Genomic DNA, 46,994 nt, shown 5'->3' on the forward strand with positions numbered 1-46,994 from the left:
GCGCTGGGCTACCACTCGCCTAACAACTACGCCCGGCAGCTCCGGGCTGCCGCCTGAAACGGCTTCATGGCGTCCGTTTTCAGGGGGCCAGATCAGTCCGCCGCATGGATGCGGCGGCCAAGCCTCCAGGGATGGATTCACGGCGTCTCCCGCGAACCCAACCCGCCCGACCCAGCACGGCTTTTGCTCTGAGCCCCCCGCCACGAGGGGCTCAGCCGTTGGCCGGAATCCTCACAGTGCCGCGCGGATCCGCTCGCGCAGCGCTTCCAGATCCTTGGCAAACGCCTCGATACCGGTTGCCAGCTTCTCGGTGGCCATCGGATCGGCCGCCAGGTCCGCCGCGAACTTGGCCGCATCGATCGGCGTCACCGCCGCGCCATCGGCGGCACCGGCCACCAGCTTGCGCGGCAGCTCGCCGTGGTCGGCGTCCAGCTTCTCCAGCAGGTCCGGCGAAATCGTCAGGCGGTCGCAGCCGGCCAGTGCTTCGATCTGCGCGGTCGAACGGAACGAGGCGCCCATCACCACCGTCAGCGAACCGCGACGCTTGAATTCGGCATACACGCCGCGCACGAACTTCACGCCCGGGTCTTCATCGATGGTGGCCGGGGCCTGGCCGTTGGCCACGTACCAGTCCAGGATGCGGCCGACGAACGGCGAGATCAGGAACGCCCCGGCTTCGCTGCAGGCCAGCGCCTGGGTCGGGTTGAAGATCAGCGTCAGGTTGCAGTCGATACCCTCGGTCTGCAGGATGCGCGCGGCTTCCACGCCTTCCCAGGTCGCGGCGATCTTGATCAGGATCTTCTCGCGCGGCACGCCGGCATCGGCGTACATCTGGATGAACTGGCGGGCCTTGGCCACGGTGGCAGCGGTGTCGTGAGCCAGGTCGGCATCCACCTCGGTGGACACCCGGCCCGGCACCAGCGTGCTCAGCAGCGCGCCGACGCCGATGGTCAGGCGGTCGGCCACGGCGTGCACCACGGCTTCGCGGTCGCCCGTCTGCTGGCGGCCCCAGGCCAGTTCGCGTTCGATCAGCTCGGCGTAGACCGGCAGGTCCAGCGCCTTCTTCACCAGGGTCGGGTTGGTGGTGCAGTCTACCGGCTGCAGGCGCTTGATCGCCTCGTAGTCACCGGTATCGGCAACAACCACGGACAGTTCGCGCAGCTGGGACAGTTTGGACGGGGTACTCATTACGGCTCCTGGGACAGGGGGATCGAATCGCGCGCGGTGCGCAGCGGTAATCAGGGGCGGTCGTTGTGGACCGCGGTCACGCGCAGGCGCAGCTTGCGGCCGCCGGGCGCGGTCCAGTCGATGCTCTGGCCGATCGAAAGGCCGAGCAGGGCACTGCCGACCGGGGCCAGCACGGAAACCTTGCCTTCATCGACGTTGGCTTCGCGGGGGAAGACCAGGGTCAGGACGTGCTTTTCGCCCGACACTTCATCTTCGCACTCCACGCGCGAATGCATCATGACGATGCCTTCGGGAATCTGGTCCGGTGCCAGCACGGTGGCCCGGTTGAGTTCTTCAGCAAGCGCGAGCGCGGCAGGCGTCTGGCTCAGCGCGGGAGATTCGAGCATGGCGTCCAGGCGGTCCATGTCGAAGGTAGAAACGGTGATCGACGGCGGCAGGCCGCTGGCGGTGTTCATGGTGACGCTCCTTGGTTGAAAGCCATGCAAAAGGCGGCACCTGCTGGCGCCGCCTGTCTGTATTGTGGGGACAAATGCGGCCGGAATCGACTCCTGCCGATTCCAGGCCGGTACGGCGGGGGCTCAGCCGTTCAGCGCGGGGCCGGGCAGGGCCGGTGCATCGCTGCCGGCGTCGAGCGCCTCCAGCGTGAACAGCGCCTGCGGCAGACGCTTGAACTGGTCGGCCAGGTCCATCAGGAAGTCGTTCATGGCCGAGCTGCGGCGCCAGATCATGGCGATGCGGCGGCTGGGACGGCCCTCGCCGGTGAAGTCGAGCAGGCGGATGTTGTTCGAGCGCGGCACCGGCGGCTGCACCGACAGGCTCGGCAGCAGGGTGATGCCGACGTCGGCGGCGACCATCTGCCGCAGCGTTTCCAGGCTGGTGGCGCGGAATTCGGACTTCTCGTTGGCGCCGAACAGGCGGCAGACTTCCAGCGCCTGGTCGCGCAGGCAATGCCCGTCTTCCAGCAGCAGCAGCTTCTGCGTCGCCAGTTCCTGCACGTCCAGATGTTCGCGACGGGCCAACGGGTGGCGCCCGGAGACAGCCAGCAGGAACGGCTCCTCGAACAGGAATTCGGCATGCAGCTGGTCGTCGATCACCGGCAGCGCCAGCAGTGCGGCGTCGAGCTTGCCTTCGCGCAGGCGGTCCAGCAGCACGTCGCTCTTTTCCTCGACCAGCAGCAGTTCCAGCTCCGGGAAGCGCTCGCGGATGCGCGGGATCACATGCGGCAGCAGGTACGGGCCGAGGGTCGGGAAGATTCCCAGGCGCACCGTGCCGGCTTCCGGATCGCGGCTGCGTCGCGCCGCTTCCTTCAGCTGTTCCACTTCGGACACGATCACCCGCGCCCGTGCTGCTGCTTCCTGGCCCGCCGGGGTCAGCATCACCTTGCGCGGTGCGCGTTCCACCAGGGGCAGGCCGAGCTCTTCCTCCAGCTTGCGGATCTGCGTGGACAACGTCGGCTGGCTGACAAAGCAGGACGCGGCAGCCCGGCCGAAATGCTTGTGGTCGGCCAGGGCTACCAGGTACTTCAGATCACGTAGGTTCATCCTTACACCCCAGGGGTAACGGACCGGCTGACGGCGTGGTTACCCGACAGGCAGACAATGTTCCCGGTGATCTGGGAACGGTGGATCAGGCCGCTTCAGCAACGGCACCGCTGCTGTTGCTCACCGACGAGCGGATCAGGTGGTCGAACGCGCTCAGTGCGGCGGTGGAACCGGCGCCCATGGCGATGATGATCTGCTTGTAGGGCACCGTCGTGCAATCGCCAGCAGCAAACACACCCGGCAGGTTGGTCTGGCCGCGGTCATCGATGACGATCTCGCCACGCGGCGACAGCGCCACCACATCCTTCAGCCACTCGGTGTTGGGCAGCAGGCCGATCTGCACGAAGATGCCTTCCAGCTCGACGCGGTGGGCATCGCCGCCGATGCGGTCCTTGTAGACCAGGCCGGTGACCTTGCTGCCGTCGCCGAGCACTTCGGTGGTCTGTGCGCTGGTCAGCACGGTGACGTTGCCCAGGCTGCGCAGCTTCTTCTGCAGCACTTCGTCGGCACGCAGGCTGGAATCGAACTCCAGCAGGGTTACATGCGACACGATGCCGGCCAGGTCGATGGCCGCTTCCACACCGGAGTTGCCGCCGCCGATCACCGCCACGCGCTTGCCCTTGAACAGTGGACCATCGCAGTGCGGGCAGTAGGCCACGCCCTTGTTGCGGTACTGGTCCTCGCCCGGCACGTTCATCTGCCGCCAGCGCGCGCCGGTGGACAGGATCACCGAACGCGACTTCAGCACCGCGCCGTTCTCCAGCTGCACCTGCACCAGGCCGTCTTCGCCGGCCGGCACCAGCGCACTGGCGCGCTGCAGGTTCATGATGTCCACCTCGTACTCGCGCACGTGCTGTTCCAGCGCCGTGGCCAGCTTCGGGCCTTCGGTCTCCTTCACCGAAATGAAGTTCTCGATCGCCATGGTGTCCAGCACCTGGCCACCGAAACGCTCGGCGGCGATGCCGGTGCGGATGCCCTTGCGTGCGGCGTAGATCGCCGCTGCGGCGCCAGCCGGGCCACCACCGACCACCAGCACGTCGAAAGCATCCTTGGCGGCGATCTTCTCGGCATCGCGCTTGCTGGCATTGGTGTCCAGCTTGGCCACGATCTGCTCCAGGGTCATGCGGCCCTGGTCGAACACTTCACCGTTGAGGTACACGGTCGGCACCGACATGATCTCGCGCTTCTCGACTTCGTCCTGGAACAGGGCGCCATCGATGGCCACGTGCTGGATGCGCGGGTTGAGCACCGCGGCCAGGTTCAGCGCCTGCACCACGTCCGGGCAGTTCTGGCAGGACAGCGAGAAGTAGGTTTCGAACCTGTACTCGCCTTCCAGGTTCTGCACCTGCTCGATCAGCTCGGCGGTGGCCTTGGACGGGTGGCCGCCGACCTGCAGCAGGGCGAGCACCAGCGAGGTGAACTCGTGGCCCATCGGCAGGCCGGCGAAGGTCAGGTGGATGTCCTGGCCCGGCGTGCCCAGGTCGAAGGACGGCACGCGGCCCTGGCCATCGCGCAGGACCTGCAGCGAGATCTTGTCCGACAGGCTTTCCAGGGTCTGCAGCAGTTCCAGCATTTCCTGCGACTTGGCGCCGTCGTCGGCGTGCGCGGTGATCTGGATCGGGCGGGTCACGCGCTCCAGATAGGTCTTCAGCTGCGACTGCAGGTTGGCGTCCAACATCGGGTCATCTCCTGGCTTCAGGCAAACAGGGGGCGTGGCACCGCTGTAGAAGGTAGCGGACCAGCAGGGGGTAGGGGTGAACCCAAGACAGCGACCGTGGAAGGGGCTGGCTGGCCAAAGCTGGCGCGCGTTGGCTGTCTTGGGTTCACCCCCACGCCGGCGGGGGGACCGGCACGGGGATGAAGGCGCGTCGTGGCGTAGGGCCACGGCAGGCCGGTACTGCCTTAGATCTTGCCGACCAGGTCCAGCGACGGGGTCAGGGTCTTCTCGCCTTCCTTCCACTTGGCCGGGCAGACCTGGTTCGGGTTGGCGGCGGTGAACTGGGCAGCCTTCAGCTTGCGCAGGGTCTCGGACACGTCACGGGCGATCTCGTTGGAGTGGATCTCCAGGGTCTTGATCACGCCTTCCGGGTTGATGATGAAGGTGCCGCGCAGGGCCAGGCCTTCTTCCGGAATGTGCACGCCGAAGGCGTTGGTCAGCTGGTGGGTCGGGTCGCCGACCAGCGGGAACTGGGCCTTGCCGACGGCCGGCGAGGTTTCGTGCCACACCTTGTGCGAGAAGTGGGTGTCGGTGGTGACGATGTAGACCTCGGCGCCGGCCTTCTTGAACTCGGCGTAGTGGTCGGCCGCGTCTTCGATCTCGGTCGGGCAGTTGAAGGTGAAGGCGGCCGGCATGAAGATCAGGACGGACCACTGGCCCTTCAGGCTGTTGTCGGAAACCTTGATGAACTCGCCATTGTGGTAAGCGTTGGCTTCGAACGGCTGGATCTGGGTGTTGATGAGGGACATCATTTTTCCTCTGGTGAAGGGGAGTGGGTGAATCGACAGGAGCTAGGTTACCGACTCGCTGGCGATAAGAACAATCCATTGATTGGATCTATTTGATAGATGAAGTCTATCAAAAGGCCATGAGCCAGCACTGAACCATGCCGCTCCCATCCTGCAACTGCTTGTGTGGCAAGGAAAATCGCCCGGGATGTGTGAAGAGGGCTGATAGCCCCTCCTTATACCCTCTGGCGAAACCTGAACGGATTCCAGCTTTTTTGTAGCGTCGAGCCATGCTCGACGGTGGATCTGTAGAGCCGAGCCGATGCTCGGCTGTTCCAGCAGCAGCCGAGCATCGGCTCGGCTCTACAATTGAGACATGTCTTTCCAACCCGAACCCACTCTGCGTCAGGTCGTAGCCGACGCCAGTGCCCGCTTGGGCGGTGTCGACGCCCGCCACGAAGCCGAACTTCTGCTGCTGCATGTACTGGACCGCCCGCGCAGCTGGCTGTTCGCCCATGCCACCGATCCGCTGGCCGCCAATGACCAGGCCGCCTTCGAAGCCTTGCTGGCCCGCCGCGTGGCCGGTGAGCCGGTGGCCTACCTGACCGGCCGTCGCGGATTCTGGACGCTGGACCTGGAGGTCGACCCGGCCACGCTGATCCCGCGTCCGGAAACCGAGCTGCTGGTCGAGCTGGCGCTGGAGCGACTGCCGCCGGACCAGGCGTTGCAGCTGGCCGACCTCGGTACCGGCAGCGGTGCGATCGCCCTGGCACTGGCCAGCGAACGGCCCCGGGCACAGGTGCTGGCCACCGATGCCAGCCCGGGCGCGCTGGCCGTGGCCGCGCGCAATGCCGCCCGCCATGATCTGCGCAACGTCCGCTTCGCCGAAGGCGGGCACGACTGGTATGCGCCGCTGCAGGGCGCGCGTTTTGATCTGATTGCCAGCAATCCACCCTACATCGCCAGCGATGACCCGCACCTGGAACAGGGCGACCTGCGCTTCGAACCGTCTACCGCGCTGGCCTCGGGCATGGACGGCCTGGATGACATCCGCCGCATCGTCGAGGGTGCCCAGGCCCACCTGCGGCCCGGCGGTTGGTTGCTGATCGAGCACGGTTGGGACCAGGGCGCCGCGATCCGGGCACTGTTCGAGGCGACGGGATTTGCCGAGGTGCAGACCGTGCAGGACCTGGAGCAGCGCGATCGCATCACCCTGGGCCGGCGTCCGGCCTAGAATGGAGGTTCTCCTGCCCCGGCAGGGCATCACCCTGGAGCTGCAAGCATGCGTACGCTGTACCCCGCCATCACCCCCTACGACGTCGGCACCCTGAAGGTCGACGACCGCCACACGCTGTACTTCGAACAGTGCGGCAACCCGGAAGGCAAGCCGGTGGTGATGCTGCATGGTGGCCCGGGTGGCGGCTGCAGCGACAAGATGCGCCAGTTCCACGACCCATCCAAGTACCGCATCATCCTGTTCGACCAGCGCGGTGCTGGCCGTTCCACCCCGCACGCGGATCTGGTGGACAACACCACCTGGGACCTCGTCGCCGATATCGAGAAGCTGCGCGAGCACCTGAAGGTTGATCGCTGGCAGGTGTTCGGTGGCAGCTGGGGCTCGACCCTGGCCCTGGCCTATGCCGAAACCCATCCGCAGCGCGTGACCGAACTGGTCCTGCGCGGCATCTTCATGCTGCGTCGCTGGGAGCTGGAGTGGTTCTACCAGGAAGGCGCCAACCGCCTGTTCCCGGATGCGTGGGAGCACTACCTCAAGCCGATTCCGCTGGTGGAGCGTCATGACCTGATCTCGGCCTTCCACCGCCGCCTGACCAGCGACGACGAGACCACCCGCCTTGAAGCGGCCAAGGCGTGGGCGGTGTGGGAAGGGGCGACCAGCTTCCTGCACGTGGACGATGACTTCATCAACAGCCACGAAGACCCGCATTTCGCGCTGGCGTTTGCCCGCATCGAGAACCACTACTTCGTCAACGGCGGTTTCTTCGAGGTGGAAGACCAGCTGCTGCGCGACGCGCACCGCATCGCCGACATCCCGGGCGTGATCGTGCACGGCCGCTACGACGTGGTCTGCCCGCTGGCCAACGCCTGGGACCTGACCAAGGTGTGGCCGAAGGCGAAGCTGGAAATCACCCCGGCCTCGGGCCACTCGGCGTTCGAGGCCGAGAACGTGGATGCGCTGGTGCGCGCCACCGATAGCTTCGCCTGACCAGTAGTGCCGGCCGCTGGCCGGCAACGCCGCACCGGTAGCGCCGGGCATGGCCCGACGCTACCAACCCCCCTCCACGCATGGCGTGGATCTACCGCAGTCCACACGTGAAACGTCTGGATTTGCGCAGGCGCCGGCCAGCGGCCGGCGCTACCAGTCCCCAGCCAGCAACGCGTCGGCCAGTACCTGCAGCTTCGGCGAATGCTGGCGCGACGGTGGGTAGATCAGTGACAGCGCGCGGCTGCGGCCTTCAAACGGCTGCAGCACGCGCAGCAGGCGGCCGTCGGCCAAGGCGTCGGCCACCGCGAAATCCATCACCTGCACGATGCCGATGCCGGCGATCGCCGCTTCCACCAGCGGATCGCCGCTGTCGAACACCATCCGCGTCGGTGGCGTGAAGTCGTGAAGCTGGCCGTCCTGCAGGAACTGCCAGTCCACCAGCCGGCCACTGCGCAGGTTGCGCACCGCCAGGCAGGCATGATCCCGCAAGGCGGCCACATCGTCGGGCGCGCCACAGCGGTCGAGGTAGTCCGGGCTGGCCACCGTCACCCAGCGCAGCGGCCGCAGTGGCCGCGCGACGATGCGCTGGTCGGCGATGACGCCGGTGCGCAGCGCGGCATCGAAGCCTTCCTCGACCAGATCGACCAGGCGGTCGTTGAGCACGGTTTCCACCTGCAGCTGTGGGTGCTGCTGCAGCATCGGCCCCAGCAGCGGTACCAGCACCTTGCGCCCGAACATCGAGGGCGCACTGATCTTCAGGGTGCCCGAGGGCGTGCACGGACGGTCGGCCAACTGGCGTTCGGCGTCTTCGAGACCGCACAGCAGGGGCGCGACCTGATCGACGAACTGGCGACCATCCGGGGTCAGTGCCACGTTGCGGGTGTTTCGCTGCAGCAGCTTCACCCCCAGCGTGGCCTCCAGCCGACTGATCGCGCGCGACAGGCCTGACTGGCTCAGGCCCAGCTGCCCGGCGGCGACGGTGAAACTGCGTGCTTCGGCCACCTGCACCAGCATGCGCACGGCATTGAGGTCCATCGAGGTTCCATTCATGCTGAAAATCATGACAGATATGGCCGGAAAGGGGTTTATTGATAGCTCTGCATCAATGAGACTGCGCTCCCCCACAGCACCGGACCGTCGATGCCTCCCCTCAAGTACCCGCGCTGGGCGCTGGCCCTGCTGGCCACCGCCCAGCTGATCATCGCCCTGGACGCCACCATCATCTTCGTCGCCCTGCATGACATGGGGCGCGCGCTGGAGATCAACGCACAGCAGCTGCAATGGGTGGTCAGTGCCTACACCGTGGCCTTCGGCGGCAGCCTGCTGCTGGGGGGCCGTGCCGCCGACCTGATCGGCCGCCGCCGCTTCTACCGGCTGGGCATGCTGCTGTTCGCACTGGCATCGCTGCTCGGCGCGCTGGCGCCGAACGCCACCCTGCTGATCATCGCGCGTGCGGCGCAGGGCATCGGCGCGGCATTGCTGTTCCCTGCCACGCTGGCGCTGATCAACACGTTGTATGCGGAAGGTCCGGTGCGCAACCGTGCACTTGCGATCTGGAGCATGGCCAGCGCGGTGGGCCTGGCGCTGGGCACGCTGCTCGGTGGCGTGCTGACCCAGGCGTTCGGCTGGCCGGCGGTGCTGGCGGTGATCGTGCCGCTGGCCACCACCTGCGCGGTGGCTGCGGGTGCGTGGTTGCCGGCCGATGGCCCGCGTGCGCAGGGCCGCTCGTTCGATCTGGCCGGCTGCATCACCGTCACTGCCGGCGGCAGCCTGCTGGTCACTACCCTCGTGCAAGGGCCGGAGTGGGGCTGGACTGCGCCGGCCACGCTGGGCTGCCTGCTGCTGTCGGTGCTGCTGCTGGTGGCGTTCGTGCAGATCGAACAGCGCAGCCGCGATCCGCTGATGCAGTTCGCGTTGCTGCGGCTGCCCGGACTGCGCGCGGCACTGGGCCTGACCTTCGCCTTCATGAGCAGCTATGGGGTGCAGTACTACTTCATGGCGCTGTACTTCCAGGACGGCTACGGCTGGAGCCCGCTGCAGGCCGGCCTGGCATTCCTGCCCGCCACTGCGGTGTGCACGGTCGGCATCCAGCTGGCCGTGTGGACGCTGCAGCGCTGGAGCGCGCGCAAGGTGCTGGTGGTCGGGCAGCTGGCCGGCGCCATCGGTATCGCCTGGGTGGCCGCGACGCTGCCGCACGGCGCGAACTTCTGGCCGCTGCTGCCCGGCGTGGTAGTGCTGAGCATCGGCCAGGGCATGACCTGGACCTCGATGTGGATCGTGGCCGGGCAGGGCGTGCCGTCCGCACAGCAGGGTGTTGCATCTGGCATGGCGGCGACCGCGCAGCAGATCGGTGGTGCGCTGGGCCTGGCGGTGCTGGTGATGGTGGCCAATGCCGATGCCGATACAGCCGGTTCGCCGAGTGCACTGGCCGGGCTGGTGCGCGCCGAATACGGTGCCGCCTTGTTTTCATTGTTCGGCGTGGTGATCGCGCTGGGCCTGCGCCCGGCACCGGCCGAATCGGCCGCCACCGTCTGCCCGGCCAACGAGGCATGATTGAAGGGGTTGCCGTGGAAGGATGTGCCGGCCAGCGGCCGGCACTACCGGTTCGGCATGGATGCACGCGCGTTCAACCCCGCGCCAGCAACTCCGGTTGCAGCGCGCTGAAGATCCGCGCCAACCGCTCGGCCCACGCCTGCTGCCCAGCCATATCGGCAATGAGGTCCTGGCGGATCTCCAGTTCCACGTGCACCAGCCCGCGACCTTCGCCATGCACCGGCACCGCGTAGTCGCTGGTACTGCTGACCGAGTACGGTTCGTTGTCCCCCACCACCAGGTCGCCTTCGTCGCGCAATGCCTGCAGCAGTGCATGGGCAAAACGCATGTCCTGGTGGTACAGCACGCCGGCGTGCCAGGGCCGCTGCGTGCCGTTCATCACGGGGGTGAAGCTGTGCATCATCACCAGCAGGGTGGGCTGGCCGGCATCACGGCGCGCATCAAGCTCGGTCTCGATGCGTGCATGGTACGGCGCGTGGATCGCATCGATGCGCTGCTGGCGCTGCGCCGCCGACAGCCCGGCATTGCCCGGCACCACGGTGTGGTCGCTCACCTCCGGGATCAGCGTCGGTGAGGCCAGTGGGCGGTTGCAGTCGATCAGCAGCCGCGAGTACGTCTGTTCAATCGCCCAGGCATCGAGCCGTTCGGCCAGTGCACGGGTGGTGCCGGCGATGCCGATGTCCCAGCCGATATGGCGGTCCAGCTCGGCCTGGGGCAGGCCGAGCCCGGTCAGCGCACGCGGCACCTGCTGGCCGGCGTGGTCGGCCAGCAGGAGGTAGGGCGAGACGCCCTGCGCCCGGTGGATCGTGTAGATCGCCGGGTCGTCGGCGCCGAGCAACGCAGGCAGCCTGTGCAGGTCCGCGTCAGCCACGCGGGCGCCCGTCCAGGTGGTGCTCGATCATCCACAGCCCGGCCCAGAGCTTGGCGTCCAGCTCGTAGCCTTCGCCCATCTTCTGCACCAGCCACGCTGCAGCCTCATTGCGTGGAATCTCGTGCACGGTGATGTCCTCGCTGTCATCACCGCCCCCTTCGCCGATGCGGCGCAGGCCGGTGGCGCGCACAAAGGCGATCTTCTCGCTGCTGGCGCCGGAAGACGTCGGGCCGATCATCAGCACTTCGGCGTGATCGGCGGTCCAACCTGTTTCTTCTTCCAGTTCACGCACCGCCGAGACTTCGATCGATTCGCCGGCGTGGATGTCGCCGACCAGGCCGGCCGGCATTTCGATGGTGGGCGCCTGCAGCGGTATACGGAACTGTTCGACGAACAGCACCTTGTCCTCCGGGGTGACGGCGATGATGATCGCGGCCAGGCCACCGGCATGGGTGCGTTCGCTGTATTCCCAGGTACCGCGCACCAGCATGCGCTGGTACTTGCCTTCGTAGACGACGCGCGGGGCTTCGGTATTGCGCTGGCTCATGCGGGCTCGCTGTGGGAGGGAAGAGGATCGGCCACGCCGGCGGCGTCGAACAGCCGGCGGCGGGTCATCGGGCCGAAGCGCAGGGTCTGGCACAGGCCACCGAGCAGCTCTGGATCGGCCGATTGGCGCAGCAGTCCGGGCTGGCTGCCCTCCAACGGCGCGTCCAGCGCGATGGTGGTCAGCTGGCGCCAGAGCTGGGCGTGCTCGCGCTGCTCGCGCAGCCGCACTGCCATCTGTGCAGCGCCACGCAGGCGCAGGAACGGCACTTCGTCCAGTCGTTCGAACAGCGCATCCATGCTGCCGAAATGGGCCAGCAGCACGGCGGCCGATTTGCTGCCGACGCCACTGATACCGGGAATGTTGTCCACCGCATCGCCACACAGCGCCAGGTAGTCGGCGATCTGGTGCGCGTGCACGCCGTGCCGCGCCTTCACCCCGGCCACGTCCCAGCGCTGGTTGCGGGCGTAGTCCCACTGCTCGTCATGGTCGACCAGCAGCTGCGACAGGTCCTTGTCGGCGGAGATGATCACGCCGCGATGGCTGCTGCGGTGGACGTGCAGGGCACTGCCGATCAGGTCGTCGGCCTCGTAGTCGTGGTGGGCCAGGACCGCAAGGCCCAGCGCCGCGCACAGCGCCTTGCAGTGCACGAACTGGCGTTTGAGCGCCTCCGGTGCCGGCTCGCGGTTGGCCTTGTAGGCCGGATACAGCCGATGGCGGAAACCGCTGTCGAGCGCTTCGTCGAAGGCGATGGCGATGTGCCGCGGGCGCTCGCGCTCGAGCAGGTCCAGCAGGAAGCGGGCGAAGCCGTGCACCGCATTGGTGGGCCAGCCCTGTGCGTCCTGGAACTGGTCTGGCAGTGAATGCCAGGCACGGAACACGTAGATGCTGGCATCAACCAGGTACAGCGACGGCGGGGCGGCCGGCAGGGTCATGCTGGGGGCGTCCAGTCGCGCAGCAGGGCCGCCGGGTCGGGGCGCTCGCGCTCGGGTACGTCGGCCTTGGGCGTACCGATGTGGATGAAGCCGGCGATGCGTTCGCCGTCGACCAGGCCCAGGTGGGCCTGCACGGCCGGATCGAAGGCCATCCAGGCGGTCAGCCACTGCGCGCCGAAACCCAGCGCCTGCGCGGCCTGCAGCAGGGCGAAACAGACGCAGCCGGCGGTCATCAGCTGTTCCTGTTCGGGCACCTTCGGGTCCGGCCGCGGGCTGGCCACCACCACGATCACCAGCGGTGCGTGGCTGAAACGCTGGCGGTCCTTCTCGAACACGGCCTCGCCCGCATGTGGGTCGCGCTGGCGGCTGCGTTCAGCCAGGAAGTCGCCCAGAGTGTGACGTGCATCGCCTGCGATTTTCAGGAAGCGGAACGGCACGCGCTTGCCGTGGTCGGGCACGCGCACCGCCGAGGCCAGCATCCGCTGCAGGGTGGCCGGGTCCGGCCCGGGCTCGCCCAGTTGCCGCGAGGGCACCGAGCGGCGGGCATCCAGGGCGAGCAGGGCGGCAGGGTCGGGCATGGAGGCTGAACCGGTCATCACGGGCGTTTGATTATAGTCGGGGTGGTCAATGACGCCGTTTGTGTCGCGTCCGGCCCTTGAATACCAAACTGTGATGAACATCATGCCACTGGCGGGAAACGGACAGCCGCTTCCCCTCGCCTCGTGGGCCTTGCACGGCTTACGATATCTGTCTTGCCGGGCCGCCGGTCATGAGGTTTGAAGTGAGGACTGTTTCACTGTCCGTGACGGGCTGGCCGGCCTACCATCGACGTTCCGGTACATGGGGTGTGCCGGAAGCCGCGATGTCCATGCTGTCTGTCGTACCAGAGAAGGTGGGGAGCCTTCCCGAATGATGAGCGTGCCCACACCGATGGGATCGCCGGGCCGTGACCCGGCCCAGCTCCAGCGTGCCCGGGACATGGTCCTGCCCGCGCTGTGCCAGGCCTTCGGGGCGGCACTGGCGCGTTTCGACGATGCCCTGTTCGACCGCGCCGGCAATGCCGGCTCGTCGCAGTTGCTGTTCCTGGACGCGATGCGCGAACTGCGCCGGCGCCGTGAGGACATCGCGGCTGCTTTCGCAGGCCACCTGCAGCAGGCCTGGGCCGCATTGGAGGCTGGTGAGCCGCTGTCAGCCGAGGCGACCCTGTCCGGGCCGGCCGAGGATGGGCTCAGCCTGCTGGCCGAGCATGTGCTGGAATCACGGTTGGCGGTGCGCAATTTCGCCACTGTGTTGCTGCGTGACTTCAAGCCGGTGCTGGCGCGGCTGGATCGCCGCCTGGGCCGGTTGATCGGCGGCGCGGAACTGGACGCCGACCACAATCCGATCAGCCCCGAACACCTGGGCGTGGCCATCCACGAAGCCTTTGCCGGCTGTGAACTGGCCCCGGAAGTGCATCTGGTGCTGATCAAGCTGTGCGAGCGCGACCTGCGTGCACCGGTCGGTCGCATCTACGAGAAGCTGGACGAGCAGCTGGCCGCAGCCGGCGTGATGTCGCAGATGGGGGCTCCGCAGCGCCCACAACCGCCGGCACCGGATCCGCGCATGGCCGGCATGCTGGATGACCTGGTCGAGCATCGCCACGGCGCGGGCGTCGATCCGGGGTTCAGCGATGACGAGCAGGCTGCACCGGCCTGGGCGCAGCGCTTTGCCGCCCGCTGGTCCGAGCGCCGCGGGCATATGCAGCAGCACCTGGGCGGCGATGACGGTGCCACCGGCGAGGCCTACGCTGGCCAGCAGGGCATGCTGCTGGAAGCGCTGCACGAACTGCTGCAGCAGACCCGCCACGTGCGTGAGGACGCCACGTCTGCGGCACAGGTGGCGGTTGGCCAGCAGCGCCCGCTCAGCCAGCGCGAAATGATGTCGGTGCTGTCGCTGCTGCAGGCCACGCCCAGCGCTACCCTGCGCGCGGCCATCGGCGAGGACGGCGAATCGCTGGCGCAGCGCCTGAAGAGCGAAGTGCTGTCCAGCGCCACCCAGCTTGGCGTCGATCCGGGCCAGACCCGGCTGGACCCGCAGGATGAGGACGCCATCGACCTGGTCGGCATGCTGTTCGACGTGATGCTGGACGAGCGTGAACTGGAAGGCCGCTCGCGCGAACTGATCGGCCGCCTGGTGGTGCCTTTCGTCAAGGTCGCCATGCTCGACCGCCGCATGTTCGTGCAGAAGACCCACCCGGCGCGCAAGCTGCTCAACTCGCTGGCCGAGGCCTGCGAGGGCAACACCGGCGAGAGCCAGGCCGAGCGCATGCTGATGGCCAAGGTCGAAGAGATCATCGAGCGCCTGGTGGCCGAGTTCAACGAGAACCTGGCGATCTTCCTGACCCTGGAAGAGGAATTCCGCGAATTCCTGGTGCAGCATCGTCGCCGCGTGGAAATCGCCGAGCGCCGTGCCGCAGAAACGCAGCGCGGCCAGGAAAAGCTGGAAATGGCCCGCAGCCGGGCCGGTGCGGAACTGGACCGCCGCATCGGTGACGCCACGCTGCCGCCGGCCATTGCCGAGTTCCTGCGCCAGCCGTGGCAGCATCATCTGACCCTGGCGCTGCTGCGCGAGGGAGAAGAAGGCGCGTCGGTGGCCGAGGCATTGAGCCTTGGCGATGGCCTGCTTGAGGAAGTGGCCGAGGCCCGCCGCCAGATCGTCGGCAAGCCGTGGCTGCAGGCCTGGCAGCCGGTGCTGGCCAAGGTGTTTGCCAGCGTCGGCGTGCACGGCGATGCGGCCACCGCCGCCATTGATGCCCTGCATGACACCCTGCAGGGCATCGCCGAATCGCGGCCGGAACTGCAGCGTGCGCTGCCGGAGCTGCCGCAGGTTGCCTTGCCGGCGCCGCCAGTGGCTGAATCGCCGGCGGTTGAGCTTGGCGGGCAGATTGATGCCGACGATTTCGACAACGCCGATGCCGACCGCTTCCGCCGCATGGAAATCGGCAACTGGCTGGACTTCGTCGACAAGGATGGCAAGGTGCAGGCGGGCAAGCTGTCCTGGGTCAGCCCGATTTCCTCGCGCCTGCTGTTCGTCAACCGTCGCGGCGTGCGCTTCTGCGTGGCCTCGCCGGAAGAGCTGGCGGTGATGATGCGGCTGGGCCGCCTGCGTGCCCACGTTGATGATGGCGCCTTCGACAGCGCCATGCAGGGCGTGATCGATCGCCTCGACCCGGGCAGCGCCACGCTGCACTGAGCGGGGGCTGCCTGCTAGGATCGGGAAACTCACCGATCAGCGGGGACCTGCATGGCCGTGGCGTTGCTGGGTATCAAGGAGACCGCGCCGGGCGAACGGCGCGTGGCACTGACGCCGGAGACCGCGCGCAGGCTCGGGGCCTTGGGCATTGCCGTCTGGTATGAGGCGGGCGCGGGTTTGGCCGCTGGTTTCACCGACGCCGCCTATGACGATGCCGGTGCACGCGTCTTCGACGCGGGCCGCTGGGCCGAGATCGATATCCTGCTGTGCGTGCAGGCCCCCCCTGCGGCGGTGCTGGAACAGCTCAAGCCGGGCGCCAGCGTGGTCGGCCTGCTGGCCCCGGCCAGCGATCCGGCGCTGGCCGCGCTGGCGGCCGATGGTCGCCTGCAGCTGTTCCCGCTGCAGCAGCTGCCGCGCACCACCCGTGCGCAGGCGATGGATGTACTCAGTTCGCAGGCCGGCATGGCCGGCTACAAGGCGGCGCTGATCGCCGCCGAACGCGCGCCGCGCTTCTTCCCGATGCTGACCACTGCGGCCGGCACCGTGCGGCCGGCCAAGGTGCTGGTGATCGGTGCCGGCGTGGCGGGCCTGCAGGCCATCGCCACTGCGCGCCGCCTCGGCGCACAGGTGGAAGGCTTCGACGTGCGCCCGGAAACCCGCGAGCAGATCCAGTCACTGGGTGCACGCTTCCTGGACCTTGGGGTCAGCGCGGCGGGCGAGGGAGGCTATGCGCGGGCGCTGACCGATGACGAGCGCGCCGAGCAGCAGCGTCGGCTGGCCGACCACCTGCGCAGTGTGGACGTGGTGATCTGCACGGCTGCGGTACCCGGCCGCCCGGCGCCGACCATCGTGACCGCTGCGATGGTGGAAGGCATGGCCACCGGCAGCGTCATTGTTGATCTGGCAGCGGAGAGCGGCGGCAACTGCGCACTGACCCTGCCGGGGCAGTGCATCGAACACCAGGGCGTGACCATCGACGGTCCGCTGGGCCTGGCCAGCCGCGGCGCGACCCAGGCCAGCGAAATGTATGCACGGAACCTGCTCAACTTCGTTGCGCTGTTCGTGCGCGAGGGCCAGCTGGCGTTCGACTGGGACGACGAGCTGCTGGCCAAGACCCGCTGGCAGGGGTGAACCTCATGTGGCTCCTGTAGAGCCGAGCCCATGCTCGGCTTGCGCAGGCGCGATAGAGCAGCAGAGCGTGGGCTCGGCTCCACAAAGGGTTGAACGTTGCCTTTACCGCGGCTTCGCCGGCGGCGGGTTCTCCCGCACCCAGTCCTTGCGCTGCTCCGGCGTCATCTGTGACCAGCGTTCGCGCAGCGCGTCGCGCTGCGCGGGCGGCAGATCCCGCATCTGACCGAACAGGGCCCGGGCCTGCTCACGCTGTTCCGGGCTCATGTGCTCGAAGCGGCGCAGGCCGCGGCGGGCCTTGTCGCGTTCCTCCGGGCTCATCGATTGCCAGCGCTGGCCATGCGAGAGCATGCGCTGGCGCTGGCCGGCATCGGCGCTGTTCCAGCGGTCGCGCAGCGGCGCCAGCAGGGACTCACGCTGGGATTCGCTCAGCTGCTCCCACGCAGGCAGCGTGGCGCCCGGCGCAGGGCGTGCAGCAGGCGCGGGCGCTGCGCTCTGCGCCAGTACCGGGAAGACCGGCAGCAGCAACAGGGTCAACAGCAGCGGCAGGGTATGCAGTCGGGACATGGTTCACTCCATCGCCAGGTCGGTATCGCCCAGCCACAGGTACAGATCGGGATTTTCGTCGTACAGCGCGCTGTTGTCTTCCACCGAGGCCAGCACCGGTGCCGGCACGGCGGGCGACAGGGGGCTGTGGCCGCTGAACTGCAGGCCGATCCCCAGCGCCACCACCAGAGAGCAGGCGCTGGCCAGCCACCAGCGCCAGCGCCCGTGACGAGCCGTGCTGGCGCCGTGGCGGGCCTGGCGCAACCGTGCCAGCGTGGCCGGTGACAGCGCCTGCAGCGACTGCGCGTGCAGGTTGCGCAGCATGTCATCGGAGGGCAGGGAGCGGTTCACGGGTGGGTCTCCAGGTAGTCCTGCAGCGCCTGCCGGGCGCGTGCCAGATGGGTTTTTACCGCGCCTTCGCTGCAGCCCATGGCGCGGGCGGTGGTGGCCCCGTCCAGGTCCTGCAGCACGCGCAGGGTGAAGGCCTCGCGCTGGCGTGCGGGCAGGGTACGCAGCGCCTGCACCAGTTGCTGGTACTGCTGGCGCTGTTCGTGCGCCTGCGCCGGGTCCGGGCCGGGGTCGGCCCAGTCGATCCCGCCTCCGTCGGCGTCCTGGTTGTCGCGCCAGAACGGCAGGCGGAAACGGCGCCGGCGCTGCAGGTCGATCACGCGGCGGCGCAGGATGCTCCAGAACAGGGGCGCCCATTCGGCCGCTGGCTTGTCGGCGTAGTCCAGCATGCGCATCAGCGCGTCCTGCACCGCGTCCATGGCGTCTTCGCGCTGGCGCAGGCCGGCCTCGGCGAAACGGAACGCGCGCGGGCCGACGCTGGCCAGGAACGCCTCCAGCGATGCCGGCATGGCATCGGTGTCGGCGCTCGGGGGGACGGGGCTGCTCACCAGCACAGGGTACGGTTCCTCGCTCGGGCTCACCATCGACAACGCGTGAGCGTCGCCGCGGTTGACGCCGGGGGCGCGCCGGGTTCAGCCCGTGGTTATGATGGGCCGACGAAGACAGAGCGGGAGCGTTGCCAGTGAGTGACGGGTTCGTAGCGCTGTACATCTTCATGCTGGCGGCCATCGCCGGCCACGTGATCATTTCGCGGGTGCCGGTGATCCTGCATACCCCGCTGATGTCGGGTTCCAACTTCATCCACGGCATCGTGCTGATCGGCGCGATGGTGGTGCTGGGGCACGCGCAGACGCCGCTGGAAAAGGCGCTGGGCTTCCTTGCCGTGGTGCTCGGTGCCGGCAATGCCGCCGGTGGCTACGTGGTCACTGCGCGCATGCTGGAGATGTTCAAGCCGAGCGCGCCCAAGGGCGGCAGGGACGAACCGAAGGAGCCACAGGCTTGAACATCAGCACCGTCGAACTGCTCGACTGGCTGGTCAAGGCCAGCTACCTCGTCGCCGCCACGCTGTTCCTGCTGGGTCTGCAGCGCATGGCTTCGCCGCTGACCGCGCGCAGCGGCATCCGCTGGGCCGGGCTGGGCATGCTGCTGGCCACGGTGGCGACGTTCTTCCTGCCTGAACTGCACAACGTGCCGCTGATCCTGGTCGCACTGCTGCTGGGCGCGGGCCTGGCCTGGTGGTCGGCCGGCAAGGTGGCCATCACCGACATGCCGCAGATGGTCGCGTTGTACAACGGCATGGGCGGTGGCTCGGCGGCGGCGATCGGTGCGGTGGAACTGCTGCGCTATGCCTTCCTTGCCAACCGCGATACCCGCCATTGGAGCGAGCAGGCGCTGGCCGACCTGGCCGCGCGCCAGCCCTCCGGCATGGTGCTGCTGCTGGCGGTGGTCGGCGCGGCGATCGGTGCGGTCTCGCTGTCCGGTTCGGTGATCGCCTGGGCCAAACTGGACGGACGCCTGGACAAGCGCGTGACCTGGCCCGGCCAGCAGGTGATGAACCTGATGGTGGCACTGGCGGTGGCGGTGCTGGCGATCATCGCGGCCAGCACGCTCAACACCTCGGCAATCGTCGCTTTCTTCGTGCTGGCGCTGGTACTGGGCGTGCTGATGACGTTGCCGATCGGTGGCGCCGACATGCCGGTGGTGATCTCGCTGTACAACGCATTCACCGGCCTGGCGGTGTCCTTCGAAGGTTATGTGCTGGGCAATGAGGCGCTGATCATCGCCGGCATGATGGTCGGCGCGGCCGGCATCCTGCTGACCCGGTTGATGGCCAAGGCGATGAACCGGCCGATCCGCAACGTGCTGTTCTCCAACTTCGGCGGCGGTGCCGGAGGCGAGGCACAGGCGATCACCGGCGCGCAGAAGCCCATCGAAGCGTCGGACGTCGCGGCGATGATGGCCTTTGCCGAGCGGGTGGTGATCGTGCCCGGCTACGGCATGGCGGTGGCGCAGGCCCAGCACAAGATCTGGGAACTGGCGCAGCGGCTGGGCCAGCGTGGCGTGAAAGTGAAGTTCGCGATCCACCCGGTGGCCGGGCGCATGCCCGGGCACATGAACGTGCTGCTGGCCGAGGCCGGCGTGCCCTACGACCTGATCGCCGACATGGACGACATCAACCCCGAATTCGCCAATACCGACGTGGTGCTGGTGATCGGTGCCAACGACGTGGTCAATCCGGTGGCGCGGACCGACCCGGCCAGCCCGATCTACGGCATGCCGGTGCTGGACGTGGTCAACGCGCGCAACGTGGTGGTGATCAAGCGCGGCAAGGGCACCGGTTTTGCCGGCATCGAGAATGCGCTGTTCTACGCCGACAACACCCGCATGCTCTATGGCGACGGCGCCGAAGCGGCGGCCTCGCTGGTGAGCGAGCTGAAGGCGCTCGACGGCGGGCATTGAGGCCGTACCGGTAGCGCCGGGCCATGCCCGGCGGCGTTTCGTGCGGACCGCTGCGCTCGCCGGGCATGGCCCGGCGCTACCCTCATCCACGCGTGACGTGGATCTGCGCGGTCAGCGCGCCAGCCAGGCGCCCACGGCCACGCCCACGGCCAGCCACAGCCATTCCATTGCGCCATTGGCGAGGGTGATCAGGGTCCAGGCCAGGTGCGGGCCCATCCGCATCGTGGCGTCCCACAGATCCAGGCCGATCGAGCCGCCCATCCAGGCGCTGGCGATGGCCCAGTTGGCCACGGCGGCCACCAGCAGGGTGCCGAGCACGACCAGGGCGACGCGCAGCCGGCCTGGGCCCAGCGTGCCCAGGCGCAGCATGAACACCAGTTCCAGGGCGGCCAGCACCGCCATCCAGCCGACCTGCCGGCCGGTCATCAGCGCCAGGACCATCCAGGCGAGGGGAGCGACAAACAGGCCCAGCAACAGCATGAGGGGCCAGAGCCAGGTCACGGTCCTGGCACGCGCGGCATTGGAGGACATCGAAGCTCCCAGAAGATCACCCACAGGATACTGTGGTTTGCCGCAGTGCACCGGCGGTGCGGGGGCGGCTGGGCTAGAATGCCGTCTTGCGTGGCCACGGCCACGGCCCCATATCGGTCCCCATGTATTCCCGTAGCAGCGAACCTGTCCACTTCGAACGCGATTGCGAGGCCGTGATGGTCCCGCAGGGCGACACCGTGACCCTGCCTGCCGGCAGCTATGGGTACATCACCCAGGCGCTGGGCGGCAGTTATTCGGTGTTCGTCGAGGGCAACCTGTTCCGCATCGCCGGCAAGGACGGCGATGCCATCGGCAAGGAGGCACCGGCGCCGCTCGAGCTGCCGGCCGACGCCACCGATGAACAGGTGGAGCAGCTGGTGTGGCAGCAGCTGCGCACCTGCTTCGATCCGGAAATTCCGGTCAACATCGTGGAACTGGGCCTGGTCTATGAAGTCGAGATCAAGCACCTGGATGAGGGCAAGCGCGAGATCGACGTGAAGATGACCCTGACCGCCCCGGGCTGCGGCATGGGCGAGATCCTGGTCGACGACGTGCGCAGCAAGCTTGAAATGATCCCGACAGTGGCCGAGGCCGACGTCGACCTGGTGTTCGACCCGCCGTGGAACCAGCACATGATGTCCGAGGCGGCCCGGCTAGAGACCGGCATGCTTTGACCCAGGGCCCGCAGTGACGCGGGCCCGGCATTACCCGCAACCAGAACAGGAATCCTCCGGTGTCCCAGTCCATCCCCAGCTTCGCCGTCACCCGTTCGGACCACCCGCGCAGCGCTGAAGAGCGCGCCAAGATCCTGGAGAAGCCGGGCTTCGGCCTGCACTTCACCGATCACATGGTGGAAGTGCGCTGGGACAAGGATGCCGGCTGGCACAATGCCAACGTGCGCGCCTACGGCCCGCTGCAGCTGGACCCGGCCGCCGCCGTGCTGCATTACGGCCAGGAAATCTTCGAAGGCATCAAGGCCTACCGTCATGCCGACGGTTCGATCTGGACCTTCCGCCCGGATGCCAACGGCCGTCGCCTGCAGCGTTCGGCGCAGCGCCTGGCGTTGCCGGAACTGCCGGTGGAGATCTTCGTCGAATCGCTGAAGCAGCTGATCGCCGTCGACAGTGACTGGGTGCCTTCGGCCGATGAGTCGAGCCTGTATTTCCGCCCGTTCATGATCGGCGATGAGGCCTTCCTCGGCGTGCGCGGCGCGCACAAGGCCGGCTACTACGTCATCGCCAGCCCGGCCGGCCCGTACTTCGCCAAGGGTGTTGCCCCGGTGTCGATCTGGCTGTCCACCGAGTACGCGCGTGCGGCCAAGGGCGGCACCGGTGCCGCCAAGTGCGGTGGCAACTACGCCGCCTCGCTGCTCCCGCAGCAGAAGGCGCAGGCGCAGGGCTGCTCGCAGGTACTGTTCCTCGACCCGGTCGAAGGCAAGTACCTGGAAGAACTGGGCGGCATGAACGTGTTCCTGGTCTACAAGGACGGCACGCTGGTCACCCCGGAACTGTCGGGCAGCATCCTCGAGGGCATCACCCGCGAGAGCATCCTGCAGCTGGCCCGCGACCGTGGCATGAAGGTCGAAGAGCGCAAGGTCAGCATCGACGAGTGGAAGGACGGCGTCGCCTCCGGTGCGATCAGCGAAGTGTTTGCCTGTGGCACCGCCGCGGTGGTCACTCCGATCGGCCAGCTGAAGGGCGAGGGCTTCTCGGTGGGCGACATCAACGCGCCGGCCGGCGAAGTGACCATGTCGCTGCGCAAGGAACTGACCGATATCCAGTACGGCCGCCTGCCGGACCGCCACAACTGGCTGGTCAAGCTGGGCTGATCGCCCAACGCTGAACTGTAGAGCCGAGCCGACGCTCGGCTGCTCTTCCGGAAAGCCCGTCCCCGTGACGGGTTTTCTGCGTTGTGGGCCCGGGGCCGAGCGCCGATGTCGGCAAAGTCATTCCAGGACACGTGACGACCCAGTCAGGTCTGTGCAGGACACGAGAAAGTTCCTTCACCTTCACAAACCCTTGACCCTAAAAGTCTCAGAACGAACATTTCATCTTGCTGAAAAGACGCTGAAAATCTTGTGGTGTCCGGTTTCGGCCATTAGCGTCATATGTACGGCGGATCGTTAGGGGGATCCGCTGACTCATCGGACTTCGAACCTCGCCAACGCAAGCCAGCCCAGGGTTCGGGCCGGTGCTTCTGCCGATTCCGGCATTCACACCACAAGAAAGGGAAATACTGATGTCCCAGGTAACGCAACCGCGTGTGCGTCGAGTGTGGGTGGTCCTTGGTGCGTCCGTTCTGTCATCGCTGCTGCTGGCCACGCCTGCGCTGGCCGGTGACGTCCAGCTCAGCGGCCTGCAGTCCGCGCCGACGCACCAGCGCTTCATCGTGAAGTACCGCGACGGCAGTGCGCCGGTGGCCAACACCACCGCACTGGCCTCTTCGCTGAAGACTGCCGCCGCCGGCCTGGCCAGCAGCCAGGGCCGCGCGCTGGGCCTGCAGGAGGTCCGCAAGCTGGCCGTTGGCCCGACCCTGATCAGGACCGATCGCCCGCTTGACCAGGCCGAATCCGAGCTGCTGATGCGCAAGCTCGCCGCCGACCCGAACGTGGAATACGTCGAAGTCGACCAGATCATGCGTGCGACGCTGACCCCGAATGACACCCGCTTCAGCGAACAGTGGGGCTTCGGTACCTCCAACGCGTCGATCAACGTGCGGCCGGCCTGGGACAAGGCCACCGGCACCGGCGTGGTGGTGGCCGTGATCGATACCGGCATCACCAACCATCCCGATCTCAACGCCAACATCCTGCCTGGCTATGACTTCATCAGCGATGCCGCGATGGCGCGCGATGGCGGTGGCCGCGACAACAACCCGAATGACGAGGGCGACTGGTACGGCGCCAACGAGTGCGGCTCGGGCATCCCGGCCTCCAACTCCAGCTGGCACGGTACCCACGTCGCCGGCACCGTGGCGGCGGTGACCAACAACAGCACCGGCGTGGCCGGTACTGCGTTCAATGCCAAGGTCGTCCCGGTGCGCGTGCTGGGCAAGTGCGGCGGTTACACCTCCGACATCGCCGACGCGATCGTGTGGGCCTCTGGCGGCACCGTCAGTGGCGTGCCGGCCAACGCCAACCCGGCCGAGGTCATCAACATGTCGCTGGGTGGTGGCGGCACCTGCTCGGCCACCTACCAGAACGCCATCAACGGCGCGGTCAGCCGTGGCACCACCGTGGTGGTCGCCGCCGGCAACAGCAACACCAACGTGTCCTCGTCGGTGCCGGCCAACTGCGCGAACGTGATCGCGGTGGCGGCCACGACCTCGGCCGGTGCGCGTGCCAGCTTCTCCAACTACGGTGCCGGCATCGACATTTCCGGCCCGGGCCAGAGCATCCTGTCCACCCTCAACACCGGCACCACCACGCCGGGCAGCGCCACCTATGCGTCCTACAACGGCACCTCGATGGCGGCGCCGCACGTGGCCGGCGTGGTTGCGCTGATGCAGTCGGTGGCGCCGAGCGCACTGAGTCCGGCACAGGTCGAAAGCATCATCAAGAGCACTGCACGCCCGCTGCCGGGCGCCTGCTCGGGTGGCTGCGGCGCCGGCATCGTCGACGCCAACGCGGCCGTGGATGCGGCGATCAACGGCGGTGGCAACCCGAACCCGGGTGGCAACGTGCTGCAGAACAACGTGCCGGTGACCGGCCTGGGCGCCGCGACCGGTGCCGAGCTGAACTACACCGTCGCCGTTCCGGCCGGTAGCAGCCAGCTGCGCGTGACGATCAGTGGCGGCAGCGGCGATGCCGACCTGTACGTGCGCCAGGGCAGTGCCCCGACCGATACCAGCTACACCTGCCGTCCGTACCTGAGTGGCAACAGCGAGACCTGCACCATCAACAGCCCTGCCGCTGGCACGTGGTATGTGCGGGTGAAGGCCTACAGCACCTTCTCGGGCGTGACCCTCAACGCCCAGTACTGAGCCCAAGTCCCTCTCCAAGGGCACGCCCTGGCTTCGGCCGGGGCGTTCTTGCTTCTGTGGGGCCGAGCCCATGCTCGGCTGCTCTGGCTGCGGACCGTTGTGCCGCACTGGCACGCGGTTGCCGAGCATGGCTCGGCACTACAAGGGCAGCGCTCTGGCAGGTGCCGAGCTTGGTCGGCACGCGGTTCCTCAGACCGACTCGAAGCGGTTCGCGGCCACGTTCTTGCGCACGTGCTGCGGGTCGAAGATCCGCCCGTTCATCGCGATGTACACGCCGCTCGGCAACGACTGCACCGCACCGATCGCACAGCCGATGTTGAACTCCGCATCCGAGCCGCGGAAGCGTGCCGGGCTCAGTGCCCCGGTCATCACGATGGTCTTGTCCGGGATTGTCGCCAGCACCTTGCCGGTCTGCACCATCGAGTCGGTGCCGTGGGTCACCAGGACGTGCCGGGTCGGCTGCGCGGCGATGGTGGCGCGGATCAGCTCGCGGTCCTCATCGTTGATGTGCAGCGAATCCTTGCGCAGGATCGGAATCACGTTGAAGCGGAACGTCACGCCCAGCTCGCGCAGGATCATGCCGATCTGCGGATCGCCGATCTGGTAGTCCGACTTGTCGTCGAAGTAGATCTTGTCGATCGTGCCACCGGTGGTGACGACCAGGAGCTCTTCCATCATGTGCATGCGCGAAACCAGGACAGGTACTGCGGCGCGGGGCCAGGAATGCAGATGATACGGCCCAGCGGGCGCAGCGTCAGCGTTGCTTGCCGAAGCGGGCGCGCAGGCCGGGCAGGCTGGCGCTGAAGATCACCAGCAGGGCCAGCGCGATCTCGATCAGCGCCAGCCAGCGCGTTTCCGGGTGGCTCCAGGCGCTCATCACGCCGTGGCTGAACCAGCCCAGCGCCAGGACCGAGGCCCAGAATCCGGCCTTGCGCCAGCCCAGGCGCACGGCGATGGCCAGCGCCAGCGGCGGCGCGGTGAACACCAGTTGGGTCGCCAGCCAGTGCTTGTCATTGATGAACCAGCCGGCGAACAGCGCGGCCAGCCCCATCAGGGCCAGCAGCAGGACCGTGCGCGGCGCGGCGCTCATCGGGCCAACCGCTGCGCGATGCCGGCCACCCGGCGCCCCAGCGCGCGCGCCAGCACGGCTTCGTCGTCGGTCGGCTGCGGGTCGTCGGCGGCACCGGCGACGTGGCTGGCGCCATAGGGTGTGCCGCCACTGGTGGTATGGCTCAGCGCCGGTTCGGTGAACGGAATGCCGACGATCACGCAGCCATGGTGCAGCAGCGGCACCTGCATCGACAGCAGGGTCGATTCCTGCCCGCCATGCATGGATGCGGTGGACGTGAACACGCCGGCCGGCTTGCCGGAAAGGGTGCCATTGACCCATTCGGCGCCCAGCCCATCCAGGAAATGCTTCACCGGCGCGGCCATGTTGCCGAAGCGGGTCGGACTGCCGAGCAGCAGGCCCTGGCATTCGACCAGGTCCTGCACGCTTACATAGGGGGCGCCATCGTCGGGTACCGGCGGCTGCGCGGTCTGGGTCACTGCGGCCACAGGCGGCACCGTGCGCAGGCGCGCGGTCATGCCCGGCACTTCGCCGATGCCCCGCGCGATCTGGCGCGCCAGCCGTGCCACCGAACCGCCCCGGCTGTAATACAGCACCAGAATCTCGCCCATCGTGCCCGCTTCTCCTCGTCGTGTGGCCACCAGTATGGCTATCCTGCGAGCATTCCGCATCGGGTACCCTTCCACCGATGGAACCTTTGGATACGCTCAACCTGTGGATGGAGCGCGCGCGGGATCGCGCACGGGCCATCAGTTTCGGCCGCTTCCTGTGGCATCGCTTCCTCGACGACCGCCTGTTCCAGGCAGCGGCGGCGCTGGCGTACACCACGGTGTTCGCGCTGGTGCCGCTGGCCATCGTGGTGTTCGGCGTGCTCTCGGCCTTCCCCGTTTTCGACCGCTGGAGTGACCAGCTCAGCGACTACGTCTTCTCCAACTTCGTGCCCTCCGCTGCGCGCGCGGCCGAGGGTTACCTGCGGCAGTTTTCGGCCAGTGCCGGCCAGCTGACCGCCGCCGGCTTCATCGCACTGGTCGCTTCACTGCTGATCACGCTCAACAGCGTGGAAGAGACCTTCAACCAGATCTGGCGGGTCGGCTCGAGCCGGCCCAAGCTGACCCGCTTCCTGGTCTACTGGACCGTGCTGACCCTGGGCGCGATGCTGGCCGCCGCGTCGCTGGCAGTATCGGCGCGGGTGTTCGCGATGCCGTTGTTCGGTACCCAGGAGGGCCGTTGGCTGGCCGAACTGGCGCTGCGGCTGGCACCGATCCTGATCGAGTTCGTCTGCATCACGCTGATGTTCCGCGTGGTACCGCACCACACGGTGAAATGGCGGCATGCCGTGCCCGGCGCGATCCTGGCGGCGGTCATCCTTGAACTGGTGAAGTGGGGCATCGGCGCGTATCTGGGCAGCTTCCAGTCCTACCAGAAGCTGTATGGCACGGTCGCCTTCGTGCCGATCCTGCTGCTGTGGATCTACCTGTGCTGGGTGGCGGTGCTGCTGGGTGCGTCGCTGGCCTCCTCGATGGCCGCCTTCCGCTACCAGCCGGTCGAGCTGCGCCTGCCACAGGGGTACGAGTTCTATGGGCTGCTGCGCCTGCTTGGCCGCTTCCAGCATGCACGGGCCAAGGGCAAAGGCCTGGCCGATGACGAGATCCTGCGGCTGGAGCCGATGCTGACCGATTCACTGCTGCAGGACCTGATCTGCAACCTGCAGGAGATCGACCTGCTGCGCCGCGATGAGCGCGGCGAGTGGCTGCTGTCGCGCGACCTGGACCAGGTCAGCCTGGCCGATCTGTACGAATGCACCCAGCTGCGCATCCCGGTAGCCGAGCAGCACCTGCCGTATCGCGACGACAGCCTGGGCCGTGCCGCCTTGGCGGCGCTGGATGACCTGCGACTGCCCCTGCGCGAACGCCTGAAGCGCAAGGTCAGTGATATCTATACCGACTCTGGAGAGACCCCATGACCCGCAACACGTCGTTGCCGCTGCTGCTCCCGTTGACCCTGCTGCTGGCCTTGGCGGCCTGCAAACCGGCCCAGGAGCCGGCACCGGCCAGCAGCCAGCCACCGGCGCAGGCACCGACGCCGAGCACGCCGGCACCGGTCGAGGAAACCCCGGCCGAGCGCACCACCGCCGAGTTCCCGACACTGAAGATGCAGGCGGTGGATGGCAGCGACTACGACCTGGCCGCGCATCGCGGCAAGTGGGTGGTGGTGAACTTCTGGGCCACCTGGTGCGCGCCGTGCCGCAAGGAGATGCCCGAGCTGTCGGCCCTGCATGCGATGCGCAGCAACATCGAAGTGGTCGGCTTGGCTTACGAGGACATCGAAGTGCCGGAGATGCAGTTGTTCCTGGCCAAGCATCCGGTGACCTATCCGATCGTGATCGTGGACCCGTTCGATCCGCCGGCCGACTTCGCCACGCCGCGTGGCCTGCCGCTGACCCATCTGCTGGACCCGCAGGGCAAGCTGGCGCACACGTTCCTTGGCCCGGTGACCGCCGCCGACATCGAAAAGCAGATCGCTGCTGCCAAGTAGTGGGTTGGTCGGCAGGGCCTGCGGCCCTGCACCCGCGGTAGTGCCGGCCGCTGGCCGGCAGCAACGGCAACAGCCGAAGCAACAGCAACAGCGGGCTATCCGTGGGATGGCGGGGCGGTGTCGGAGTGCGGGGACGCCGCAAGTACGTCCATGTAGGCTTGGCAGCCGTATCCATGCGGCTGACACCCCGCACTCCGACACCGCCCCACCTCTGACAGATTCCTCATGTCTGGTAGATCCACGCCATGCGTGGATGATTCTCCAGACAAATCGAATATTTCGAATTGAATTCGAAGAGCATCCACGCATGGTGTGGATCAACGACAGATCGCGGAAATCTGTCGAAGGCGGGGTGGGGCCGGGTGCGGGGGCGTGAGCCGCATGGATGCGGCGACCGAGCTTACATGGACGTACTTGCAGCGCCCCCCCGCACCCGGCCCCGCCCCGCCATCCCTCAGGAAGCCCGCCGTTGCTGTTGCTGTTGCCGTTGCTCTGGCTTCGGCAGGTGCAGGGCCGCAGGCCCTGCCGACCAACCCTATCCCTCGACCGGGAAGTCCTCGATCGGCTTCAGCACATCGTAGTGCTCGCGATGCAGCTTGCCCTTCAGCTTCGGCAGCTCCGGCAACGGTGCATCCACCCGCGTATCGGGCAGCCGGTCCAGCAGGTTGCGCACCAGGGTCAGCCGGCCCAGCCGCTGGTCGTTGAAGTCCACCAGCGTCCACGGCGCCGCCTCGCGATGCGTCGCGCGCAGCATCGCCTCGCGGGCCTCGGTGTACGCGCTGTACTTGCTGCGCGATTTCAGGTCGACCGGTGAGAGCTTCCAGCCCTTCAGCGGATCGAGATGGCGTTCGGCGAAGCGCTTTTCCTGCTGCTCCTGGTCCACGCACAACCAGTACTTGAACAGCAGGATGCCGTCGTCCACCAGCAGCTGTTCGAACACCGGCGCCTGGCGCAGGAACTGCTGGTACTCGGTTTCGCTGCAATAACCCATCACCCGTTCAACACCGGCACGGTTGTACCAGCTGCGGTCCATCAGCACGATCTCGCCGGCGGCGGGAAGATGCGCGGCGTAACGCTGGAAGTACCACTGCGTGGCTTCGCGGTCGGTGGGCTTGGGCAGCGCCACCACCCGGCATTGGCGCGGGTTGAGATGCTGGCTGATGGCCTGGATCGCACCGCCCTTGCCGGCTGTATCGCGGCCTTCGAACAGCACCAGCAGGCGTTGCCCGCTGTACTGAACCCAGCGCGCCATTGCAGTCAGTTCCAGCTGCAGCGGCAGCAGCAGTTCGTCGTAGTCCTTGCGCTTGAGCTTGGCCATCGTTACGTCACGCGGGGAGGAAGCCGGAGCGTAACGCAGCGGTTGCTCACGGGGTGTCGACGCCCTGCCAGCCCTGCTCGCCCGCCAGCGTCTGCAGCAGGGCGGAAAGGTCCTGGGCAAAACCTGCCATGTCGAATACACCACTGTCTTCGCGTGCCTGCGCCAGTTCGGCTCGCAACGCTGCCAGCGCCGCCGGGTTGTTGCCCAGCGCGCTGGCGGTGGCGATGAACGCCGCATCGTCGCCAACGTTCATCCGCGAAAGACCCAGATGATGGTTGAGGCTGCCGGCCACGCGCGCGGCGAAGGTATCGCCCGGGCAGGTCAGTACCGGGCAGCCGGCCCACAGCGCATCGGAGGCGGTGGTGTGCGCGTTGTAGGGATGTGTGTCGAGGAACAGGTCGGCCAGCTGATAGCGGGCCAGGTACTGCGGATGCGGCAGCTTGGTCATGAACACCAGGCGCGCCGGATCCAGGCCGGCGGCCTGCGCGGCCGCACGCAGGCGCGCATCGGCCTTGCCGGGCCCGGACAGCAGCCACAGCACGCTGCCGGGCACGGCCTGAAGCACCGCGAAGGCGCGGCCCATGCTGCGCGGGTTGAGCTTGTAGCTGTTGTTGAAGCAGCAGAACACCACGCCGTGTGCGGGCAGCCCGCACTCGGCGCGGGACGGTGCCGGTTCCAGTACGCGGGTGTTGTCCGAGGGCTGGAAGGCACGTGGCAGGCGCAGGACGCGTTCGCTGAAGTGAGGTTCCAGCGATGCCGGCAGCACGAATTCGTCGGCGACCACGGCATCCAGCCAGCGCGCACCTGATGTGCCGGGGTAGGCCAGCCAGTTCAGCTGCAACGGGGCCGGGCGCATGGCCAGCACTTCGGGCGTGCCGCCGCCCCCCCAGCCGCGCAGGTCGAACAGCAGGTCGATGCCCTGTGCACGGATGCGGGCCGCGATGTCGGCATGCCGCAGTGCGGCCACGTCATGCAGGCGGGCCGCAGCCTGCAGGCGTTCGCGGATGCGGCTGCCATCGGCGCGGTTCAGCGCGAACAGGTGCAGCTGCAGCGCCGGGTCAGGGCGCAGGTGTTCGAGCAGGGCCACGGTCAGCAGCCCGGTGGGATGGGCGCCGAAGCCATTGGAGAGGAAGCCGACGCGCAACGCGCCGTGCTCGCGAACCTTCACTGCAGGAAGGGGGCGCACCGCCGACGCAACGACCGCGGCGCGTGCGCGCGCACAGGCCAACTGCTCCGCAGCGCTGGCGTCTTCGTTGAGGAAGGCGAAGGGTTCCACCGCGCCCTGACCCGCGGCGAGCGCGTTGCGCACCTGCGCAGCCAGCGTGTCCACGTCCTGCCAGTCGCACAGGCGGCGCTGCCAGGCCAGGCGCTGGGCCGCGATGTAGGGTTCGCCCGGCATCAGCGCATGCGCGCGGCGATAGGCCGTCGCCGCCCCTTCGGCGTCATCGGCATCTTCCAGCGCGTGGCCCAGCCACAACGCGATGCCCGGGTGCTGCGGGGCCAATGCCGAGGCCTGGCCGAGCAGCTTCGCCGCGTCGGCGTGCGCGCCGGCCATCCACGCCACGCGCCCCAGCCGCGCCAGCGCTTCGGGGTGGTTGGGGCGCAGCTGCAGGGCACGTCGTGCGGCCTGCTCGCCGGCAGCGATGTCGCCGGCTTCCAGTTCCAGGTCGGCCAGCATCACCCAGGCGACGAAGTCGCCGGGCTGGCGTGCGATCGCCTGCTGCAGGTGCTGCCGCTGCTGCCAGGCCGTCATCGTGCTCAGCCCGCCGACAGCTGGGCCAGGGCGTCGACCTGGTGTTCGTGGCTGAGCCGCTGCAGCAGCGGGTCGAGGTCACCGGCCAGGATGTTGGGCAGGTCGTACAACGTCAGGCCTTCCACGCGGTGGTCGGTGATCCGGCCCTGCGGGAAGTTGTAGGTGCGGATGCGCTGGCTGCGATCGCCGCTGCCGACCTGCAGGCGCCTCGACTCGGCCTGTGCCGCGTCCTGGCGCTGGCGCTCGGCATCGAGCAGCTGCGCCTTCAGGCGCTTCATCGCCTTGTCGCGGTTGGCGTGCTGGCTGCGCTCGGTCTGGCACTCCACCACTACGCCGGTTGGCACGTGGGTGATGCGGATCGCGGACTCGGTCTTGTTGACGTGCTGGCCACCGGCACCGGACGAGCGGAACGTATCCACCTTCAGGTCGGCCGGGTTGATGACGATGTCATCGACTTCGTCGGCCTCGGGAATGATTGCCACGGTCGCGGCCGAGGTATGGATGCGGCCCTGCGATTCGGTGGCCGGCACGCGCTGCACGCGGTGCGTGCCCGATTCGAACTTCAGGCGCGAGAACGCACCACGGCCGACCACACGCGCCACCACTTCCTTGTAGCCGCCATGCTCGCCGGGGTTGTCCGATTCGATCTCGACCTTCCAGCCCTGGCGTTCGGCATAGCGGGCGTACATGCGGAACAGGTCGCCGGCGAAGATCGCGGCTTCGTCGCCGCCGGTGCCGGCGCGCACTTCCAGGAACAGGTTGCCTTCGTCGCGCGGGTCACGCGGCACCAGCAGCAGCGCAAGCTCCTGCTCCAGTTCCTGCAGGCGCGCCTGGGCGGCGGCGATTTCCTCGTCGGCCAGCTCGCGCAGGTCGGGGTCGGCGCGCATGCCTTCGGCGGCGGCCAGGTCGGCCTTGGCACGGGCTTCATCGGCGAGCGCGGCAGCGACCGGCTCCAGTTGGGCGAATTCGCGCGAAAGGTCGCGGAAACGGGTGTTGTCGGCGACCACGTCGGGTTCGGCGAGCAGGCGTTCCAGTTCTTCGCGGCGCTCGGCCAGCGCTTCCAGCTTACGGCGCAGGGTCGGCGTCATCGGGTCTCACGGGTGGGTGGCGGTAGCCCGGCGTGGCCGGGAACAGGCGCGCGGCGGCGCGGGTCAGGTCGGCATCGCCACTCAGCGCGGCGGCGCGCAGTGCGGCGGTCGGCGGATGCAGCAGGCGGTTGGTCAGGCCGTGCGCCAGCAGTTCCAGCACTTCGTCGGCGGGCTTGCCGTTGGCCAGCTGCTGGCGTGCGCGCTCAAGCAACTCGGCGCGGGTGGCCTCGCCGAACGCACGCAGCTGCCGCAAAGGCGCCTGATGGGCACTGGCCTGCTGGGTCTCGACGTAACGCGATACCTGCAGGTCGATGATCGCCTCGGCTTCGGCGGCGGCCTCGCGGCGGCCACGGCGGTTGTCTTCCACCGCGCGTTCCAGGTCATCGACGGTGTAGAGGAAGGCATCGTTGAGCGTGCCGACCTCGGCTTCGATGTCGCGCGGAACGGCCAGGTCGAACAGCAGCATCGGCTTGTGCCGGCGGGCGCGCAGGGCCTTGGCCACCATCTCGCGATGGATCACCGGCTCGCGCGCGGCGGTGGCCGAGAACACCACGTCGGCCTCGCCCAGGTGGCGGTCCAGTTCGGTCAGCGGCAGGGCCACGCCGCCGTGGCGGCTGGCCAGTTCCTGCGCGTGGGCCAGGGTGCGGTTGGCGATCAGCAGCCGCCGCACCTTGCCTTCGCTCAGGTGCCGTGCAGCCAGCTCGATGGTCTCGCCGGCACCGACCAGCAGCACGGTGGAGTCGTCCAGCCGGGCGAACGCGTTCTGCGCCAGGCGCACCGCGGCCGACGCCACCGATACCGGGTTGGCACCGACCTGGGTATCGGTGCGCGCCCGCTTGGCCACCGAGAAGGTCTGCTGGAACAGGCGGTCCAGGCGCTGGCCGAGCAGGCCATGGTCGCGCGCGGTCGACCAGGCGTCCTTCACCTGGCCGAGGATCTGCGGTTCGCCCAGCACCATCGAATCCAGCCCGGTGGCGACCCGGAACAGGTGGCGCACAGCCTCGGCATCGGCATGCTGGTACAGATAACCCTGCAGGTCACCGGCCTGGCTGCGCAGCCACTGGTCCAGCGCCTGTGCCGACTCGGCCACGGCGTACAGCTCGGTGCGGTTGCAGGTGGACAGCAGGACCGCCTCGGCGATCTGCGGGGTATCGCGCAGCGAGCCCAGCGCACGCGGCAACGCCTCACCGGCGAAGGCCGCGCGCTCGCGCAGCTCCACCGGTGCGGTCTGGTGATTCAGTCCGAGCACCCACAGGGTCATTGTTCAGTTGCTTGCGATAAGCTGCTGGCCATTGGACGACATTTTAAGGCCCCGATGCCGACGATGCCCGCATTGATTCGCATCCCCAGTGTTCTGCTGCTGTCCCTGGCCTGCGCCCAGGCCCTGGCGGCGGTGCCGCCCAAGGCCCCCGTGCGGGCCGCGGCCACCGGGGAACTGGCGCTGGAGCCGGTGATGGCCGGTGAGTTCGCCCTGCAGGCCGGCAAGCTGGCCGAGGCCGCGCGCTGGTACCTGCAGGCCGCGCAGCAGACTGACGGCGATGCTGGCCTGGCCGAGCGCGCGACCCGTATCTCCATGCTTGCCAACGATGACGCCAGCGCCGCCAAGGGCCTGGCCCTGTGGCAGCAGCGCGCCCAGCGTTCGTTGACCATGCGCAGCGCCGCCGGTGCGCTGGCCATGCGCCAGGGTGATGTGAAGGCCGCCCGCACTGAATTGCAGGCGCTGCTGGCCGACCCCGACGAGCGCGGCTGGAAGTTCGCCCTGGCCGCGCTGATCGGCGGTGGCCGCGACCCGGCGGTGCCGGCGCAGGTGCTCGGCGAGCTGGTCGATGCCAATGCCATTCCACCGAAGATCGAGGCCTGGCAGGAGTTCGGCCGCCTCGCCCTGCGCATGGACAAGCCCGACCTGGCGCGGCGCATGATCGATGAGGTGGTCAGACGCTTCCCCGAAGAACCGCGCGTAGCCTTGCTGCGTGCCAGCCAGCTGCAGCAGGCGGGCGAGACCGACATGGCCTTGTCGCTGCTGCACGACGTCGAGCCGAAGACCCGGCAGGACCCCGAGCTGCGCAATGCGGTGGCCATCGCCTACGACAGCCTGGGGCAACCGGCTGCGGCCGAGCGCGTACTGGCATTCGGCCCGCAGGATGTGCAGACCTGGGGCATGCGCGCTTCACTGTTGGCCAAGCAGGGCGACAAGGCGGCGCTGTCCAACCTCTACAACGAACTGTCGCGGCAGGCGGCCAAGCCGGACCCCGCGCAGCGCCTGCTGCTGGGCAAGATCGCCGAATACCTGAAGCGTTATCCCGAGGCGGTGCAGTGGTACCACAGCGTGCCCGGTGGCGATGAACTGAGCGAGGCGCGCCTGCGCGCGGCCAATGCCCAGGCCCTGGCCGGGCGCCTGCCGCAGGCATTGGATGAAGTGCACGCGATCCAGTCCGATGCGGTGGTCGACGACGATGTGCGCCGCGATGCCTACCTGCTGGAAGCCGAACTGCGCCAGCGTGCTGACGACAGTGCCGGGGAGCTGGATGCGCTGGCCCGCGGCCTGGCCGCCTACCCGGATGACAACGGCCTGCTGTACGCCCGTGCGCTCACCTGGGAACGCCGCGACGACATCCCGCGCGCCGAGGCCGATCTGCGCAAGATCCTGGTGACCGATCCGGAAAACGTGCCGGCCCTGAACGCGCTGGGCTATACCCTGGCTGACCGCACCGGGCGCCTGCAGGAGGCGCTGGAGCTGATCGACCGCGCCCGCGTCGCCGAGCCGGACAACGCCGCCATCGTCGACAGCTATGGCTGGGTGCTGTATCGCCTGGGCCGCAAGGACGAAGCGCTGGTGCAGCTGCGCCGGGCCTGGACCCTGGCCAAGGACCCGGAGATTGCCGCCCATGTCGGCGAAGTGCTGTGGGTGCTGGGCAAGCATGACGAGGCCCGCCACTTCTTCGACGAAGCGGCCAAGCTCGACCCTGAAAACCGCGCGCTGCTGCGCGCCCGCGAGAAATTCAATCCATGAGTGTTTCCCTGATCCGGCCGCTGCTGTTGGCGGCTGCGACCCTGGCGGTGACCGCCTGTACCAGCGTGGGCACGCAGAAGACCCCGCCACCGGCGGTGGTCGAGACAGTTTCGGCCGAAGCGGCGCAGGCCGAAGCGGCGCGTGTGGCCGCCCTGCATGCACAGCCGGACTGGGCCTTCCAGGGCCGGGTCGCGGTCAGCAAGGGCAAGGACGGCGGCAGCGGTCGCATCGACTGGAAGCAGCAAGGCCGCCGCTACGTGGTGGAGTTGAGCGCGCCGGTGACCCGGCAGAGCTGGAAGCTGACCGGCGATACCCATTCCGAAGCTGGTCGCCTGGAAGGACTGACGGGCGGCCCGCGCGACGGCGAGGACGCCCAGCAGCTGTTGCTGGAGGCGACCGGCTGGGACATTCCGGTCAACCAGTTGCCGGAGTGGATCCGCGGGCTGGTCGCCGGCGACGCCGCCGGCCCCGAGACGGTCGAACGCGACGGTGAAGGCCGGCCGCGTCGCATGCAGCAGATGGGCTGGCAGGTACAGTACCTGGACTGGTACCCGGCCGACGCCGGACGGCCGGCGCTGCCGCGCCGGATCGAGGCCAGCAATGGTGACGCCAAGGTGCGCCTGCTGGTGGACCAGTGGGGGCCGGGCGCCCCATGAGTGCCGGGCGCGACGACGCGGGCTGGTCCTGGTGGCCGGCCCCGGCCAAGCTGAACCTGTTCCTGCACATCACCGGCCGCCGGGCCGACGGCTACCACGAACTGCAGACCGTGTTCCGCCTGCTGGACTGGGGCGATCGCATCGGCCTGCGCCTGCGTGAAGACGGCCAAGTGCGCCGGCACGGCGAGGGCCTGGCCGGCGTGGCCGAGGCCGACGATCTGGCGGTACGTGCCGCGAAGCTGCTGAAAGAGTCGACCAATGTCGCGCAAGGTGCTGACATCATCGTCGAAAAGCACGTTCCTGCCGGTGGCGGCTTCGGTGGCGGCTCGTCCGATGCGGCCACGGTACTGGTGGTGCTGAACCGGCTCTGGCAGGCCGGGCTGGACGAAGAGGCGCTGGCCGCGCTGGGCCTGCGCCTGGGCGCCGACGTGCCGGTGTTCGTGCGCGGTCGCAACGCCTGGGCAGAAGGGGTGGGCGAGCGCCTGCAGCCGATCACGCTGGCGCCGGCCTGGTATGTGGTGGTTGAACCGGGCGTTCATGTTCCCACGCCGGCCCTGTTTGCAGACCCGGATTTGACGCGCGACAGCCCAGTGGCGAAAATAGAGGACTTCGCTTCCGGGACCCTGGTCGGGAACGCGTTCGAACCGGTGCTGCGCCGCCGTGAGCCTGCCGTCGAGGCAGCGCTTGCCGCGTTGAGCGACATCGGCACGGCGCGGCTGACCGGTTCGGGAAGTGGTTGTTTCGTCGAATTCGCGTCGCAGTCTGCTGCAGAGCAGGGACGGTCGAAATTGCCGAAGGAGTTGCGGGCAAGGGTGGCTGCGGGCGTTGCGCGTTCGCCACTGCTGGATGCACTCGAGCAACACTGATTTATCAATGCAGGGGCGTCGCCAAGAGGCCCAAGGCACCAGGTTTTGATCCTGGCATTCGTAGGTTCGAATCCTACCGCCCCTGCCAATAGCGGCTGTGTCCGCGCCTTCCAGCGCATCGCCCGCGCGGGACGTGGAAACAACCGCGGTGTTGTCAGCAGCAAGGGTCCATCCGGGTCCTTGCCGCCCCCGGATCCCCGCCACTCGTCCCCGCCCGAGACAATCATGATGCAAGAGTCCCCGAACCTGCTGGTCTTTTCCGGCAACGCCAACAAACGTCTGGCGCAGAACATCTGCAAGGAACTGGGGGTTCGCCCGGGCAAGGCGCTGGTCTCGCACTTCTCCGATGGCGAAGTGCAGGTGGAGATCGAAGAGAACGTCCGCAAGCAGGACGTGTTCGTGATCCAGCCGACCTGCGCGCCGAGCGCGGAAAACCTGATGGAACTGCTGGTGCTGATCGACGCGCTCAAGCGCGCATCGGTGGCCAGCGTGACCGCGGTGGTGCCGTACTTCGGCTACTCGCGCCAGGATCGCCGCATGCGCTCCTCGCGCGTGCCGATCACCGCCAAGCTGGCGGCGAAGATGTTCAGCACCGCGGGCGCTGATCGCGTGCTGACCGTCGACCTGCACGCCGACCAGATCCAGGGCTTCTTCGATATTCCGGTGGACAACGTGTATGCGTCCCCGCTGCTGCTGGCCGACATCTGGCGCGCCTACGGCACCGAGAACCTGATCGTCGTCTCGCCGGACGTGGGCGGCGTGGTCCGCGCCCGTGCGGTGGCCAAGCGCCTGGATGACGCCGACCTGGCCATCATCGACAAGCGCCGCCCCCGCGCCAACGTCTCCACCGTGATGAACATCATCGGTGACGTCGAAGGCAAGACCTGCGTGATGGTCGATGACATCGTCGATACCGCCGGCACCCTGTGCGCCGCTGCCGCTGCCCTGAAGGCGCGCGGTGCGCTCAAGGTCGCTGCCTACTGCACCCACGCGGTGCTGTCGGGCCCGGCAGTGGACAACATCACCAATTCCCAGCTCGACGAGCTGGTGGTGACCGACACCATCCCGCTGAAGGACGCCGCGCGGGTGTGCAGCAAGATCCGCCAGCTGAGCGTGGCGGAAATGCTGGCCGAAACGATGCGCCGCATCGCCTTCGGCGAGTCGGTCAGCTCGCTGTACGTGGACTGAGTTTTTCGTCCCTGCCGGCAACGGCGGGGGCATACCCGGATGCTTCTGGTCGCGGAAGCATCTTCAACCGCCACGCCGCAGGGCGCGGCAACAACCTGAGTAGTCGAAAATGTCGAAGACCCATGAAATCAAGGTCACCAAGCGTGAACTGCAGCGTAAGGGTGCGAGCCGCCGCCTGCGTCACGCGGGTGTGATCCCGGCCATCGTGTACGGCGGCAACGCCGAGCCGGTCGCCATCAGCCTGGACCACAACGAAATCTGGCTGGCCCAGCAGAACGAGTGGTTCTATGCCTCGATCCTGGACCTGAACCTGGACGGCCAGGTGCAGAAGGTCCTGCTGCGTGACATGCAGCGCCACCCGTACAAGCAGCTGATCATGCACCTGGACTTCCAGCGCGTGAACGAGAACGAAGCCCTGACCGCTTCGGTCCCGCTGCACTTCGTCAACGAAGACACCTCGCCGGCCGGCAAGGCTGCCGACGTCGTGGTCACCCACGAACTGAAGGAAGTGACCATCACCTGCCTGCCGAAGGACCTGCCGGAGTCGATCGAAGTCGACCTGGGCGAGCTGAAGGCCGGTGACGTGGTGTACCTGTCCGACATCAAGCTGCCTAAGGGCGTGGAAATCCCGGCGCTGGCGCTGGGCAAGGACCACGACGACGCCATCGTCACCGCCAAGGCCGGCAAGGCCGACGAGGCTGACGAAGAAGCGGCTGCCGCCGAGTAATACCGTTACGGTGCCTGCCTGCGGGCAGGCACCGTACTGGAAGGAACCATGGCAGGACTGCGACTGATCGTCGGTCTGGGCAATCCCGGATCGGAACACGCCCGGACCCGGCACAATGCCGGGTTTCATTTCGTTGAGGCCCTGGCGGAAAAAGCCGGTGCGCGATGGAATGTGGACAGCAAGCTGTTCGGTGAGACCGCCAAGGTCGAGATCGCCGGGCAGACGGTGTGGCTGCTCAAGCCCGCCACCTTCATGAACCTCAGCGGCAAATCGGTCACCGCCGCGCAGCGGTTCTGGAAGATCGAGCCGGAAGAGACCCTGCTGGCCCATGACGAACTGGATCTGGCGCCCGGTGTGGCGCGGCTGAAGTTCGACGGCGGCCACGGTGGCCAGAACGGCCTGCGCGACACCATCCGCCTGCTCGGCCACGGCAAGTTCCATCGCCTGCGCGTGGGCATCGGCCATCCCGGCCACAAGGACCGCGTGGTGGGCTGGGTGCTCGGTCGCCCATCCAAGGAAGACGACGTGCTGATCGCGCGCGCCATCGACGATGCGATCGACGTGCTGCCGCTGGCGGTGCAGGGCGATTTCAGCGAAGCGATGAAGCGGCTGCACACCCCGAAATAAGCTGTAGGTACCGACCGTTGGTCGGTGTGGAACCATCCAATCCGCTAGGTACCGGCCGTTGGTCGGTACGGAACCAACCAATCCGGTAGGTACCGGCCGTTGGTCGGTACGGAACCAACCAATCCGGTAGGTACCGACCGTTGGTCGGGACGGAACCAACCAATCCGGTAGGTACCGACCGTTGGTCGGTACGGAGAATGATTGGAAAAGCAGCGCCCAGGCCGCTGTTTCCCCAATCACTTTCACCCCAGAGAGCTGTCACCCATGGGTATCAAATGCGGCATCGTCGGCCTGCCCAACGTCGGCAAGTCGACCCTGTTCAATGCGCTGACCAAGGCGGGTATCGCCGCGGCGAACTTCCCGTTCTGCACCATCGAGCCGAACGTCGGCATCGTGCCGGTGCCGGATCCGCGCCTGAACGAGCTGGCGGGCATCATCAACCCGCAGAAGGTCATCCCGACCGCGGTCGAGTTCGTCGACATCGCCGGCCTGGTGGCCGGTGCCGCCAGCGGTGAAGGCCTGGGCAACAAGTTCCTGGCGCACATCCGCGAAGTCGATGCGATCACCCACGTGGTGCGCTGCTTCGAGCACGGCGACATCGTGCACGTGGCCGGCAAGGTCGATCCGATCTCGGACATCGAAACCATCGACACCGAGCTGGCGCTGGCCGACCTGGACAGCGTGGAGAAGGCACTGAACCGTGCCGAGCGTGCGGCCAAGGGCGGCGACAAGGATGCAGCGGCGCGCAAGCCGGTGCTGGCCAAGCTGCAGGCGGCGCTGTCGGAGGGCAAGGCCGGCCGCTCGGCCGGCCTGGACGACGAAGAGAAGGCGCTGGTGCGCGACCTGTTCCTGCTGACCCTGAAGCCGGTGATGTACATCGCCAACGTGCTGGAAGACGGTTTCGAGAACAACCCGCACCTGGACGCCGTGCGCGCGCATGCCGCCGCCGAGGGCGCGCAGGTGGTGCCGGTGTCGGCCGCGATCGAAGAAGAGCTGTCCCAGCTCGACGACGAAGACCGCGATACCTTCCTGGCCGATCTGGGCCTGAGCGAGCCGGGCCTGAACCGCGTGATCAACGCGGCCTACAGCCTGCTCGGCCTGCAGACCTACTTCACCGCAGGCGTGAAGGAAGTCCGTGCGTGGACCGTGCGCAAGGGCGCCACCGCTCCGCAGGCTGCTGCGGTCATCCACACCGACTTCGAGAAGGGCTTCATCCGCGCCGAAACCATCGCGTATGACGACTTCATCAAGTACAAGGGCGAAGCCGGCGCCAAGGAAGCTGGTCGCCTGCGCCTGGAAGGCAAGGAATACCGCGTGCAGGAAGGCGATATCCTGCACTTCCGCTTCAACGTCTGATCCAGCGGCATCGGATCGACCCCGGACGCCCCGCCTTGTGCGGGGCGTTCGCGTTTCCGGCGATGGACAAAAAATCACCACGCTGCGAAACGCTTGCGGCGTGACGTTCGCCGGCACTTGTCCACAGCAAACTCCCATCGCTTTCCACGCCAGGTGTGGAAAACCGACGAACCTGATGTAGAGCCGAGCCCATGCTCGGCTGATGCCAGCCGGAGCCGAGCGTGGGCTCGGCTCTACAAGGGGCTCGCCCGCGTGACCTGGACAAATTTTCACCGCGCTTCGAAACGCCTGCGGTGCAATGCTCGCACCCACTTGTCCACATCAAGTTCCCATCGCTCTCCACGTACCGTGTGGAAAACAATCGGGGGCGTGGACAAAAAATAGCCGCGCCCGGAAACGCCTGCGGCGCAGTGCTCCCGCCCACTTGTCCACACCAAGTTCCCATCGCTTTCCACGTACAGTGTGGAAAACCCCGGATGGCCCGCTCTAGCAGTCGCCCACCAAAAAGGGCATCAACCAGGGCCGCAAACAACAAGGCCCGCCAATGGCGGGCCCTGCTGTCCACATCCTGCAATGCGGCGTGCCCTACAGCGCGCTGCCACCGAACTTGTGGGTGTACTGCAGGTTGATGGTGCGGCCGACGCTGTCGAACCAGGACACGTCGTAATACGGATACGCGGTGTAGGTGGCGTCCTTCGGCGGCATCTTGTTGAAGACGTTCACCACCGACAGCGACAGGCGCGCGTGGTCGTCGAAGCGGTACTGCAGCGACGCGTTGTAGCGGTAGGTCGCCTTGATGTACGGGCTGTCACCGCTGTCCCAGTCGAACACCTGGTCGTAGCTGTCCGAGGTCGGCAGCTTGCCCAGGCGCGAGCCGTACACCGTTGCCGACCACGCATCCTTCTCCCAGCTCACGCTCAGGCTGGTCTTGGTGCGCGGAATGTCGAAGCCACTGTTGACCGCGAACTGGTCCAGGGTCGGATCACCCGGGTAGCGCTGGAAGTCGTGCTTCTTCACCCAGGTGTGCGTGCCGTTGAGGATGAAATCACCGATGCCGGTCTGCAGGCGGTAGCGCAGGCCGACGTCGATGCCGGAGGTGGATTCGCGGGCGACGTTGATCGGGGCGACACGCACGCCGTACAGGCGGCCATCACTGGTGCGGGTGATGCGGTCGAGCGCATCCACGCAGGTCGGCGCGCTGATGTCGGCGCTGCCGAGGCGGCAGTTCGCTTCGCTGGCCAGGATCGTGCGCACGTCCATGTCCTGCACCTGGTTGCGCATGTCGATGTCGAACCAGTCCACCGACAGGTCCAGGCCGATCGCCGGCGACCAGACGAAGCCGGCGCTCCACGAGGTGCTGGTTTCCGGGTCGAGCTGGCGGTTGCCGGTGCGGCTGCGGATCAGGTTGCGCTCGTAATCGGAACAGTCGCTGGCTTCCTCAAGGCGGCAGGTGTACAGGTCCACGGCGCTGGTCTCGTCGTTGCCCGGGCCGGCGAACACGTAGTGCAGATCCGGCGCGCGGAACGCGGTGCCATACGAACCACGTACCAGCAGGGTGTCGATCGGGCGCCATTCCAGGCCGCCGCTCCAGGTCGCCTTGCCGATGGTGTGGCCGGAATAGCGGTACTGGTCGTAGCGGCCGGCCACGCTCAGGTTGACCGTCTCGTGCAGCGGCATGCGCAGCTCGGCCGCCGTGGCCCAGCGGTTGCGCGAACCGTTGCCGTCCGAATCCTTCCAGCTGTAGTAGTAGTACTGGGTCGCCAGCGGATCGGGATTCAGCGAGTACGCCTGCTGGCCCACTTCCACGGTCGCGGCGAAGCCGGCGTCACCGCCCGGCAGGCCGAACAGCGTGGAATTGGTCAGCGTGAACGCGGCCGTCTCGGTCCGCGACTTCGGGGTGTAAGTGGTACGCGCCGCGATCGAGTCGTACTCGGCGCGGGTCAGTGGACGGTACAGCCGTGACGGATCGGCGTTGTAGACCGGGAAACCGTCGTCGTCCACGCCCAGCTGCGGGCCCAGGAACAGGTCATTGGCCTTGGCGGCAATGATCTGTGCCCAGCTGATGCGCGACTGGTACTGCGAATGGCTCAACGCCGCTTCGTAATCCCAGTTGCCAATCAGGTTGCCCTTGAAGCCGGTGGTCACGCTGAAGGTCTTCTGCGTGCTGCGCACCATGGCGTTGCGCAGGCCGCCCATTTCCTCGGGCGAGAACTGGCGCTGCCAGAACTCGATCTCGCCAGTGGCTTCGTTGTTGAAGTAGCCCGACTCATCACCGTTGGCATCCATGCGGCCCCACTGGGTGACGTCGCGCATCAGCGACATCGTGTGGTAGCCCAGCTGCACATCGGCGAACCACTGCTGGCCATTGTCGAAGTCATAGCTCAGCGACGCGTAGCCGTTGGCACCGCGGCGCTTGCTGAGGATGGTGCCGTAGCCGATCGAGCTGTCGCTGCCGCAGTAGTAGCCGTAGCGCGGGCGGTACGCGCGGTAGGTGCTGCCCTGGTTCTGCCCGGCCAGCGCTTCGCAGGTGGCCGTACCCGGATCCAGGTAGTCGTCGTTGTAGTCCGTGCGCAGGTAAGCGCGGCGGGCGATGCGCGAGCCCTCGGTGGGGCCGTCCTGGGTCGAATCCTGGATGTCGCGCTCGTACGCCCACAGCGGGGCCTGCGACTGCAGCTCGACGCTGTACACCGCGTTGAAATTGCCGCGGCTGAAACCGCTGGCCAGGCTCATGTCGAACGAGTCGCCACCGCCTTCGCTGGTGGTGCCCATGCGCATGTCGATCGTGGTGCCGTCGGCCTTCTTCTTCAGGATGAAGTTGACCACGCCGGCGATCGCGTCCGAGCCGTAGATGGCCGAGGCGCTGCCGGTCAGCACTTCGATGCGCTCGATCATGCCCAGCGGGATGTTGGAGACATCGGTGAAGTTGCTGCGGCCCTTGAACGGCATCGGGAAATCGGCAATGCGCCGGCCATTGACCAGCACCAGCGTGTGGTTCGGGCCCAGGCCGCGCAGGTCCACCTGCTGGGCGCCCGGCGAGAAGTCGGCGCCACTGGAAGACTGCTGGCTCTGCGTCTCACCGCCGTTCTGGGTCATTGCACGCAGTACGTCCGGCACGCTGGTGAAGCCACTGGAGCGGATCTGCTCGGCATTGATCACCGTGATCGGAGCGGGGCCTTCCACCTGGGCGCGCGGAATGCGCGAGCCGGTGACCTGCACCGCGTCCAGTTGTTGCACCGAAGAGGAAGCCGGTGCCTGGGCCGCCGCGGAAGCAGCCACGCCCATCAACGCCAGCTGGATCGACCACGCCATCGCCTGTCTACGCATGAAGAATTCTCGGAAATGAAGCCGGCCCGCAGAGGAGGGGCCCTGTCCCCCATTCAGACTTCCGGAATGGGCGCGCGCATTTAACGCCTTTTTCATGTCCTTGACTACTGGGCCCCTATCTGGCAAAGAGTGAAAACGCTTGCAACTCGATTTTGTTCAGGGAGATCAAGATGCTACGCCTCGACCGGACCCTGCCTGGCCCCTTCGCCTGGCTGGCGCTGCTGGTGCTGGGCTGGTCACTGGCCGCGCCCGCGCAGGACCTGCAGGGCCCCGGCTTCGCCTATTACGAAGTCGGCGATCTGGAATCCCCGCGTCCCGGTCCGCGCGCGCCCGCCATGATGCTGATGGGCGGTGGCGAGTGGGTGCCGGAGGCCTTCCAGTGGTGGCTGAAGCAGGCCGGCAATGGCCGTGTGCTGATTCTGCGCGCCTCCGGTGGCGACGAACTGCAGGACCGCCTGTACCGCGAGATCGGCGGCACCACCGCAGTGCAGACCCTGGTCTTCGACAGCCGCCGCGGTGCCGATGATCCGGCGGTGCTGCGCGTGGTCGCCGCGGCCGATGCCATCTTCATTGCCGGCGGCGACCAGTCCCGCTATATCCGCTTCTGGAAGGGCACCGCACTCAACCGTGCACTCAACGCCCATGTGCGCGCCGGCAAGCCGATTGCCGGTACCAGCGCTGGTCTGGCCATCCTCGGCGGCTATGCCTATGGCGCCATGGATGGCGGCAGCATCACCTCGGCCGGTGCGCTGGCCGACCCGATGGGCAGTGCCGTGACCCTGGACAGCGGCTTCCTGCAGATGCCCTACCTGCAGCGCGTGGTCACCGACACCCATTTCGACAAGCGGGACCGGCTCGGCCGCCTGATCGTGTTCGTGGCACGTGCCGCCCAGGACAGCGGCGACCCTGACATCGTCGGCATCGGCGTCGATGAGGACACCGCCCTGTGCGTTGAGCCCGATGGCCGGGCCCAGGTCTACAGCGCAGATGGCGAAGGCAAGGTGTGGGTGGTCAGCCCCGGCCGCGACGCCGATCGCCTGGTGGAGGGGGAACCGCTGCGCTTCCATGCGGTGCCGGTGACGGTGGTCGCCAGCGGCAGCCGCATGCGGCTGGATGATTTCCAGGCCGAGGCCGATTACCAGGCCGTGGCCGACGTCAGCGATGGCGAGATCGAAGTCATCCGCCAGTGACCCGGCGATCCTGTGGCCACGCATGGGATGCTGTAGAGCCGAGCCCGCGCTCGGCTGCTCTTCAATCGAGGCATCAGCCGAGCATGGGCTCGGCTCTACGATGATGCCTCCCTTGCCCACCTGCTGGAGACGTATCCGATGAAACTGCGCCTGGCGCTGTCTATGCTGCTGTCCCTGCCCATGCTTGCCCAGGCCGCCCCGGCCGCCTCGCCGTTGCTGGTCATCCACGGCGGTGCCGGTGTCGAGCGCAAGGACCTGTCGCCGGCTGAAGAGAAGGCTGCGCGCGGCGCGTTGCGCGCGGCGCTGCTGAAGGGCCATGCCGAACTGGCGGCCGGTCGCCCGGCGCTTGCAGCCGTCACTGCGGCAATCACCGTGCTGGAGGACGATCCGACCTTCAACGCCGGCAAGGGCGCGGTGTTCACCCATGACGGCCACAACGAACTGGATGCCGCAGTGATGGATGGCGCCACCCAGGCTGCAGGTGCGGTGGCCGGCGTGCAGCGGGTGCGCAACCCGATCCTGCTGGCCCAGACCGTGATGCAGAAGTCCAGGCACGTGATGATGGTCGGGCAGGGGGCCGAGGCGTTCGCGGTGGAGCAGGGCATCAGCCTGGTCGATCCATCCTATTTCCGTACCGACAAGCGCTGGCAGCAACTGCAGCGCGCATTGAAGGAAGAGGCCCGTGGCCAGGCGCACGCCGACCTGGAGACCGCAAGGCACTTCGGCACGGTGGGCGCGGTTGCGCTGGATGCGCAGGGGCAGCTTGCTGCCGGCACCTCCACCGGTGGCATGACCAACAAGCGCTATGGCCGTGTGGGCGATTCGCCGATCATCGGCGCCGGTACCTGGGCCGACGCGGGCTGCGCGGTATCGGGCACCGGGTGGGGCGAGTACTACATCCGGACTGCGGCCGCGCACGAGATCTGTGCACGCATGCGCTACCAGCGGCAGACGCCGGAGCAGGCCGGCAGGGGCGTGATCAACGAGATGATTCCGAAGATGGGCGGCGACGGCGGCGCGATCGTGCTTGCCGCAGACGGAAAAATGGCCATGCCGTTCAACACCCAGGGCATGTATCGGGGCTGGATTGGCGCCGATGGCGTCCCCCATGTCGCAATTTTCGCCAGCGAGACCCTGCCGGTCCCTGGGCAATAACCTTGCGTATCAATGGGTTTGCGACAACGTGTGAAAAAGATGGAAAAAAGCGTTGACAGCCCCCCGCCTGATCAGCAGAATAAGCGGCTCACCACCACACACCGCAACGCTTCGGCGGCAACGGGTTGGGGTGGTAAGGAGGGATACCCAAGCGGCCAACGGGGGCAGACTGTAAATCTGCTGGCTTACGCCTTCGGTGGTTCGAATCCACCTCCCTCCACCAGTTTCACGTTGTGACATTCCCGGCGCGGGAGTAGTTCAATGGTAGAACCTCAGCCTTCCAAGCTGATGGTGCGGGTTCGATTCCCGTCTCCCGCTCCATTGAATGAACTTTGAATATTATCGAGTTCATGTCATAATGCAAAACTCGGCTCACGTAGCTCAGTCGGTAGAGCACTTCCTTGGTAAGGAAGAGGTCGAAGGTTCGATTCCTTTCGTGAGCACCATCTCAAGCATCACCTCTCAGACGAATTCGAGATAAGCAGCCATGGCCAAGGGTAAGTTCGAGCGCACCAAGCCGCACGTCAACGTCGGCACCATCGGTCACGTCGACCACGGCAAGACCACGCTGACCGCCGCACTGACCAAGATCGGTGCCGAGCGCTT

General features: G+C 67.4%; 44 protein-coding genes and 4 tRNA genes. 26 read left to right on the forward strand and 22 right to left on the reverse strand.

The window, feature by feature from the left end; genetic code table 11:
- Positions 1-231: 231 nt before the first annotated feature.
- The 5 genes from AC2A1N_RS08835 to ahpC form a co-directional block, all read right to left on the reverse strand.
- On the reverse strand, positions 232-1,188 hold the full coding sequence (locus AC2A1N_RS08835; RefSeq protein WP_242893531.1) for a transaldolase: 957 nt from the start codon (positions 1,186-1,188) through the stop codon (positions 232-234).
- 50 nt (positions 1,189-1,238) lie between these two features.
- Entirely contained in the window at positions 1,239-1,643 is a 405-nt protein-coding gene (gene rnk / locus AC2A1N_RS08840; RefSeq protein ID WP_049414505.1) for a nucleoside diphosphate kinase regulator, read from the reverse strand.
- Between the two features lie 123 nt (positions 1,644-1,766).
- The gene (locus tag AC2A1N_RS08845) at positions 1,767-2,729 is read right to left on the reverse strand and encodes a LysR substrate-binding domain-containing protein (protein ID WP_049414506.1); all 963 of its coding nucleotides are present in this window, start codon (positions 2,727-2,729) and stop codon (positions 1,767-1,769) included.
- Between the two features lie 85 nt (positions 2,730-2,814).
- Positions 2,815-4,407 (reverse strand): alkyl hydroperoxide reductase subunit F, encoded by a 1,593-nt coding sequence (ahpF, locus tag AC2A1N_RS08850; RefSeq protein WP_061480131.1) that lies wholly within the window; start codon positions 4,405-4,407, stop codon positions 2,815-2,817.
- 224 nt (positions 4,408-4,631) lie between these two features.
- On the reverse strand, positions 4,632-5,195 hold the full coding sequence (gene ahpC / locus AC2A1N_RS08855) for an alkyl hydroperoxide reductase subunit C (protein ID WP_049436466.1): 564 nt from the start codon (positions 5,193-5,195) through the stop codon (positions 4,632-4,634).
- 355 nt (positions 5,196-5,550) lie between these two features.
- On the opposite strand from ahpC, the gene prmC reads away from it, so the two are divergent.
- Both prmC and pip read left to right on the forward strand, forming a co-directional pair.
- The gene (prmC, locus tag AC2A1N_RS08860) at positions 5,551-6,408 is read left to right on the forward strand and encodes a peptide chain release factor N(5)-glutamine methyltransferase (RefSeq protein WP_242893529.1); all 858 of its coding nucleotides are present in this window, start codon (positions 5,551-5,553) and stop codon (positions 6,406-6,408) included.
- A gap of 48 nt (positions 6,409-6,456) precedes the next feature.
- Complete coding sequence (pip, locus tag AC2A1N_RS08865; RefSeq protein ID WP_134970571.1) at positions 6,457-7,398, forward strand: prolyl aminopeptidase; 942 nt, start codon at positions 6,457-6,459, stop codon at positions 7,396-7,398.
- A gap of 150 nt (positions 7,399-7,548) precedes the next feature.
- Here pip and AC2A1N_RS08870 read toward each other — a convergent pair whose 3' ends face one another.
- Positions 7,549-8,433 (reverse strand): LysR family transcriptional regulator, encoded by an 885-nt coding sequence (locus tag AC2A1N_RS08870; protein ID WP_242893535.1) that lies wholly within the window; start codon positions 8,431-8,433, stop codon positions 7,549-7,551.
- 105 nt (positions 8,434-8,538) lie between these two features.
- On the opposite strand from AC2A1N_RS08870, the gene AC2A1N_RS08875 reads away from it, so the two are divergent.
- Positions 8,539-9,951 carry an MFS transporter gene (locus tag AC2A1N_RS08875; RefSeq protein ID WP_484372047.1) on the forward strand — a complete coding sequence of 471 codons (1,413 nt, stop codon included), beginning with the start codon at positions 8,539-8,541 and terminating at the stop codon, positions 9,949-9,951.
- A gap of 73 nt (positions 9,952-10,024) precedes the next feature.
- Here the strand turns inward: AC2A1N_RS08875 and AC2A1N_RS08880 are convergent, their stop codons facing one another.
- The 4 genes from AC2A1N_RS08880 to AC2A1N_RS08895 are packed head-to-tail and all read right to left on the reverse strand — an operon-like array spanning position 10,025 to position 12,879.
- Positions 10,025-10,822 carry an N-formylglutamate amidohydrolase gene (locus AC2A1N_RS08880; RefSeq protein ID WP_242893523.1) on the reverse strand — a complete coding sequence of 266 codons (798 nt, stop codon included), beginning with the start codon at positions 10,820-10,822 and terminating at the stop codon, positions 10,025-10,027.
- Positions 10,815-11,369, reverse strand: a complete 555-nt coding sequence (locus AC2A1N_RS08885; protein ID WP_111201063.1) for an NUDIX hydrolase — start codon at positions 11,367-11,369, stop codon at positions 10,815-10,817. Before AC2A1N_RS08885 ends, AC2A1N_RS08880 begins: the two co-directional genes overlap by 8 nt.
- Positions 11,366-12,301, reverse strand: a complete 936-nt coding sequence (locus AC2A1N_RS08890) for a 5'-3' exonuclease (RefSeq protein WP_242893520.1) — start codon at positions 12,299-12,301, stop codon at positions 11,366-11,368. Before AC2A1N_RS08890 ends, AC2A1N_RS08885 begins: the two co-directional genes overlap by 4 nt.
- On the reverse strand, positions 12,298-12,879 hold the full coding sequence (locus tag AC2A1N_RS08895) for a nitroreductase family protein (protein WP_005415376.1): 582 nt from the start codon (positions 12,877-12,879) through the stop codon (positions 12,298-12,300). Before AC2A1N_RS08895 ends, AC2A1N_RS08890 begins: the two co-directional genes overlap by 4 nt.
- A 331-nt stretch (positions 12,880-13,210) precedes the next feature.
- On the opposite strand from AC2A1N_RS08895, the gene AC2A1N_RS08900 reads away from it, so the two are divergent.
- Positions 13,211-15,532, forward strand: coding sequence for a DUF1631 domain-containing protein (locus AC2A1N_RS08900; RefSeq protein ID WP_032953949.1), 2,322 nt, complete (start codon positions 13,211-13,213; stop codon positions 15,530-15,532).
- 51 nt (positions 15,533-15,583) lie between these two features.
- A complete protein-coding gene (locus AC2A1N_RS08905) occupies positions 15,584-16,663 on the forward strand; it encodes an NAD(P) transhydrogenase subunit alpha (RefSeq protein WP_242893517.1) in 1,080 nt (359 codons plus the stop codon).
- A gap of 102 nt (positions 16,664-16,765) precedes the next feature.
- On the opposite strand, the gene AC2A1N_RS08910 is transcribed toward AC2A1N_RS08905, so the two are convergent.
- From AC2A1N_RS08910 to AC2A1N_RS08920, 3 genes are read right to left on the reverse strand one after another with little or no spacing between them, the layout of a single operon-like run.
- Positions 16,766-17,227 (reverse strand): DUF3106 domain-containing protein, encoded by a 462-nt coding sequence (locus AC2A1N_RS08910; RefSeq protein WP_061480123.1) that lies wholly within the window; start codon positions 17,225-17,227, stop codon positions 16,766-16,768.
- Between the two features lie 3 nt (positions 17,228-17,230).
- Entirely contained in the window at positions 17,231-17,557 is a 327-nt protein-coding gene (locus AC2A1N_RS08915) for a hypothetical protein (RefSeq protein ID WP_061480122.1), read from the reverse strand.
- Positions 17,554-18,138: an RNA polymerase sigma factor gene (locus tag AC2A1N_RS08920; RefSeq protein WP_242893513.1), complete on the reverse strand. Its 585-nt coding sequence runs from the start codon at positions 18,136-18,138 to the stop codon at positions 17,554-17,556. Before AC2A1N_RS08920 ends, AC2A1N_RS08915 begins: the two co-directional genes overlap by 4 nt.
- 98 nt (positions 18,139-18,236) lie before the next feature.
- On the opposite strand from AC2A1N_RS08920, the gene AC2A1N_RS08925 reads away from it, so the two are divergent.
- Both AC2A1N_RS08925 and AC2A1N_RS08930 read left to right on the forward strand, forming a co-directional pair.
- Positions 18,237-18,557: an NAD(P) transhydrogenase subunit alpha part 2 gene (locus AC2A1N_RS08925; RefSeq protein WP_005415382.1), complete on the forward strand. Its 321-nt coding sequence runs from the start codon at positions 18,237-18,239 to the stop codon at positions 18,555-18,557.
- Entirely contained in the window at positions 18,554-20,014 is a 1,461-nt protein-coding gene (locus AC2A1N_RS08930; protein ID WP_484372052.1) for an NAD(P)(+) transhydrogenase (Re/Si-specific) subunit beta, read from the forward strand. Before AC2A1N_RS08925 ends, AC2A1N_RS08930 begins: the two co-directional genes overlap by 4 nt.
- Before the next feature lie 111 nt (positions 20,015-20,125).
- On the opposite strand, the gene AC2A1N_RS08935 is transcribed toward AC2A1N_RS08930, so the two are convergent.
- On the reverse strand, positions 20,126-20,545 hold the full coding sequence (locus tag AC2A1N_RS08935) for a hypothetical protein (protein ID WP_242893507.1): 420 nt from the start codon (positions 20,543-20,545) through the stop codon (positions 20,126-20,128).
- Between the two features lie 122 nt (positions 20,546-20,667).
- On the opposite strand from AC2A1N_RS08935, the gene sufT reads away from it, so the two are divergent.
- From sufT to AC2A1N_RS08950, 3 genes are all read left to right on the forward strand, one after another.
- A complete protein-coding gene (gene sufT, locus AC2A1N_RS08940; RefSeq protein ID WP_005415385.1) occupies positions 20,668-21,219 on the forward strand; it encodes a putative Fe-S cluster assembly protein SufT in 552 nt (183 codons plus the stop codon).
- Between the two features lie 59 nt (positions 21,220-21,278).
- Positions 21,279-22,373, forward strand: a complete 1,095-nt coding sequence (locus AC2A1N_RS08945) for a branched-chain amino acid aminotransferase (RefSeq protein ID WP_005412326.1) — start codon at positions 21,279-21,281, stop codon at positions 22,371-22,373.
- A 410-nt stretch (positions 22,374-22,783) separates the two neighbouring features.
- Positions 22,784-24,526, forward strand: a complete 1,743-nt coding sequence (locus AC2A1N_RS08950; protein WP_242893504.1) for a S8 family peptidase — start codon at positions 22,784-22,786, stop codon at positions 24,524-24,526.
- A 189-nt stretch (positions 24,527-24,715) separates the two neighbouring features.
- Here AC2A1N_RS08950 and AC2A1N_RS08955 read toward each other — a convergent pair whose 3' ends face one another.
- From AC2A1N_RS08955 to wrbA, 3 genes are all read right to left on the reverse strand, one after another.
- Complete coding sequence (locus tag AC2A1N_RS08955) at positions 24,716-25,201, reverse strand: asparaginase domain-containing protein (protein ID WP_010481766.1); 486 nt, start codon at positions 25,199-25,201, stop codon at positions 24,716-24,718.
- A gap of 79 nt (positions 25,202-25,280) precedes the next feature.
- On the reverse strand, positions 25,281-25,616 hold the full coding sequence (locus AC2A1N_RS08960) for a DUF2069 domain-containing protein (RefSeq protein WP_005415388.1): 336 nt from the start codon (positions 25,614-25,616) through the stop codon (positions 25,281-25,283).
- Complete coding sequence (gene wrbA / locus AC2A1N_RS08965) at positions 25,613-26,206, reverse strand: NAD(P)H:quinone oxidoreductase (RefSeq protein ID WP_049438254.1); 594 nt, start codon at positions 26,204-26,206, stop codon at positions 25,613-25,615. The genes AC2A1N_RS08960 and wrbA overlap by 4 nt, the downstream gene beginning before the upstream one ends.
- A gap of 77 nt (positions 26,207-26,283) precedes the next feature.
- Here wrbA and AC2A1N_RS08970 point away from each other — a divergent pair, with 77 nt between their 5' ends.
- Together AC2A1N_RS08970 and AC2A1N_RS08975 are read left to right on the forward strand one after the other, a co-directional pair.
- The gene (locus tag AC2A1N_RS08970) at positions 26,284-27,558 is read left to right on the forward strand and encodes a YihY family inner membrane protein (RefSeq protein ID WP_154350266.1); all 1,275 of its coding nucleotides are present in this window, start codon (positions 26,284-26,286) and stop codon (positions 27,556-27,558) included.
- Entirely contained in the window at positions 27,555-28,130 is a 576-nt protein-coding gene (locus AC2A1N_RS08975) for a TlpA family protein disulfide reductase (RefSeq protein ID WP_242893501.1), read from the forward strand. The genes AC2A1N_RS08970 and AC2A1N_RS08975 overlap by 4 nt, the downstream gene beginning before the upstream one ends.
- A gap of 535 nt (positions 28,131-28,665) precedes the next feature.
- Here the strand turns inward: AC2A1N_RS08975 and ppk2 are convergent.
- The 4 genes from ppk2 to hemA are packed head-to-tail and all read right to left on the reverse strand — an operon-like array spanning position 28,666 to position 33,550.
- A complete protein-coding gene (gene ppk2 / locus AC2A1N_RS08980) occupies positions 28,666-29,448 on the reverse strand; it encodes a polyphosphate kinase 2 (RefSeq protein ID WP_049439764.1) in 783 nt (260 codons plus the stop codon).
- Between the two features lie 46 nt (positions 29,449-29,494).
- On the reverse strand, positions 29,495-31,201 hold the full coding sequence (locus AC2A1N_RS08985; protein ID WP_242893498.1) for an O-linked N-acetylglucosamine transferase, SPINDLY family protein: 1,707 nt from the start codon (positions 31,199-31,201) through the stop codon (positions 29,495-29,497).
- 5 nt (positions 31,202-31,206) lie between these two features.
- Positions 31,207-32,289, reverse strand: coding sequence for a peptide chain release factor 1 (gene prfA / locus AC2A1N_RS08990; RefSeq protein WP_005415394.1), 1,083 nt, complete (start codon positions 32,287-32,289; stop codon positions 31,207-31,209).
- Positions 32,267-33,550, reverse strand: coding sequence for a glutamyl-tRNA reductase (hemA, locus tag AC2A1N_RS08995; protein ID WP_231352561.1), 1,284 nt, complete (start codon positions 33,548-33,550; stop codon positions 32,267-32,269). Before hemA ends, prfA begins: the two co-directional genes overlap by 23 nt.
- A gap of 63 nt (positions 33,551-33,613) precedes the next feature.
- Here hemA and AC2A1N_RS09000 point away from each other — a divergent pair, with 63 nt between their 5' ends.
- The 8 genes from AC2A1N_RS09000 to ychF all read left to right on the forward strand — a co-directional run bounded on the left by AC2A1N_RS09000 (position 33,614) and on the right by ychF (position 40,719).
- On the forward strand, positions 33,614-35,299 hold the full coding sequence (locus AC2A1N_RS09000) for a tetratricopeptide repeat protein (protein WP_484372057.1): 1,686 nt from the start codon (positions 33,614-33,616) through the stop codon (positions 35,297-35,299).
- Positions 35,296-35,955 (forward strand): lipoprotein insertase outer membrane protein LolB, encoded by a 660-nt coding sequence (gene lolB, locus AC2A1N_RS09005; RefSeq protein WP_061480110.1) that lies wholly within the window; start codon positions 35,296-35,298, stop codon positions 35,953-35,955. The genes AC2A1N_RS09000 and lolB overlap by 4 nt, the downstream gene beginning before the upstream one ends.
- Positions 35,952-36,821: a 4-(cytidine 5'-diphospho)-2-C-methyl-D-erythritol kinase gene (gene ispE, locus AC2A1N_RS09010; RefSeq protein WP_061480109.1), complete on the forward strand. Its 870-nt coding sequence runs from the start codon at positions 35,952-35,954 to the stop codon at positions 36,819-36,821. The genes lolB and ispE overlap by 4 nt, the downstream gene beginning before the upstream one ends.
- A gap of 11 nt (positions 36,822-36,832) precedes the next feature.
- A tRNA-Gln gene (locus AC2A1N_RS09015) sits at positions 36,833-36,909 on the forward strand.
- Positions 36,910-37,049: 140 nt separating this feature from the next.
- The gene (locus AC2A1N_RS09020; protein ID WP_005415400.1) at positions 37,050-38,009 is read left to right on the forward strand and encodes a ribose-phosphate diphosphokinase; all 960 of its coding nucleotides are present in this window, start codon (positions 37,050-37,052) and stop codon (positions 38,007-38,009) included.
- Between the two features lie 109 nt (positions 38,010-38,118).
- The gene (locus AC2A1N_RS09025; RefSeq protein WP_005408191.1) at positions 38,119-38,736 is read left to right on the forward strand and encodes a 50S ribosomal protein L25/general stress protein Ctc; all 618 of its coding nucleotides are present in this window, start codon (positions 38,119-38,121) and stop codon (positions 38,734-38,736) included.
- A 48-nt stretch (positions 38,737-38,784) separates the two neighbouring features.
- On the forward strand, positions 38,785-39,363 hold the full coding sequence (gene pth / locus AC2A1N_RS09030; RefSeq protein WP_049395820.1) for an aminoacyl-tRNA hydrolase: 579 nt from the start codon (positions 38,785-38,787) through the stop codon (positions 39,361-39,363).
- A gap of 264 nt (positions 39,364-39,627) precedes the next feature.
- Positions 39,628-40,719 (forward strand): redox-regulated ATPase YchF, encoded by a 1,092-nt coding sequence (ychF, locus tag AC2A1N_RS09035; protein WP_242893492.1) that lies wholly within the window; start codon positions 39,628-39,630, stop codon positions 40,717-40,719.
- A 585-nt stretch (positions 40,720-41,304) separates the two neighbouring features.
- On the opposite strand, the gene AC2A1N_RS09040 is transcribed toward ychF, so the two are convergent.
- Complete coding sequence (locus AC2A1N_RS09040; RefSeq protein ID WP_242893489.1) at positions 41,305-44,043, reverse strand: TonB-dependent receptor plug domain-containing protein; 2,739 nt, start codon at positions 44,041-44,043, stop codon at positions 41,305-41,307.
- A gap of 170 nt (positions 44,044-44,213) precedes the next feature.
- Between AC2A1N_RS09040 and AC2A1N_RS09045 the strand changes: the two genes are divergently transcribed.
- The 6 genes from AC2A1N_RS09045 to AC2A1N_RS09070 form a co-directional block, all read left to right on the forward strand.
- Positions 44,214-45,233 (forward strand): cyanophycinase, encoded by a 1,020-nt coding sequence (locus AC2A1N_RS09045; RefSeq protein ID WP_484372061.1) that lies wholly within the window; start codon positions 44,214-44,216, stop codon positions 45,231-45,233.
- A gap of 138 nt (positions 45,234-45,371) precedes the next feature.
- Positions 45,372-46,388: an isoaspartyl peptidase/L-asparaginase family protein gene (locus AC2A1N_RS09050; protein ID WP_082783363.1), complete on the forward strand. Its 1,017-nt coding sequence runs from the start codon at positions 45,372-45,374 to the stop codon at positions 46,386-46,388.
- 137 nt (positions 46,389-46,525) lie between these two features.
- Positions 46,526-46,611: transfer RNA gene (locus AC2A1N_RS09055), tRNA-Tyr, on the forward strand.
- A 24-nt stretch (positions 46,612-46,635) separates the two neighbouring features.
- Positions 46,636-46,709: transfer RNA gene (locus AC2A1N_RS09060), tRNA-Gly, on the forward strand.
- Between the two features lie 49 nt (positions 46,710-46,758).
- A tRNA-Thr gene (locus tag AC2A1N_RS09065) sits at positions 46,759-46,834 on the forward strand.
- Positions 46,835-46,875: 41 nt separating this feature from the next.
- A partial coding sequence (locus AC2A1N_RS09070) for a GTP-binding protein (protein ID WP_049420184.1) occupies positions 46,876-46,994 on the forward strand: 119 nt, incomplete at its 3' end.

It is taken from the genome of Stenotrophomonas maltophilia group sp. SKK55, from assembly GCF_057179845.1.

Coding starts and splice junctions, on each gene's coding strand:
- AC2A1N_RS08875 (WP_484372047.1), top strand. CDS start 8,539: ATGCCTCCCCTCAAGTACCCGCGCTGGGCGCTGGCCCTGCTGGCCACC.
- AC2A1N_RS09040 (WP_242893489.1), bottom strand. CDS start 44,043: ATGCGTAGACAGGCGATGGCGTGGTCGATCCAGCTGGCGTTGATGGGC.
- AC2A1N_RS08985 (WP_242893498.1), bottom strand. CDS start 31,201: ATGACGGCCTGGCAGCAGCGGCAGCACCTGCAGCAGGCGATCGCACGC.
- ahpC (WP_049436466.1), bottom strand. CDS start 5,195: ATGTCCCTCATCAACACCCAGATCCAGCCGTTCGAAGCCAACGCTTAC.
- AC2A1N_RS08900 (WP_032953949.1), top strand. CDS start 13,211: ATGATGAGCGTGCCCACACCGATGGGATCGCCGGGCCGTGACCCGGCC.
- AC2A1N_RS08890 (WP_242893520.1), bottom strand. CDS start 12,301: ATGACCCTGCCGGCCGCCCCGCCGTCGCTGTACCTGGTTGATGCCAGC.
- AC2A1N_RS08950 (WP_242893504.1), top strand. CDS start 22,784: ATGTCCCAGGTAACGCAACCGCGTGTGCGTCGAGTGTGGGTGGTCCTT.
- AC2A1N_RS09050 (WP_082783363.1), top strand. CDS start 45,372: ATGAAACTGCGCCTGGCGCTGTCTATGCTGCTGTCCCTGCCCATGCTT.
- AC2A1N_RS08955 (WP_010481766.1), bottom strand. CDS start 25,201: ATGGAAGAGCTCCTGGTCGTCACCACCGGTGGCACGATCGACAAGATC.
- AC2A1N_RS08975 (WP_242893501.1), top strand. CDS start 27,555: ATGACCCGCAACACGTCGTTGCCGCTGCTGCTCCCGTTGACCCTGCTG.
- AC2A1N_RS08870 (WP_242893535.1), bottom strand. CDS start 8,433: ATGGACCTCAATGCCGTGCGCATGCTGGTGCAGGTGGCCGAAGCACGC.
- ppk2 (WP_049439764.1), bottom strand. CDS start 29,448: ATGGCCAAGCTCAAGCGCAAGGACTACGACGAACTGCTGCTGCCGCTG.
- prfA (WP_005415394.1), bottom strand. CDS start 32,289: ATGACGCCGACCCTGCGCCGTAAGCTGGAAGCGCTGGCCGAGCGCCGC.
- AC2A1N_RS09000 (WP_484372057.1), top strand. CDS start 33,614: ATGCCCGCATTGATTCGCATCCCCAGTGTTCTGCTGCTGTCCCTGGCC.
- pip (WP_134970571.1), top strand. CDS start 6,457: ATGCGTACGCTGTACCCCGCCATCACCCCCTACGACGTCGGCACCCTG.
- lolB (WP_061480110.1), top strand. CDS start 35,296: ATGAGTGTTTCCCTGATCCGGCCGCTGCTGTTGGCGGCTGCGACCCTG.
- AC2A1N_RS08920 (WP_242893513.1), bottom strand. CDS start 18,138: ATGGTGAGCCCGAGCGAGGAACCGTACCCTGTGCTGGTGAGCAGCCCC.
- AC2A1N_RS08970 (WP_154350266.1), top strand. CDS start 26,284: ATGGAACCTTTGGATACGCTCAACCTGTGGATGGAGCGCGCGCGGGAT.
- ychF (WP_242893492.1), top strand. CDS start 39,628: ATGGGTATCAAATGCGGCATCGTCGGCCTGCCCAACGTCGGCAAGTCG.
- AC2A1N_RS08910 (WP_061480123.1), bottom strand. CDS start 17,227: ATGTCCCGACTGCATACCCTGCCGCTGCTGTTGACCCTGTTGCTGCTG.
- ahpF (WP_061480131.1), bottom strand. CDS start 4,407: ATGTTGGACGCCAACCTGCAGTCGCAGCTGAAGACCTATCTGGAGCGC.
- rnk (WP_049414505.1), bottom strand. CDS start 1,643: ATGAACACCGCCAGCGGCCTGCCGCCGTCGATCACCGTTTCTACCTTC.
- ispE (WP_061480109.1), top strand. CDS start 35,952: ATGAGTGCCGGGCGCGACGACGCGGGCTGGTCCTGGTGGCCGGCCCCG.
- wrbA (WP_049438254.1), bottom strand. CDS start 26,206: ATGGGCGAGATTCTGGTGCTGTATTACAGCCGGGGCGGTTCGGTGGCA.
- AC2A1N_RS09025 (WP_005408191.1), top strand. CDS start 38,119: ATGTCGAAGACCCATGAAATCAAGGTCACCAAGCGTGAACTGCAGCGT.
- AC2A1N_RS08835 (WP_242893531.1), bottom strand. CDS start 1,188: ATGAGTACCCCGTCCAAACTGTCCCAGCTGCGCGAACTGTCCGTGGTT.
- AC2A1N_RS08895 (WP_005415376.1), bottom strand. CDS start 12,879: ATGCCCGACCCTGCCGCCCTGCTCGCCCTGGATGCCCGCCGCTCGGTG.
- AC2A1N_RS08885 (WP_111201063.1), bottom strand. CDS start 11,369: ATGAGCCAGCGCAATACCGAAGCCCCGCGCGTCGTCTACGAAGGCAAG.
- AC2A1N_RS08905 (WP_242893517.1), top strand. CDS start 15,584: ATGGCCGTGGCGTTGCTGGGTATCAAGGAGACCGCGCCGGGCGAACGG.
- pth (WP_049395820.1), top strand. CDS start 38,785: ATGGCAGGACTGCGACTGATCGTCGGTCTGGGCAATCCCGGATCGGAA.
- prmC (WP_242893529.1), top strand. CDS start 5,551: ATGTCTTTCCAACCCGAACCCACTCTGCGTCAGGTCGTAGCCGACGCC.
- hemA (WP_231352561.1), bottom strand. CDS start 33,550: ATGACCCTGTGGGTGCTCGGACTGAATCACCAGACCGCACCGGTGGAG.
- AC2A1N_RS08845 (WP_049414506.1), bottom strand. CDS start 2,729: ATGAACCTACGTGATCTGAAGTACCTGGTAGCCCTGGCCGACCACAAG.
- AC2A1N_RS09020 (WP_005415400.1), top strand. CDS start 37,050: ATGCAAGAGTCCCCGAACCTGCTGGTCTTTTCCGGCAACGCCAACAAA.
- AC2A1N_RS08960 (WP_005415388.1), bottom strand. CDS start 25,616: ATGAGCGCCGCGCCGCGCACGGTCCTGCTGCTGGCCCTGATGGGGCTG.
- AC2A1N_RS09045 (WP_484372061.1), top strand. CDS start 44,214: ATGCTACGCCTCGACCGGACCCTGCCTGGCCCCTTCGCCTGGCTGGCG.
- sufT (WP_005415385.1), top strand. CDS start 20,668: ATGTATTCCCGTAGCAGCGAACCTGTCCACTTCGAACGCGATTGCGAG.
- AC2A1N_RS08935 (WP_242893507.1), bottom strand. CDS start 20,545: ATGTCCTCCAATGCCGCGCGTGCCAGGACCGTGACCTGGCTCTGGCCC.